The organism is Exiguobacterium sp. s166 (assembly GCF_018618855.1).
Taxonomy (GTDB): Bacteria; Bacillota; Bacilli; order Exiguobacteriales; family Exiguobacteriaceae; genus Exiguobacterium_A.
The window spans coordinates 1-53424 of record NZ_JACSMU010000010.1 but is presented as its reverse complement, the minus strand read 5'-3'; the positions used below and the strand labels follow the sequence as shown (position 1 = coordinate 53424).

Annotated in this window: 47 protein-coding genes, 1 rRNA gene and 2 riboswitches; of the genes, 44 read left to right on the top strand and 4 right to left on the bottom strand. The window is 49.6% G+C overall.

Annotated elements, in window-relative coordinates:
- The 21 genes from rrf to ligA all read left to right on the top strand — a co-directional run.
- A 5S ribosomal RNA gene (gene rrf / locus KNP93_RS15125) occupies positions 1-87 on the top strand; the annotation flags it as partial.
- Between the two features lie 97 nt (positions 88-184).
- Complete coding sequence (locus KNP93_RS15120; protein WP_012369352.1) at positions 185-391, top strand: NETI motif-containing protein; 207 nt, start codon at positions 185-187, stop codon at positions 389-391.
- A gap of 224 nt (positions 392-615) precedes the next feature.
- Positions 616-717, top strand: a riboswitch (purine riboswitch).
- Positions 718-808: 91 nt separating this feature from the next.
- Positions 809-1300, top strand: a complete 492-nt coding sequence (purE, locus tag KNP93_RS15115; protein WP_114596963.1) for a 5-(carboxyamino)imidazole ribonucleotide mutase — start codon at positions 809-811, stop codon at positions 1298-1300.
- Entirely contained in the window at positions 1297-2400 is a 1104-nt protein-coding gene (gene purK / locus KNP93_RS15110; protein WP_131504443.1) for a 5-(carboxyamino)imidazole ribonucleotide synthase, read from the top strand. The genes purE and purK overlap by 4 nt, the downstream gene beginning before the upstream one ends.
- Positions 2397-3692 (top strand): adenylosuccinate lyase, encoded by a 1296-nt coding sequence (gene purB / locus KNP93_RS15105; RefSeq protein ID WP_012369355.1) that lies wholly within the window; start codon positions 2397-2399, stop codon positions 3690-3692. The genes purK and purB overlap by 4 nt, the downstream gene beginning before the upstream one ends.
- Before the next feature lie 60 nt (positions 3693-3752).
- Entirely contained in the window at positions 3753-4460 is a 708-nt protein-coding gene (purC, locus tag KNP93_RS15100; RefSeq protein ID WP_131504444.1) for a phosphoribosylaminoimidazolesuccinocarboxamide synthase, read from the top strand.
- On the top strand, positions 4457-4705 hold the full coding sequence (gene purS / locus KNP93_RS15095; protein ID WP_131504445.1) for a phosphoribosylformylglycinamidine synthase subunit PurS: 249 nt from the start codon (positions 4457-4459) through the stop codon (positions 4703-4705). The genes purC and purS overlap by 4 nt, the downstream gene beginning before the upstream one ends.
- Complete coding sequence (gene purQ / locus KNP93_RS15090) at positions 4702-5385, top strand: phosphoribosylformylglycinamidine synthase subunit PurQ (protein ID WP_131504446.1); 684 nt, start codon at positions 4702-4704, stop codon at positions 5383-5385. Before purS ends, purQ begins: the two co-directional genes overlap by 4 nt.
- Positions 5366-7585, top strand: a complete 2220-nt coding sequence (gene purL, locus KNP93_RS15085; protein WP_012369359.1) for a phosphoribosylformylglycinamidine synthase subunit PurL — start codon at positions 5366-5368, stop codon at positions 7583-7585. The genes purQ and purL overlap by 20 nt, the downstream gene beginning before the upstream one ends.
- Positions 7561-8970: an amidophosphoribosyltransferase gene (gene purF / locus KNP93_RS15080; protein ID WP_131973685.1), complete on the top strand. Its 1410-nt coding sequence runs from the start codon at positions 7561-7563 to the stop codon at positions 8968-8970. Before purL ends, purF begins: the two co-directional genes overlap by 25 nt.
- A gap of 19 nt (positions 8971-8989) precedes the next feature.
- Entirely contained in the window at positions 8990-10024 is a 1035-nt protein-coding gene (gene purM, locus KNP93_RS15075) for a phosphoribosylformylglycinamidine cyclo-ligase (RefSeq protein WP_131504448.1), read from the top strand.
- Complete coding sequence (gene purN / locus KNP93_RS15070; protein ID WP_131504449.1) at positions 10021-10596, top strand: phosphoribosylglycinamide formyltransferase; 576 nt, start codon at positions 10021-10023, stop codon at positions 10594-10596. The genes purM and purN overlap by 4 nt, the downstream gene beginning before the upstream one ends.
- Positions 10593-12113, top strand: a complete 1521-nt coding sequence (gene purH, locus KNP93_RS15065) for a bifunctional phosphoribosylaminoimidazolecarboxamide formyltransferase/IMP cyclohydrolase (RefSeq protein ID WP_131504450.1) — start codon at positions 10593-10595, stop codon at positions 12111-12113. The genes purN and purH overlap by 4 nt, the downstream gene beginning before the upstream one ends.
- A 15-nt stretch (positions 12114-12128) precedes the next feature.
- A complete protein-coding gene (gene purD, locus KNP93_RS15060) occupies positions 12129-13385 on the top strand; it encodes a phosphoribosylamine--glycine ligase (protein WP_214855975.1) in 1257 nt (418 codons plus the stop codon).
- A gap of 218 nt (positions 13386-13603) precedes the next feature.
- Positions 13604-15343: an adenine deaminase C-terminal domain-containing protein gene (locus tag KNP93_RS15055; RefSeq protein ID WP_214855973.1), complete on the top strand. Its 1740-nt coding sequence runs from the start codon at positions 13604-13606 to the stop codon at positions 15341-15343.
- Positions 15344-15410: 67 nt separating this feature from the next.
- On the top strand, positions 15411-15725 hold the full coding sequence (locus tag KNP93_RS15050; RefSeq protein WP_012369366.1) for a YerC/YecD family TrpR-related protein: 315 nt from the start codon (positions 15411-15413) through the stop codon (positions 15723-15725).
- Positions 15726-15764: 39 nt separating this feature from the next.
- Positions 15765-17144 (top strand): TrkH family potassium uptake protein, encoded by a 1380-nt coding sequence (locus KNP93_RS15045; RefSeq protein ID WP_131504453.1) that lies wholly within the window; start codon positions 15765-15767, stop codon positions 17142-17144.
- Positions 17145-17156: 12 nt separating this feature from the next.
- Positions 17157-17381, top strand: coding sequence for a hypothetical protein (locus KNP93_RS15040; protein ID WP_131504454.1), 225 nt, complete (start codon positions 17157-17159; stop codon positions 17379-17381).
- Positions 17382-17465: 84 nt separating this feature from the next.
- Positions 17466-18149: a heptaprenylglyceryl phosphate synthase gene (gene pcrB / locus KNP93_RS15035; protein WP_214855971.1), complete on the top strand. Its 684-nt coding sequence runs from the start codon at positions 17466-17468 to the stop codon at positions 18147-18149.
- Positions 18150-18193: 44 nt separating this feature from the next.
- Entirely contained in the window at positions 18194-20419 is a 2226-nt protein-coding gene (gene pcrA, locus KNP93_RS15030) for a DNA helicase PcrA (protein WP_214855969.1), read from the top strand.
- 14 nt (positions 20420-20433) lie between these two features.
- Positions 20434-22428, top strand: a complete 1995-nt coding sequence (gene ligA / locus KNP93_RS15025; RefSeq protein ID WP_131504457.1) for an NAD-dependent DNA ligase LigA — start codon at positions 20434-20436, stop codon at positions 22426-22428.
- 93 nt (positions 22429-22521) lie between these two features.
- Here the strand turns inward: ligA and KNP93_RS15020 are convergent, their stop codons facing one another.
- Complete coding sequence (locus KNP93_RS15020) at positions 22522-23094, bottom strand: class D sortase (protein ID WP_114596947.1); 573 nt, start codon at positions 23092-23094, stop codon at positions 22522-22524.
- A gap of 134 nt (positions 23095-23228) precedes the next feature.
- Between KNP93_RS15020 and KNP93_RS15015 the strand changes: the two genes are divergently transcribed.
- From KNP93_RS15015 to KNP93_RS15005, 3 genes are all read left to right on the top strand, one after another.
- Complete coding sequence (locus tag KNP93_RS15015; RefSeq protein WP_026829293.1) at positions 23229-24407, top strand: CamS family sex pheromone protein; 1179 nt, start codon at positions 23229-23231, stop codon at positions 24405-24407.
- Between the two features lie 218 nt (positions 24408-24625).
- A complete protein-coding gene (locus KNP93_RS15010) occupies positions 24626-25480 on the top strand; it encodes a MurR/RpiR family transcriptional regulator (protein ID WP_131504460.1) in 855 nt (284 codons plus the stop codon).
- A gap of 12 nt (positions 25481-25492) precedes the next feature.
- Entirely contained in the window at positions 25493-26668 is a 1176-nt protein-coding gene (locus tag KNP93_RS15005; RefSeq protein ID WP_131504461.1) for a M20 metallopeptidase family protein, read from the top strand.
- A 64-nt stretch (positions 26669-26732) separates the two neighbouring features.
- Here the strand turns inward: KNP93_RS15005 and KNP93_RS15000 are convergent, their stop codons facing one another.
- Positions 26733-26924, bottom strand: coding sequence for a YwbE family protein (locus tag KNP93_RS15000; RefSeq protein WP_012369376.1), 192 nt, complete (start codon positions 26922-26924; stop codon positions 26733-26735).
- A 192-nt stretch (positions 26925-27116) separates the two neighbouring features.
- Here KNP93_RS15000 and KNP93_RS15910 point away from each other — a divergent pair, with 192 nt between their 5' ends.
- The 3 genes from KNP93_RS15910 to glsA all read left to right on the top strand — a co-directional run bounded on the left by KNP93_RS15910 (position 27117) and on the right by glsA (position 31644).
- Entirely contained in the window at positions 27117-27983 is an 867-nt protein-coding gene (locus KNP93_RS15910) for a DnaJ C-terminal domain-containing protein (protein ID WP_012369377.1), read from the top strand.
- Positions 27984-27990: 7 nt separating this feature from the next.
- The gene (gene clpB / locus KNP93_RS14990; RefSeq protein WP_214855967.1) at positions 27991-30564 is read left to right on the top strand and encodes an ATP-dependent chaperone ClpB; all 2574 of its coding nucleotides are present in this window, start codon (positions 27991-27993) and stop codon (positions 30562-30564) included.
- 147 nt (positions 30565-30711) lie between these two features.
- On the top strand, positions 30712-31644 hold the full coding sequence (gene glsA / locus KNP93_RS14985) for a glutaminase A (RefSeq protein ID WP_012369379.1): 933 nt from the start codon (positions 30712-30714) through the stop codon (positions 31642-31644).
- Here the strand turns inward: glsA and KNP93_RS14980 are convergent.
- The gene (locus tag KNP93_RS14980; protein ID WP_214855965.1) at positions 31641-32423 is read right to left on the bottom strand and encodes a CHAD domain-containing protein; all 783 of its coding nucleotides are present in this window, start codon (positions 32421-32423) and stop codon (positions 31641-31643) included. The genes glsA and KNP93_RS14980 overlap by 4 nt on opposite strands.
- Before the next feature lie 96 nt (positions 32424-32519).
- Here KNP93_RS14980 and KNP93_RS14975 point away from each other — a divergent pair, with 96 nt between their 5' ends.
- From KNP93_RS14975 to KNP93_RS14955, 5 genes are all read left to right on the top strand, one after another.
- Positions 32520-33875, top strand: a complete 1356-nt coding sequence (locus tag KNP93_RS14975; RefSeq protein ID WP_131973676.1) for an MATE family efflux transporter — start codon at positions 32520-32522, stop codon at positions 33873-33875.
- Positions 33872-36430: a bifunctional lysylphosphatidylglycerol flippase/synthetase MprF gene (gene mprF, locus KNP93_RS14970; RefSeq protein WP_131504465.1), complete on the top strand. Its 2559-nt coding sequence runs from the start codon at positions 33872-33874 to the stop codon at positions 36428-36430. Before KNP93_RS14975 ends, mprF begins: the two co-directional genes overlap by 4 nt.
- Positions 36431-36578: 148 nt before the next feature.
- Positions 36579-37724, top strand: coding sequence for an N-acetylglucosamine-6-phosphate deacetylase (gene nagA, locus KNP93_RS14965; RefSeq protein ID WP_131973675.1), 1146 nt, complete (start codon positions 36579-36581; stop codon positions 37722-37724).
- Positions 37725-37730: 6 nt separating this feature from the next.
- Positions 37731-38489 (top strand): glucosamine-6-phosphate deaminase, encoded by a 759-nt coding sequence (gene nagB / locus KNP93_RS14960; protein WP_131504467.1) that lies wholly within the window; start codon positions 37731-37733, stop codon positions 38487-38489.
- 212 nt (positions 38490-38701) lie between these two features.
- Positions 38702-39799, top strand: a complete 1098-nt coding sequence (locus KNP93_RS14955) for an LCP family protein (protein ID WP_214855962.1) — start codon at positions 38702-38704, stop codon at positions 39797-39799.
- Positions 39800-39922: 123 nt separating this feature from the next.
- On the opposite strand, the gene phnF is transcribed toward KNP93_RS14955, so the two are convergent.
- The gene (gene phnF / locus KNP93_RS14950; protein WP_012369386.1) at positions 39923-40657 is read right to left on the bottom strand and encodes a phosphonate metabolism transcriptional regulator PhnF; all 735 of its coding nucleotides are present in this window, start codon (positions 40655-40657) and stop codon (positions 39923-39925) included.
- A gap of 128 nt (positions 40658-40785) precedes the next feature.
- Between phnF and KNP93_RS14945 the strand changes: the two genes are divergently transcribed.
- The 12 genes from KNP93_RS14945 (at position 40786) to lysA (ending at position 53301) form a co-directional block, all read left to right on the top strand.
- Positions 40786-41937: an alanyl-tRNA editing protein gene (locus KNP93_RS14945; protein WP_214855960.1), complete on the top strand. Its 1152-nt coding sequence runs from the start codon at positions 40786-40788 to the stop codon at positions 41935-41937.
- A complete protein-coding gene (locus tag KNP93_RS14940) occupies positions 41934-42362 on the top strand; it encodes a GNAT family N-acetyltransferase (protein WP_114596935.1) in 429 nt (142 codons plus the stop codon). Before KNP93_RS14945 ends, KNP93_RS14940 begins: the two co-directional genes overlap by 4 nt.
- 120 nt (positions 42363-42482) lie before the next feature.
- Positions 42483-43688, top strand: coding sequence for an argininosuccinate synthase (locus tag KNP93_RS14935; RefSeq protein ID WP_214855958.1), 1206 nt, complete (start codon positions 42483-42485; stop codon positions 43686-43688).
- Positions 43685-45055, top strand: coding sequence for an argininosuccinate lyase (gene argH, locus KNP93_RS14930; RefSeq protein ID WP_131504470.1), 1371 nt, complete (start codon positions 43685-43687; stop codon positions 45053-45055). Before KNP93_RS14935 ends, argH begins: the two co-directional genes overlap by 4 nt.
- A gap of 70 nt (positions 45056-45125) precedes the next feature.
- A riboswitch (Lysine riboswitch) is annotated at positions 45126-45303 on the top strand.
- 113 nt (positions 45304-45416) lie between these two features.
- The gene (locus KNP93_RS14925) at positions 45417-46616 is read left to right on the top strand and encodes an aspartate kinase (protein ID WP_214855956.1); all 1200 of its coding nucleotides are present in this window, start codon (positions 45417-45419) and stop codon (positions 46614-46616) included.
- A 12-nt stretch (positions 46617-46628) separates the two neighbouring features.
- Entirely contained in the window at positions 46629-47621 is a 993-nt protein-coding gene (locus tag KNP93_RS14920; RefSeq protein WP_214855955.1) for an aspartate-semialdehyde dehydrogenase, read from the top strand.
- 19 nt (positions 47622-47640) lie between these two features.
- On the top strand, positions 47641-48522 hold the full coding sequence (dapA, locus tag KNP93_RS14915) for a 4-hydroxy-tetrahydrodipicolinate synthase (protein WP_131504472.1): 882 nt from the start codon (positions 47641-47643) through the stop codon (positions 48520-48522).
- Positions 48519-49265: a 4-hydroxy-tetrahydrodipicolinate reductase gene (gene dapB, locus KNP93_RS14910; protein WP_214766593.1), complete on the top strand. Its 747-nt coding sequence runs from the start codon at positions 48519-48521 to the stop codon at positions 49263-49265. Before dapA ends, dapB begins: the two co-directional genes overlap by 4 nt.
- The gene (gene dapD / locus KNP93_RS14905) at positions 49252-49959 is read left to right on the top strand and encodes a 2,3,4,5-tetrahydropyridine-2,6-dicarboxylate N-acetyltransferase (RefSeq protein WP_026829273.1); all 708 of its coding nucleotides are present in this window, start codon (positions 49252-49254) and stop codon (positions 49957-49959) included. The genes dapB and dapD overlap by 14 nt, the downstream gene beginning before the upstream one ends.
- Positions 49960-49984: 25 nt before the next feature.
- Positions 49985-50917, top strand: a complete 933-nt coding sequence (locus KNP93_RS14900) for a branched-chain amino acid transaminase (RefSeq protein ID WP_131504474.1) — start codon at positions 49985-49987, stop codon at positions 50915-50917.
- Positions 50917-51975, top strand: coding sequence for an alanine racemase (alr, locus tag KNP93_RS14895; protein WP_214855953.1), 1059 nt, complete (start codon positions 50917-50919; stop codon positions 51973-51975). The genes KNP93_RS14900 and alr overlap by 1 nt, the downstream gene beginning before the upstream one ends.
- A gap of 12 nt (positions 51976-51987) precedes the next feature.
- Positions 51988-53301 (top strand): diaminopimelate decarboxylase, encoded by a 1314-nt coding sequence (lysA, locus tag KNP93_RS14890; protein WP_214855951.1) that lies wholly within the window; start codon positions 51988-51990, stop codon positions 53299-53301.
- Positions 53302-53424: the final 123 nt, after the last annotated feature.

Below are 53424 nucleotides of genomic sequence, written 5' to 3'. Positions count from 1 at the left end.
CGTTCCCATGCCGAACACGGAAGTTAAGCACTTGAACGCCGAAAGTAGTTGGGGGCTTCCCCCTGTGAGGATAGGACGTTGCCAGGCAAACGGTGGTTCTGGAGCATACGCTCAAGGGCCGCCGCTTTTTTATGGACTTTTTTTGGTTTTTTCACACATATAATAAGGAAGGAATGTGATACTCATGGCAAAAAAACAAAAAATGCGCGTTGCCGTAGAAGAAAATGAAACGATCAGTGATTGTCTGGATCGGATCGATGCCATGGGTTATCGTCCGACCGTCCGACGGGAAGAACCGATTTTTGGACTGGATGCGAATGATGAACCGTATCCCATCCGTCAGCAAATCATTTTTGACTGCAAACCGAAGCTCGAAGCTGAGAATGTCTGAATCGAGGTCTCTTCTCAAACACACGACTCTTTCGTAAAAGAAAGGGTCGTATTTTTTTGTGGTTTTCTTGTCGTTCGTGTTGAATACTTTTCAAATTTCCGAATGCTGAACGAAATGAATTCAACAATTTATCCATAAAACCGAACGATGAATTTTCAGATAATTAAATTGTTCGCCTTTGGTTGACGAACGGACCGAAGTCTTGTTAAGATGAAGGCGTGATAGGAAGATTGAATATAACACCTCGTATAATAGCAGGGATATGGCTTGCAAGTTTCTACCCGACGACCCTAAATCGTTGGACTATGGGGTATATGGATGTTCGTCGATAATTCTTTGGCGTACCTTTTTATACCCTAAGCCACCCTTTTAGACGTGGTTTGGGCTTTTTTTATGCAAAAAGAGGAGGAGACGCAGATGAGTAAGGTAGAAATCGGAGTCATCATGGGCAGCCAATCGGATTGGGTGACCATGCAGAAAACGTGTGATGTACTGGATCAATTGGACATTGGTTATGAAAAGAAAGTTGTATCGGCACACCGGACACCTGACTTAATGTTTCGATATGCCGAGTCAGCCCGGGAACGAGGGCTCAAGGTCATCATTGCCGGGGCAGGCGGAGCCGCTCATCTTCCGGGAATGGTTGCTGCGAAGACGACATTACCGGTAATCGGTGTCCCAATTCAAAGCAAAGCACTTCAAGGCATCGATTCCTTACTCTCCATTGTCCAAATGCCCGGTGGTGTTCCAGTCGCGACAGTTGCAATCGGTGACGCCGGAGCCAAAAATGCGGGTTTACTTGCTGCTCAGATTCTTGGAACGGTTGACGAACGGATTGCCCGAGCTCTTGATCATATGCGTGTCGAACTGGAAGGAGACGTCATCGCTTCCGAGGTGCATCTGACATGAAACGGGTTGGTATCTTAGGTGGAGGTCAATTAGGTCGGATGATGGCTTTATCTGCACGCCAAATGGGCTATTCGCTCATCACACTTGATCCAACTGAAAACGCACCGTGTGCGCAAGTAGCGGATCAACAGATTCAAGCACCGTTCACGGATGTCGAGGCCGCAAAGCGACTTGCTGCTGAATCAGACGTCGTGACCTATGAGTTTGAGAATATCTCACACGAAGTAGCGGAAGCAATCGGTTATAAACTGATTCACGGGACAGAGCTTTTGTTTCGGACCCAACACCGGATTCGGGAGAAAGAACTGATTGAACAGCTTGGTTACAAGGTGGCACCGTATCAGGGAGTTCAGACAAGTGAAGATCTCCTTGGAGCCAAACGGCAGTTAGGTCTCCCATTCGTCTTGAAAACAGCCCGCTTTGGTTACGACGGGAAAGGCCAGACGGTCATTCGGACAGAGCTGGATTTACAAACAGCGATGAAGACCTTTGAAGCAACCGAATATGTTGCTGAAAAATGGTTACCGTTTGATCAGGAGATTTCCGTCATCGTCACGCGAAGCGAGCGGGAAACGAAGGTCTTCCCGGTCAGTGAAAATATCCATCAAGACAACATTCTGCATCTGTCAATCGTTCCCGCCCGCATCCCAATCGACTTGGAACAAAAAGCGATTGAACTGGCGACACGTCTCGCAAACGATGTCGATTTGATTGGCACACTGGCAATCGAACTGTTCGTCGTCGGCTCCGAACTGATCGTCAACGAACTGGCGCCGCGCCCCCACAACTCGGGTCATTATTCGATTGATGCGTGCGAGACGTCACAGTTCGAGCAGCACATCCGCGCTATCTGCGGACTGCCGCTTGGCGACACCCGCTTGACGACACCGGTCGTCATGGCGAACATCCTAGGTCAGCATATCACGGCATTAGACGAGGCATTACCGATGTTATCCTCGCGGACGAAAGTCCATTTATACGGAAAACAGGACGCAAAACAGGGGCGGAAGATGGGGCATCTGAACATCTTGGCTGATTCGGTCGAAGAAGCGTTAGCCGAAGTTGAGCGCCTGCAGATATGGAAGGAGACGGTTAGATGATCGAACGCTATACACGTCCTGAAATGAAAGCGATCTGGACAGAACAGAACAAATTCGAAGCCTGGTTGAAAGTTGAGATTTTAGCATGTGAAGCCTGGAGTGAGCTTGGCGTGATTCCAAAAGAAGATGTCCAGTTGCTCTGGGAAAAAGCTTCCTTTGATGTCAACCGCATCAATGAGATTGAACAGGAGACACGACACGACGTCATCGCCTTCACACGTGCCGTATCGGAGACACTTGGCGAAGAACGCAAATGGGTTCATTACGGACTGACGTCAACGGACGTCGTTGATACGGCGTTATCGTATCTGTTGAAACAAGCCAATGATATCTTGGCGGCCGATCTCGATCGTTTCATCGAGATTTTAAAAGTCAAAGCCAACGAACATAAATATACGGTCATGATGGGACGTACACACGGCGTACACGCCGAGCCGACGACGTTTGGTCTGAAGCTGGCCCTTTGGTACGAAGAAATGAAACGCAATAAAGTCCGGTTCGAGGCAGCACGGGAAACAGTCGAATACGGCAAGATGTCGGGAGCGGTCGGAACGTTTGCGAACATCGACCCGTTCATCGAAAAATATGTCTGTGAGAAGCTTGGTACGAAACCGGCACCGGTCTCGACGCAAACCCTGCAACGTGATCGTCATGCCCATTACATGTCGACGATTGCCTTAATCGCGACATCGATTGAAAAGATGGCGACGGAAATTCGCGGTCTGCAAAAAACGGAGACCCGTGAAGTCGAAGAATTCTTCGCTAAAGGTCAAAAAGGATCATCGGCGATGCCGCATAAACGGAATCCGATCGGTTCGGAGAACATGACCGGTCTTGCCCGGGTCATCCGCGGGCATATGGTGACAGCGTACGAAAACGTATCGCTGTGGCATGAACGCGATATCTCCCACTCGTCTGCGGAACGGATCATTTTGCCGGATGCGACGGGATTACTCAACTACATGCTGAACCGGTTCGGTAACATCATTAAAAATCTGACGGTCTTCCCGGAAAATATGAAACGCAACATGGACCGGACGTTTGGTGTCATCTTCTCCGGTCACGTCTTACTCGCCTTGATTGAAAAAGGTTGGTCACGTGAAGCGGCGTACGACTTCGTCCAACCGCGGGCGATGCAGGCATGGGAAGAACAAATCATGTTCCGCGATGTCTTATGGCAGGAAGCGGATATTCAAGAACTCTTTACAGAAGAAGAACTCGATGCTTGTTTTGATCCGACGTATCATACGAGCCGGGTCGATGAAATCTTTGAACGGTGTGGCTTGAACTAATCAACCTGAGACGGGAGTCTGACTCCCGTCTACATCTTAGGATCATGGGGGACGAAATCGATGCAACCACTTTATGAAGGAAAAGCAAAACGATTATACACGACGCAGGATCAGGATGTGCTCCGCATCGTCTACAAAGACGAAGCTACGGCATTTAATGGAGAGAAGAAGGCAGAGTTTGCCGGTAAGGGAGAACTGAACAACCGCTTAACGAGCCACTTTTTTGAGGTCCTCGCAGCGGCAGGAATTCCGACACACTTCATTGAACGGACATCGGAGCGCGAACAGCTCGTACGTCGTGTCACGATCATTCCACTGGAAGTCGTCGTTCGAAACGTCGTCGCCGGCAGCCTGAGTAAACGGCTGGGCATCGAAGAAGGAACGGTTCTCGAAACACCGATCGTCGAGTTTTATTATAAAGATGACAGCTTAGGCGATCCGCTTGTCACACCGGCACACATCAATTTACTGAAGATTGCGACTACGGAGGAGCTTTCCTTGCTTGAACAGGAAGCCAACCGTGTCAACGATGTCTTACGTCCTTACTTTGATGAAAAAGGAATCACATTGATTGATTTTAAACTCGAATACGGTAAAACACCGGCTGGCGAGATTTTACTCGCAGACGAGATCTCACCGGATACATGCCGGTTATGGGATAAGGAAACAGGCGAACATCTCGATAAAGATGTCTTTCGCCGTAATATCGGATCACTCATCGACACGTACCAAACACTATTCAATCGCCTAGGGGGAAACGGACAATGAAAAAGGTTACAGTAGCGGTCGCATTACGGGAAAGTATTTTAGATCCACAAGGTGTTGCGGTTAAAGGCGGTCTTGTTCAGCTTGGTTTTGGGGGTGTCGAAGAAGTGCGGATCGGTAAACGGATCGAGTTGCTCGTTGCGGATGAAACGACAGACGCGATGATTCATGAGATGTGTCAGAAGCTGCTCGTTAATACTGTGATGGAGGATTATCGTTTTGATGTAGAAGAGGTGACGACCGCATGAAGTTTGCCGTTATCGTTTTTCCCGGATCTAACTGTGATCTAGATATGTATCATGCTGTGAAAGATGCGCTTGGTGAAGAAGCGGAATACGTCTTCCATACGGAAACGTCTCTCGAAGGATATGACGGCGTCTTGTTGCCGGGCGGCTTTTCTTACGGGGACTATCTCCGGTGTGGAGCGATTGCTCAATTCTCACCGATCATGGAAGAGGTAAAACGCTTTGCGGCAGAAGGCAAAACGGTTCTCGGCGTCTGCAACGGGTTCCAGATTCTTGTTGAAGCCGGACTTCTCCCGGGTGTCTTACACCGCAACACGGGACTGAAGTTCATGTGCCGCACGGTTGAACTGAAGGTCGAAAACAACGAGACACGCTTTACATCAGACTATGCTGCGCAGGAAACGATAACGATTCCCATCGCACACGGAGAAGGCAACTACTACTGCGATGACGCCACATACGCGATGCTACAGACGAACCGTCAAATTGCCTTTACGTATACGGATAACCCGAACGGATCACGCGGCGACATCGCCGGCATCACGAACAAAGCCGGGAACGTCCTCGGCATGATGCCGCACCCAGAACGGGCAGTCGAGCTGCTGACCGGCGGAACGGATGGACTTAAGTTATTCACTTCACTCGTCAAACAGGGGGCACACCATGTTAAAACAACAGTCTGAACCAACGATGGAGCAAATTCAGGAACAACGGATCTACGCAACAATGGGACTTAGTGACGCAGAATACGAGATGGTCGTCAACTTACTCGGACGCCAACCGAACTATACGGAAATCGGCTTGTTTTCCGTCATGTGGTCGGAACACTGTTCATATAAAACGTCGAAGCCAGTCTTACGCCAGTTTCCGACGACAGGTCCACGCGTCCTGCAAGGTCCCGGTGAAGGAGCAGGTGTCGTCGACATTGGTGACAATCAAGCCGTTGTCTTTAAAATCGAGAGCCACAATCATCCGTCAGCCGTTGAACCGTATCAAGGTGCAGCAACCGGTGTCGGTGGCATCATCCGTGATATCTTCTCGATGGGAGCCCGTCCAGTCGCGTTGATGAATTCACTTCGGTTCGGTCATCTCGGGACGCCGCGTGTCAATCAACTGTTTGAACAGGTGGTCGCTGGAATCGCCGGGTACGGGAACTGTGTCGGGATTCCGACCATCGGAGGAGAAGTCGGATTTGATCATTCGTATGAAGGCAACCCGCTCGTTAATGCGATGTGTATCGGCTTGATCAACCACGAAGACATTCAAAAGGGTCTCGCAAAAGGCGCCGGTAACTCGGTCATGTACGTCGGTGCCGCAACCGGTCGTGACGGCATTCACGGAGCGACTTTTGCTTCAGAAGATCTTGGGGAAGATACCGAAGCGAAACGTCCGGCCGTTCAGGTCGGAGATCCGTTCATGGAGAAGTTGTTGATTGAAGCCTGTCTTGAAATCGTCGGTCATCCGGCACTTGTCGGGATGCAGGATATGGGCGCCGCCGGACTGACGTCCTCGTCAGCCGAGATGGCTTCGAAAGCCGGTATGGGCATCGAGATGCATCTTGATGACGTCCCGCAACGGGAAACCGGGATGACAGCTTATGAAATGATGTTATCGGAATCACAGGAACGGATGTTGCTCGTCGTCGAACGCGGACGCGAAGCAGAGATCGAAGCCATCGTCAGCAAATGGGGACTCCATGCGGTGCATGTCGGAGAAGTTATCGACGAGAAAGTGCTTCGTCTCGTTCACCACGGTAAGATTGTCGCTGAAGTACCGGTCGATGCACTCGCGGAAGAAGCACCGGTTTATAACAAACCATCCCGTGTCCCGGCTTATTATGAAGAGTTCCAAGCAATGGATGAAACGTTACCGGTCGTCGAAGATGCTGTTGAAACATGGCGGGCCTTGCTCAAACAGCCGACGATTGCTTCAAAACGTTGGGTCTACGATCAATACGATCATATGGTTCAGACGTCAACGGTCGTCGCACCGGGGTCTGATGCAGCCGTCATCCGGGTTCGCGGAACGAACAAAGCACTCGCGATGACAACCGACTGCAACAGCCGGTTCGTTTACCTCGATCCGTTCGTCGGCGGACAGATTGCCGTCGCCGAAGCAGCCCGCAACATCGTTGCGAGTGGTGCGACACCACTGGCGATTACCGACTGCCTGAACTTCGGGAATCCGGATAAACCGGAAGGCTTCTGGCAACTACAGCAAGCGACGGCCGGAATGGCCGAAGCATGTCGTGTGCTCGAGACGCCGGTCATCGGCGGGAATGTTTCCTTATACAACGAATCTGCCGGAAAAGCAGTTCATCCGACGCCGGTCGTCGGGATGGTCGGTCTCCACGAACAAACGGAGTGGATTACGACACAACACGTCAAGCAAGCAGGCGACGCTGTCTACCTACTCGGAGAGACGACAGCGGAATTCGGCGGCAGTGAACTGCAATACCTGCAATTCGAAAAATCATTCGGCAAAGCACCGCACATTGACTTAGCCGTCGAACAAGAACGGTTACTCGCCTTGCAAGCGGCGGTTCAAGCGGGACTTGTCACGGCGATCCATGACGTGGCAGAAGGTGGTCTCGCCGTTGCCTTAGCCGAGATGACATTCGGGACGACGCTTGGTCTTGACGTGATATTTGACGGACCAGCCCTGCACCTGTTCAGTGAATCGCAATCACGTTTCGTCGTGACGGTGAAGCCGGAACAGGAAGCAGCCTTCGTCAAGCAGACAGGAGCGTATAAATTAGGATACGTTACCGATCAAGATGCTTTGCAAATTAAGACTAACGATACACTCATCGAAGCAACACGTTCAACACTGCAAGCCGACTGGGAAGGGGCGATCGCGTGTTATATGACATCAAAGGATTAAATGAAGAGTGTGGGGTGTTCGGGATTTTTGGACAACCGGAAGCCGCGCAACTTGCGTATTATGGTCTTCACAGCTTACAACACCGGGGACAGGAAGGGGCAGGAATCGTCGCAAGCGACGGGAAACTGCTTCTGCCGCACCGCGGACAAGGACTCGTCACGGAAGTTTTTTCACAGGAAACACTGGATTCTTTATCCGGGCACCACGCCATCGGACATGTCCGCTATTCGACAGCCGGGGGAAATACGCTCGAAAATACACAACCGCTCCATTTTAAATCACGGACGGGCGACTTGGCGCTTGCGCACAACGGAAACCTCGTCAATGCTGATTCGTTAAAACATTTACTTGAAGCGGAAGGCGCCATTTTCCAAACGACGAGTGATACGGAAGTCGTCGCGCATCTCGTCAAACGGAGTAAGTTACCGACGCTTGAAGACCGGATTGCCGATAGTCTGGCGCGACTCGTCGGAGCGTTCGCTTTCCTGTTCTTAACGGAAGATACGTTGTACGTTGCCGTTGACCCACACGGTCTGCGTCCATTGTCGCTCGGTAAAACACCGGACGGCGGCATCGTCTTTTCATCTGAAACGTGTGCCTTTGATATTGTCGGTGCCGAGTTCATTCGCGATATCGAGCCTGGGGAGCTCGTAACGATCACAACGTCCGGCATGTCATCACGTCAGTATATGGAACCACATGAGCGGGCGATGTGTTCGATGGAATACATTTACTTTTCCCGTCCCGATTCGATGATTGATGGGGTCAACGTCCACACGGCACGAAAAGCACTTGGCAAAAAGATGTTCGAAGAAGCACCGGTCGAAGCAGACGTCGTCACCGGTGTGCCGGATTCGAGTATTTCGGCAGCAATCGGTTACGCGGAAGCGAGCGGCATTCCGTATGAAATGGGTTTGATCAAAAACCGTTATGTCGGTCGGACATTTATTCAACCGTCGCAAGAATTGCGCGAACGCGGTGTCAAAATGAAACTATCGGCGCTGCGGGGAGTCGTTAACGGTAAACGGGTCATCATGGTTGATGATTCCATCGTTCGCGGAACGACGAGCCGTCGCATCGTCGGACTGTTACGGGAAGCCGGGGCAACGGAAGTTCATGTCCGGATCACGGCACCGCCGATCACCAATCCGTGTTATTACGGCATCGATACATCTTCCAAAGATGAATTGATTTCCGCCCGGTTGACACCCGACGAGATTTGCCGGGAAATCGGAGCCGATTCGCTCGAGTTCCTGACAGTCAACGGAATGGTCAATGCGATTGACCGACCATTTGAAGGACCGTTAAAAGGCCAATGTACGGCTTGTTTCACAGGCGAATATCCAACGCCGATCGGTACGTTGGAATTAGAAGCTAAACTTTGAACAGATGGGGGAACAAAGCATGAGTAAACAATACGAAGCAGCAGGTGTCAGCCTGACGGCAGGATACGAATCCGTTTCTCGAATGAAAAAACACGTGGCCCGCTCGATGCGCAAAGAAGTCATGACGGGACTCGGCAGTTTCGGTGCAATGTTCGACCTCAGCCAATTGAATCTGAAAGAACCGGTTCTCGTCAGCGGGACGGATGGCGTCGGCACCAAGCTGAAGCTTGCTTTCGCCCTCGACCAGCACGATACGATCGGGATTGATTGTGTCGCGATGTGTGTCAATGACATCATTGTCCAAGGCGCAGAACCTCTTTATTTCCTCGATTACATCGCCCTCGGGAAAGCTATTCCGGCAAAAATCGAGCGGATTGTCGCCGGTGTTGCGGAAGGCTGTGTCCAATCCGGTTGTACCCTGATCGGCGGGGAAACGGCCGAGATGCCGGGGATGTATGCAGACGGTGAGTATGATATTGCCGGCTTTGCCGTCGGTGCCGTCGAAAAACAAAAATTGATCACAGGAGAACACGTTCAACCGGGAGATGTCATTCTCGGTCTCGCTTCATCCGGTGTCCATTCGAACGGCTTCTCACTCGTTCGAAAAATCGTCGCTGAAAGCGGTCTGCGGTATGAAGATGAGCTGATGATGTTCGGCAGTACGATCGGCAATACATTACTGATGCCGACCCGGATTTACGTCGAAGCGGTCAAAGCGGCCCTTGAGACAGAAAAAATTCAGGCGATGGTCCATATTACGGGCGGCGGTTTTTACGAAAACGTGCCGCGTGTTCTTCCTGAAGGATGCGGTGCGACGTTTGACCCGAAAAAATGGCCGACGTTACCGGTCTTCGATTGGCTCGAACAAGCCGGAAACGTGCCGCGTCACGATATGTACAACGTCTTCAACATGGGAATCGGCTACATGATGATTGTCAAACCGGAAGATGTCGATGCCGTTACGGCACGTCTTGCCCGTGAAAATGAGACGGTCTACACAATCGGGACAGTCACGGGTGAGCCGGGCGTCCGCATCCATGGAGTCGATCAATGAAAATCGCCTGTTTTGCCTCGGGAAGTGGCAGTAATGTCGAAGCATTGTTCGAAGCGATTGAAGAAGGACGTCTGCACGCTACGATTGAACTCGTCGTCTGTGATCAAAAACAAGCGAAAGTGATTGAACGGGCACGCGCACGTAATTGTGATGTGTTTGTGTTTACAGCCAAGGAGTATCCGGATAAACCAACGTTCGAGCGGGAAATCGTTTCTGAGTTACAACGGAGAAATGTGGAGCGGATCATCTTAGCCGGATACATGCGGTTGATTGGAGATGTCCTGCTGTCGCATTATGCCGGACGAATCGTCAACATCCATCCGTCACTGCTCCCGGCGTTTCCGGGAAAAGATGCGATCGGTCAAGCATTTCGTGGCGGAGTCAAAATCACAGGTGTTACAATTCATATAGTCGATGAAGGTATGGATACAGGACCGATCATCGCACAAGAAGCGGTTCGGATCACAGAGGATATGACACGGGAAACGCTCCAACAGGCGATTCAGCAGGTGGAGCACGGATTGTACCCGCAAGTCATCGAAGAGTGGATGAAAGAGGAGGCAAACGTATGAGAGCGTTAATCAGCGTATCAGACAAAACAGGTATCGTCGAACTGGGACAAGCGATGCATGAAGCAGGGATTGAATTAATTTCGACAGGCGGGACACATCAAGCCCTTGAAGCAGCAGGACTTCCGGTCATTGGCATCAGTGAAGTCACACAATTCCCGGAAATGCTCGACGGTCGGGTCAAGACCCTCCATCCGATGGTTCACGGTGGACTGCTCGGACGCCGAGACCTTGAAAGTCATCGCGAACAGATGGCGGAACAACAGATCAAACCGATTGATTTTGTGGTCGTCAACCTCTATCCGTTTAAAGAAACGGTCATGAATGAAGATGTCTCGTATGCCGATGCGATCGAGAACATCGATATCGGTGGACCGAGCATGATCCGTTCGGCTGCCAAAAATCATGCCGCCGTGACGGTTGTCGTCGATCCGGCAGATTATCAGGCGGTCATTCAGGAAATTCATCTTGGTGGAACGACATTCGAAACCCGTCAAAAGCTGGCAGCCAAAGCATTCCGTCACACAGCGGCGTATGATGCGTTGATTGCCGATTACTTCCTGACGCAGACGGGTGAAAAGTTCCCCGATCAATTGACGATTACGCTCGAAAAAGTGCAGGACTTACGGTACGGAGAGAACCCGCACCAGGAAGCGGCCTTTTACAAAACACCGATCTACCGCGGGGCTTCACTCGCGTCCGCGAAGCAGCTCCACGGCAAAGAATTGTCTTACAACAACATCCAGGATGCCAATGCGGCACTTGAGATTCTCGATGAGTTCCGTGAAGCGGCAGCGGTCGTCGTCAAACACATGAATCCGTGCGGCGTCGCGGTCGGACCGACGATTGATGAAGCGTTCCGTCGTGCCCATGCCGCGGATCCGGTCTCGATTTTCGGCGGAATCGTCGCCTTGAACCGGGAAGTCGATCTTGCGACAGCAGAACAACTCAGTGGGATCTTCCTCGAAATCATCATCGCTCCATCCTTTACGGAAGAAGCGTTTACGTTGCTTGCAGCGAAGAAAAATCTCCGGTTACTGGAACTGGACGTCAAACGGGTTCAAGCGATCCGGTATACGGCAGTTGCCGGCGGGATGCTCGTTCAAGACAGTGACGACGAGACGCTCGATGACGCGTCAGCACGTGTCGTGACAGACCGGAAACCGACGGCAGGTGAATGGGAAGACTTAAAACTCGCTTGGCGTGCCGTTAAACACGTTAAATCGAATGCAATCGTCATCGCGAAAGATGAAGTGACGGTCGGCGTCGGTGCCGGGCAGATGAACCGTGTCGGGTCAGCCAATATCGCGATTACCCAAGCCGGTGCTAAAGCAGTCGGTGCCGCAATGGGCTCGGATGCGTTCTTCCCGATGGGCGATACGGTTGAGGCAGCTGCTGCGGCAGGCATTACAGCAATCATTCAACCGGGCGGTTCGATCCGTGACCAGGAATCGATTGATGCCTGCAACAAACATGGCATTACGATGATCTTTACGAACGTGCGTCATTTTAAACACTAAGCGGAGGCGAGCCGAATGAAAGTATTAGTAGTCGGTAAAGGTGGACGCGAGCATGCGCTCGTATGGAAATTGGCACAGGATGTCCGGATCGAGACAGTGTATGCAGCACCCGGCAACGTCGGGATGACGGAAGCGGTCTGTGTGTCGATCCGGGAAGACGCGATTGAAGAATTGGTTCAGTTCGCACGGGAAGAGCAGATCGACTGGACAATTGTCGGACCAGAAGGACCGCTTGTGCTCGGAATCGTCAATGCGTTTCAAGCAGCCGGCCTAAAGATTTTCGGACCGTCCCGCGAAGCAGCAGCGATTGAAGGCAGTAAACAATTTGCGAAAGCTTTGATGGACCGGGCCGGTATCCCGACGGCGGACCATGCCGTCTTTACATCAGCGGCTGAAGCGACTGCTTACATCCGTCGGCAGGGTGCACCGATCGTCGTCAAAGCGGACGGACTGGCAGCAGGGAAAGGTGTCACGGTTGCGACGACGATTGAACAGGCTGTTCAAGCGATTGACGAAATTTTTGGCGGCGATTTCGGTCAGCAGAGCAGTGTCGTGATTGAAGAATGTCTCGTCGGTGAAGAATGTTCGCTGATGGCTTTCGTACATGAAGAAACCGTCATTCCGATGGTCCTGTCGCAAGATCATAAACGGGCTTTTGACGGGGACTTCGGCCCGAATACAGGCGGAATGGGGGCGTACAGTCCCTTGCCGCAATTTGACGAACAGGCCGTGACGGAAGAAGCGATGCAACGTGTCCTCCGTCCGCTTGTCGAGCAGATGGCAAGCGAAGGGATTCCGTTTACCGGCTTCTTATACGCGGGTCTGATGTTAACAAGTCGCGGACCATCCGTCATTGAGTTCAACGCCCGTTTCGGTGATCCGGAAACGGAAGTAATTTTGCCGCGGCTTGAAACGGAGCTGCTTGACGTCATCATGCCATTGATGCAGGGTGACATTCCGGAAGTCGCCTGGTCGGATGAAGCGGTCGTTGGTGTCGTCATCGCGGCGAACGGTTATCCGGAACAACCGGTTACGGGTCAGCCTGTCCCAGCAGATACAATCGGGTCAAATCTCCTTGTCTTCCACGCGGGCACGGCCGCAGGGGATGATGATGTGATTCTTTCGGCCGGAGGACGTGTCCTCGTCTGTGTGGCGAAGGCAAAAGACATGAAGCAGGCCGTAGCGAGCGTTTACAGCGGACTTGATTCATTTGACCGGACCGGCTTCTTTTACCGGACGGATATCGCCAAAAAAGCATTTCGCACGACATAATTTCTTACTTTCCATAAGCCGGTTCTGCTCACATCAGTGTGAGAGGGCCGGCTTTTTTGACGGGTACGGCAGAACATGACTTGTCTTCCATGGCAGTTTTGTGTTATTTTGGCGAAATGACTCGAATTGACGACGAATAAGCTTGAAACTTTTCCGGTAACATTTTAGTATAAGAACTATAAGAAAGCGTTTTCAAATATAAAGGAGGTCGAGCTTTCATGAAAAAAAATTGTGGACGGTCCCCATGGACGAAAACAGAAGTCCGCACGCATCAAGCGGTCATCAACGGAAAGCTTGCACCTACACTCGTGATTGAAAATGCGACGTACTTAAATCAAGGACTCAAAACATGGCGGACAGCCAACATTTGGATCAGCGGCGACCGGATTATCTACGTCGGACCGGACATGCCGGAAACGGCGGATGAAGTCTACGATGCGACGGGAAAATTCATCGTCCCGGGTTACATCGAACCGCATGCCCATCCGTTCCAATTGTATAATCCGGCGACACTTGCAAAATTTGCGGCAGAGCGCGGAACGACGACACTCGTCAACGATAATATGCTGCTTTTATTAGAGCCGACGGAGCAAGCGTTTGCGCAGGTCGACGCACTGGCAGACCTTCCAACATCGATGTACTGGTGGGCGCGACTGGATGCTCAAACAGAACTGGATGCCGACAGCATCACGATTGATAACCGACGAATTCAAGCGTGGCTGAAACATCCACAAGTCATCCAAGCCGGTGAATTAACGGGCTGGCCGCGACTGTCGCAAGGCGACGACGAGCTGTTGCAATGGATGCAGGATGCGATGAAACTCGGCAAGCCGATTGAAGGACATTTTCCCGGTGCTTCCGCCAAGACCTTGACGAAAATGGCATTGTTCGGCGTGACGAGTGATCATGAAGCGATGACGGTCGAAGAAGCCTTGATCCGCCTCGAACTCGGTTATACGACGACCATCCGCTACTCCTCGATTCGCCCGGATCTACCGGATATATTTGCCGGTCTCGTCGAAGCCGGACTGCAAAATTATGAAAAAGTGCTGGTGACGACGGACGGATCGACACCTTCCTTTTATAAAGCCGGATTGATGGATGAGACGATCCGATTGATGCTTGCTGCAGGGATTGCTCCGGAAGAAGCTTACCGGATTGCGTCGTATAATGCAGCGCGTCACTTTAATCTCGATCATCTGCTCGGCAGTATCGCACCCGGACGAATTGCGCATTTAAACATCCTTGAAGCGAAAGATAAGCCGACACCGGTCGATGTCGTAGCCCGCGGCACCTGGGTCCGGAGAAATGATATTCCGTGTTATCCGGTCGAAGCGCTGGACCGGGCGATGGATTTGATGCCGGCTTCGCAAGTCGGGATTGAGTTAACCGAACAGGACTTTTCCTTCAGCATGCCGGTTGGTCTTGAGATGGTCAATTCGGTCATCATGAAGCTGTATCAGGTCGAACACGATACAAGCATGCAAGTCTTGCCTGCCGGATGCGATGAGTCCTTCTTGATGCTGATTGACCGGGAGGGCAAATGGCGTCTGAATACGGTCTTGAAAAACTTTGCGACACACGTCGGCGGGCTCGTCAGTTCGTATTCGATCAGCGGCGATATCCTGTTGATCGGAAAATCGAAACGGGACATGCAGATTGCCTTTGACCGGATGAAATCATTCGGCGGTGGTGTCGTCCTTGTCGATGACGGGGAAGTAATCGCAGAAGTTCCGTTGACCTTAATGGGGCAGACATCCGATTTACCGCTGGAAGATTTGATTGTGCAGGAGACGGCACTGCGGGAAGCGTTATTCGCACGCGGCTATCAGTATGAAGACCCGATTTATACGCTCTTGTTCCTCGCGTCGACCCATTTGCCGTATGTCCGGATTACGCCGCAAGGCATCTATGAAGTGTTACGGAAAAAAGTACTTTTCCCGGCAATTTTACGCTGACGCTTGAAATTTAAAACGTCGCACTTTAAACTGTTAAAGAGCAACACATGGGAAAGGGAGTTAGACGATGCAACTCGATAAATTGCGTGGAAAAGAACTCGATCAATTATTTACAGCCATCATGAAGATGGATTCATTAGAAGATTGTTATACGCTGTTTGAAGACTTAGCGACGGTCAATGAGATCCAGGCATTGGCACAACGTCTTGAAGTCGCCCGTCAGTTACGCGAAGGTAACACGTATCATAAAATCGAAAAGGCGACAGGTGCTTCGACAGCAACGATTTCGCGTGTGAAACGTTGTCTGAATTACGGTTCCGGTGGCTATGACTTAGCACTCGCACGATTAGGTCTCGTAGAAGAGGAAGTAGCGGATAACTAACCGGTTATCCGCTATTTCTGTGAAGGAGGACGAAGCCTGATGGACTTAGCGTATCAACAAAAACTGCAACATTTCATTCGAAAACTGACGCCGATCCAGTCACTCGTCATTATTTATTTTGTAGCCGTCATCATCGGCGTCATTTTACTGGGGTTACCCTGGTCGACACAGGGCAATTACGACTGGGATTTCACGGATCTTGTCTTCATGGCCGTCAGTTGTGTCAGCGTGACCGGATTGACGACCGTCTCCGTCTCGGACACGTTCACGACGTTCGGTTACTTCATGATCATGATTCTCGTACAGGTCAGCGGGATCGGATTGATGTCCCTGCATATCGCGATGTGGGTCATCCTCGGCAAACGGATTGGCTTTCGGGAGCGGCAACTGGTTGTCCGTGACCAGAACCAGACGACGATGCAAGGGGTCGTCAAATACATTCGGGAAGTCATCATCATCATCCTGTCAATTGAAATCATCGGTGCTCTTATTTTAGGTTTGTATTATACGAAATATTTTCCGACGCTCGGCGAAGCGATGCTGCAAGGATTGTTTGGTTCGGTCAGCGCGACGACCAATGCCGGGTTCGACATTACCGGAGAATCCCTCCTTCCGTTTCGGGGAGATTTATTTGTCGTCTTTATGCAGATTTTACTGCTGACGCTTGGTGCGATCGGTTTCCCGGTCCTCGTTGAAGTCCGTCGGTACATCTCGTACCGGGCGACCCGTCAAGCGACCCGTCAACCGTATCACTTTTCATTATTCACGAAATTAACCGCATCGACGTTCTTCATCCTGGTTTTATTCGGAACGGTCAGTCTGCTGCTGTTTGAGTGGAATCAATCGTTTAAAGGATTGCCGGTCAATGAAAAAATGGTCGATGCCTTGTTCCAATCGGTGACGACCCGAAACGGCGGACTGACGACGGTCGATATTACGTCGTTCTCGCAAGCCTCGATTTTTGTCTTGTCAATTCTGATGTTCATCGGAGCGTCGCCGTCCTCCGTTGGGGGAGGGATTCGGACGACGACATTTGCCGTCGCCGTCCTCAGTGTCATCGCCTTTATTCGCGGCGAATACGGCATCAAGATTTTTGGACGCGAGATCGGACAGTCGGACATTTGGAAAGCCTTTGTCGTCATCGTCGTTTCGACCGGTGTAACGATGATTGGACTGATTGTCCTGCTGATCTTTGAAGATGCCCCGTTCCTCGTGCTGTTTTTTGAAGCCTGTTCCGCGTTCGGAACTACCGGATTGTCGCTTGGAATTACAAATGAGTTATCCGATGTCGGCAAATGGACCTTATCCGTCCTGATGTTCATCGGACGGATTGGTGTTATTTCGTTTGTCCTGTTGCTGAAGGCGAATCAACCAAAACGGAATTACAATTATCCGAAAGAATCAGTCATCATCGGTTAAGGAGGTTGTGACGTGAATCGGACATTTTGGATCAACTTTGGTTATATCTTTATGGTGCCGGCTTTACCGTTTTTAGCACTCGTCAACGGACGGGCGCTCTGTTCGCCGGATTCCCCGTTACTGGATATCCCGGTCCTGGGTTTTTTCCTGGCAGAACCGTGGGCGTTTGCCGTCCTTTATGCCTTTTTTGCACTGGGGCTTGCCGCGTTGTTAACGAAACGCCAGGTCCGGACTTGAATGGCTTCTCCCATCCCGCTCTGCGCGAGATGGGATTTTGTTTTATACTGGGTACAGAGAATGAGAAGAGAGGATGGAACGAACATGTTGTTACCCTATAACGAATGGCGTCATGTCTTTAAACTCGATCCGGCAAAAGAGATTGAAGAGGCTGCTCTTCAAGCGATTGCGACTTCGGGAACGGATGCCATCATCGTCGGAGGGACCGATGATATCACCCTCGATGCGACACTGGATTTACTGATGCGCTTGCGGCGGTATCCGGTCGCTGTGGCACTGGAAGTATCGGAGCTTGAGGCCGCGACGATGGGATTTGATGCATATTTGACGCCGAGTGTCCTCAACAGCGGAACGCTTGAGCACGTGATTGACAAGCAAGTCGAAGCGCTGGAAGAAGTCGGACATATGCTCGCGCATCAAGATCTGGTCGGGGAAGGGTATATCGTCCTGAACGCTGACGCCAAGGTCGCCCGTGTCACACAAGCAAAATCTCTTAATGATGATCAAGTGGTCGCTTACGCGCAACTGGCGGACAGTGTCTTTCGGATGCCGATCATTTATCTCGAGTACAGCGGTATGTATGGTGATCCGTCACTCGTCGCCTCCGTCAAACGGGTCTTGAAGCAAGGCCGTCTGTTCTACGGCGGTGGTATTGATTCCATCGAACGGGCACAGGAGATGTTGACACATGCCGATACGATCGTCGTCGGCAACATCATCTATGACAATTTAGAAGCGGCACTTGCGACTGTCGCAGCAACACGATAAAATATAAGAACAAAAGTTCGGAATATAGAAATGAGGCTATTTAGATGTTTAATTTAAGTGAACAGCTTGTCAGCGGATTGAACCCGGAACAAGCAAAGGCAGTCAAACACACCGATGGACCGCTCTTGATCATGGCGGGAGCAGGCTCCGGGAAAACCCGTGTCCTGACACACCGCGTTGCCTATTTGATGGCAGCAAAACAGGTCGCTCCGTGGAATATCCTGGCGATTACGTTTACGAATAAAGCGGCACGTGAGATGCGTGACCGGATTTCACGGTTGGTCGGCGGTGTCGCGAATGACATCTGGGTCTCGACCTTCCACTCGATGTGTGTCCGGATGTTACGGCGTGACATCGAAAAAATCGGCTATAACCGAAACTTCACGATTCTTGATTCGAGCGATCAACAGTCAGCACTGAAGCTCGTCTTAAAAGAACAAAACCTCGATCCGAAGAAGTGGGATCCCCGGTCGATGCTGTCGATCATCTCGAGTCAAAAAAATGAACTGCGCAGTGCCGAGTTCTACGCGTCCATCGTCACGAATCCGTATGAAAAAACGGTTGCTGAGATTTATAAAGGATACGAAGCGGTCCTGCGTCGCAACAACGCCCTTGATTTTGATGACTTGATCGGGAAGACGACAGAACTGTTTAAACAAAATCCGGACGTCCTGTCGTTTTATCAACGAAAGTTCCAATACATCCATGTCGATGAGTATCAAGATACGAACAAAGCCCAGTATGATCTCGTCAATCTCCTGGCAGCAGCCCACCAGAACTTATGTGTCGTCGGGGACTCGGATCAGTCGATTTACCGCTGGCGCGGAGCCGATATCGCAAACATCCTGTCGTTTGAGGAAGATTATCCGACAGCGAAAGTCATCCTGCTCGAACAAAACTACCGTTCGTCGAAACGAATTTTGGATGCAGCGAACCATGTCATTCAAAACAACAGTACCCGGAAAGATAAGAAACTGTGGACGGAAAACGCAGAAGGCGAAAAACTGATTGTCCATACAGCGGAAAATGAGCGGGAAGAAGCGTTTTATATCGTCCAGGAAATCCGGAATGCATTGCGTTACGGCATGAAACTAAACGATGTCGCAATTCTGTACCGGACGAATGCCCAATCGCGGGCGATTGAGGAAACGTTGCTGAAATCCAATGTCCCGTACAAGATGATCGGCGGCACGAAGTTCTATGACCGTAAAGAAATCAAGGATGTCCTGGCGTACCTGCGCCTGATTTCAAATCCGAACGAAGACTTATCATTTGCCCGGATTGTCAATGAACCGAAACGCGGTATCGGAGCGACGACGATTGATAAACTGCGTGATTTTGCCGACCTGCAAGGCGTGTCCTTGATGGAAGCGATCCGCGACATCGAATTGTCGAGCATTGCCCCGAAAACGGCAGCGAAACTGACGGATTTCCGGACAATGATTCTTGGCTTACAGCAAATGCAGGAATTCATCAGCCTGTCCGAACTGGTGGAAGAAGTCCTTGAGAAAACCGGATACCGCCAAGTCTTAAAAGAAGACAAAACACTCGAAGCACAAAGTCGTCTCGAGAACATCAACGAGTTCATCACAGTCGCACAAAACTTTGAAAAAGAGACCGAAAAAGCCGATTCGGAAGACCAAACGATCATCGCGTTCTTAACGGATTTGACGCTGGTCGCCGATGTCGATTCACTGGATGAGAGTGATCCGGGGGAACAGGTCACCTTGATGACGTTACACTCCGCAAAAGGACTCGAGTTCCCGATCGTCTTCCTGATCGGGATGGAAGAAGGATTGTTCCCGCACAGCCGCTCCCTGCAGGATGAAGACGAAATGGAAGAAGAACGTCGTCTCGCTTATGTCGGAATTACGCGGGCTGAAAAACGATTGTACTTGTCCCACGCGCGGATGCGTTCACTGTATGGCCGGACGAATGCCAATCTCGAATCCCGTTTCCTTGCCGAATTACCGGAGGAAGTATTGGAACGGACCGGTAAAAAACCGAAGCCATTGCCATGGGAAGATCGACCGGTACCGCAAGGAAAAGCCGTCATCGGCCGATCGGTCACGAAACCGACAGCGATGAAGACATCAGGCGCAGAATCACTCGGCTGGAACGTCGGTGACAAAGCGGAACACGGAAAATGGGGACGCGGAACCGTCGTTCAGACACGCGGAGCAGGGGACAGCTTAGAAATCGATATCGCCTTCCCGGAAGTCGGTGTCAAACGGTTGCTTGCGAAATTCGCACCAATCAAAAAGGTATGAGTGGAGGCGTCAAGATGATAGAACAGGCACGAATCGAGGAATTACGCCAAAAGTTGAACCAATACAGTTACGAATATTACGTCCAGGATCAACCGACTGTTCCGGACAGCACCTATGATCAATTGTTACGGGAACTGACGGAACTTGAAACGGCACATCCGGAACTGATCACGCCAGATTCACCGACGCAACGCGTCGGTGCTGCGCCGCTCGATGCCTTCGAGAAGGTGACTCATGATTTACCGATGCTATCGCTCGGCAATGTCTTTGACGAAACAGAAATCCGGGAGTGGGTCGCCCGCATCGAACGTTCACTCGGCCGGTCGACGACGTATGTGGCAGAGTTGAAGTTTGACGGACTTGCGATTTCCTTGAAGTACGAAGACGGACAACTTGTCCGCGGTGCGACGCGGGGCGACGGAACGGTCGGCGAGAATATTACACAAAACCTGCGGACAATCAAAGCCTTACCCCTTCGGTTACGTCGAAATGAGACGGTCGAAGTCCGAGGGGAAGCCTATATGCCGAAACAATCATTTGAACGCTTGAATGCGGACCGGGCAGCACGTGAGGAAGCCTTGTTCGCCAATCCGCGTAATGCAGCAGCAGGGAGCTTACGCCAGCTCGACTCGTCGATTACGGCATCCCGCAATCTGTCCTTATTCGTCTACGGTGTCGGTGTCAATACACTGAGTGCCCGTTCGCACAGCGAAGCGATGCTTCAGCTGGCTGAGCTCGGGTTACCGACGAACAAGGAGATGCAGACGTGTGAGACGGTCGAAGAGATTTTAGCCTACATTGCCCACTGGACGATGGAACGTTCTAATTTACCGTATGAAATCGACGGTATCGTCCTGAAAGTTGACCGGTATGACGATCAGGAAGAACTTGGCTTCACGGCGAAAAGTCCCCGCTTTGCGACGGCGTATAAATTTGCCGCAGAAGAAGTCATGACGACAGTCGAAGAAGTTGATTTCAGTGTCGGACGGACAGGGAAAGTCACGCCGCGCGCCCGGTTTGCGCCGGTCGTCGTCGCCGGATCAACCGTCAGTTATGCAACATTGCACAACGCGGACTTCATCACGGAAAAAGATATTCGACTGCACGATCAAGTCATCATCAAAAAAGCCGGAGACGTCATACCGGCAGTCGTCAGCGTTGTCGTTTCAGAACGGACAGGGAACGAACAACCGATCGAATTTCCGGCTCATTGTCCGGCCTGCGAGTCGGAACTTGTTCGATTGGAAGGCGAAGCGGATATTCGGTGTGTCAGTCCGGAGTGTCCGGCCCAGCTTGTCGAAGGCATCATTCACTTCGTCTCGCGTCAAGCGATGAATATCGACGGTCTCGGCGAAAAAGTCGTGCGTCAATTGTATGAACATGAAGCCATCCGGACGCTCGCCGATTTGTACCGCCTCGACCGGGATGAATTGTTGACGTATGAACGGATGGGTGAAACGTCGGTCGATAATCTTCTGACTGCGATTGAAGCGTCGAAGCAAAATTCTTTGGAACGGTTGATGTTTGGTCTCGGGATTCGATTGGTCGGTCAAAAAGCGGCGTACCTGCTGGCAGAGCGGTTTGATTCACTCGACGGCATCGCACAGGCGGAATATGAAGATATTTTAGCGATTGATGGAATCGGCAGTAAGATTGCCGATTCTGTGACGAAGTATTTTGAACATCCGGAAGCGCAAGCCTTGATCAAGGACTTAGCAGAACTCGGACTGAACCAACAGTTTCTAGGACAACGGGTCGATCAATCGAATGCACCGCTCGCCGGTAAAACGATTGTGTTGACCGGAACGCTCGAATCACTGAAGCGTTCAGAAGCCGGGAAACGGCTCGAGTTGCTTGGTGCGGACGTGACCGGCAGCGTCAGTAAGAAAACGGACATTTTGGTAGCCGGAGAAAAAGCCGGTTCGAAATTAACGAAAGCCGAGTCGCTCGGAATCGAGATTTGGAATGAAACACAATTGCTTGAAGAGTTGGCGAAATACGAAGGGTAACAGAAAATCCGTCAAACAGATGATTTAAATAAAAACAGGGAAGGTGGCATGCATCATGCGCCTTCCCTGTTTCGTATTGAAGTGTACGGAGAATTACAACGATTCGGTTTTGATTAAAATCCCTTGTTTAATCAAACGATTGGTTGCCGTTTCCGGCGGATCACACGTAATCAGTGTAAGGGTTGCTTGTTTGACGTCTTGATTTAAGACGGACAAATCCGTTGGTTTGACAAGTTGTGAGGTCTTCATTTGATAGGTATACCGATGACTTTTTGTCGTCACGATGACATGTGCACCCGTTTTCAACTCGGGCAGACGGTTGAAATGCAGTCCTTTCGTGAAACTGCGGTGTCCCGCTAAGGCGTAATTCCCTTTACCGGGCGCGCCGGTTCCTTTCAGATGACCGATGCTTTGATCAAGAATGGTCGTCGAAGCACCTTCTAAGATGACCTGTTCAAAATCAAGTGATGGAATCGTCAGTAAGCCGCTACCGTTTGTTGCGACCGGTTTCTTCGTTTCCTTGGCATCGACCGCCTTTAAATTTTGTGTCCATTGCTGTTTTAGTTCGTCAGCGGCCTGTTGTTTTTGATGATTGGTATACATCGGCCAAAGAATGAGCAGGATGCCGGCAATCAAAAGAAGAAGACCAAGAAGTCGTCGTTTCATAAAAAAATCCTTTCATCTGCTGAAAAGCAGGATATACTTTTTTGAAAATCAGGGAAAAACTACACCTTCCCCGATGGAAAACTATTCTGTTATGATAGAGAGAACGATTTTGAAAACATGGGGTGCGAAAACAGATGAAATCTAAAAAAATAGTCGCGTTGACGTTGACGAGTACATTATTCCTCGGCGCGTGTTCGTTTGATTTATCACAAAAAAGCGATACAAAAGAAGTCATTACAGAGAGTGAACAAGGAAAAGAAGTCCAGGCTGTCGTCAGTCCGGCGATTGATACGACCGATTCCTATTACCGGACCGTCTTACCGTTCCGGCCGAGTGTCGCTCGCGGGATGACACAAAAACGAGTCAGTTCACGCCTGGAGCTGGATGAAATCGAGACCGGATTGATGCGTCACTCCACTCAATTTTTTGCTCCGGATAAATACTATTATCAAGAAGGACAACTGCTCGAGGCCGATCAAATTGCCCAGTGGTTGTTACGAAAAGGAAAAGCCGGGGATGGTGTCAGTGATCCGAACGGCTTGAACCCTGCCTATACGACCGGAAAGTCTTACAAAGAAAAAAACCAAAAGTCTCCTTTGATTCTATCGCACATTTTGGAACAGGACTACATGTTGGAAGAAGATAAAAAACTCGAACTCGGCGGGACATCCGTCGCTTTAGTCTTAAACAGCGAATATGTTTTCCAGGATGAAAACTACGGTCCGACCTATACCGTGAAACTCGACGAGAAAAAAGTCATCGCAGAAGGAAAACGGATGGCAAATGAATTGGTCAAGAAAATGCGGAAAACGGACGGTATCAAAACGACACCGATCCACGTCGCCTTGTATTTGCAGGAAAGTGAAGGGTCACCGGTTTCCGGACATTATGTATCTTCCGCCTTTATCGGGCGCGGCAATCAGATCAGTTCGAACGACTGGAAGAACTATGATGAAAAATACTATTACTACCCATCGGGTGCCGCGACGAACGATGTCCGTGATGATGCCGCGAAGTTTGATTTGTTCAAGGACCGCCTCGAAGACTATTTCCCGAACTACACCGGTATGATGGGAGAAGGCTTTTATCAGGAAGGTGAACTGAAGAAGTTGGAAATCAAGATTCCGGTTCAGTTTTACGGAAAAGCAGAACTCGTAGCGTTCATTCAATACGTGACCTACTTGCTCGAAAATCGTTGGGAATACAATCGGAATGTCCCGACAACGATTACCGTCACGAACTTGAACGGCGATACGGAAGCGATGTTATTCATCGAGCCGGATACGAAAAAACCGATTGTCAAAATCCGTTGATTTCATTTGAACAGACAGACTCCTTGCGCAAGCAGGAGTCTTTTTTGTTGAGTCTAAGCTGACTTTTAAGCACAACAAAACAACGATTTACTATTGTCAGATTTCTTTAGATTTACGAAATCCGTCTTGAAGGCGCATAATAGAAAAGAAGCATCATGCGAATCAGCAGAGACACGCTGGATTCGCCTGTTTTAATCCATGGTAAGGGAGCGGGTCGCATGAAAGGTGGTATTTTTTCACAGATTAGCGCCGTCCACGAAGAGTTGCCTTCTTCTTCGCGGAAAGTCGCTGATTTTGTTTTATCGCATATGAATGAAATCGCGGGGATGACGATTCATCATTTAGCCGAGGAATCGGGAACAAGTGCAGCAGCGGTCGTCCGTTTTTGCCGGGCACTCGGTTTAAAAGGATATCCAGAACTGCGGATGCGGATTTCAGCGGATACGGCACGAACCGATTTAAAGGGGTATCATGATATTGAAAAAAATGAACGGCCTGCTGACTTAGTGGAAAAAACGGTCAGCAACAGCATTCAAGCCTTACAAGATACGGCGAAACAATTGAGTGAAGACCGGATTGCCGAAGCGGCGGATGTCTTGGACCAGGCACGCGCCATTTACTTTTACGGAATCGGGGCATCGAACGTCGTCGCGTTGGATGCTGCACAAAAATGGACACGCGTCGGGAAACTGACGATTCAGGAATCGGATCAACATCTCGTCGCGACGATTCTTGCGAACGCCAGTCCGGATGATGTCTTTTTTGCGATTTCTTACAGTGGTGAAACCGAGGAAGTCGTCGAGTTAATCCGGCTTGCCAAGATTCGCGGGCTGAAAGTCATCAGTTTGACGCGGTTCGGGGATAACCGGGTCAGCCAGTTGGCGGATATCGCCTTATGGACGTCACGGGCGCCGGAAGCGCCGTTACGCAGTGCGGCCTTAAGTTCGCGTCTCGCCCAGTTGTTTGCGATTGATGTGTTGTTTTTATCCTATGCTGCCGTCCATTATGACGATACGATCGAACGGCTGCAGTATACACGGGAAAGCGTCAAGATGTTGCACAGTAAAAAATAGGGGGCGTACATAATGAAACAGACAGTGGAAGAGATGGTGGAGCAGTTATTTCCAGTGATGGTCGAACGGCGTCGGTATTTACATCAACATCCGGAGTTGTCGTTTCATGAGGTCGATACCCCGCAATTCATTGCGGATCGATTGACGGAGCTTGGGATTGAAGTCCGGACCGGTGTCGGTGGCCGGGGGGTAGTCGGAACGATTCGCGGAGGAAAACCGGGAAAAACGGTCGCACTGCGGGCAGACTTTGATGCGTTGCCGATTCAGGATGAAAAAACCGTCGATTACCGGTCGACCGTGCCCGGTGTCATGCATGCATGCGGACATGACGGCCATACAGCGACGTTACTTGCCGTCGCCGAAATTCTGGTCCGTCAGAAAGAACAGTTGGCAGGGAACGTCGTCTTGATTCACCAACACGCGGAAGAAGTCGTTCCGGGCGGGGCACGGGACATGGTTGCCGACGGATGCCTCGACGGTGTCGATGTCATCTTCGGAACCCATCTGTGGTCGACGACGAAACTTGGAACGATTGGTTACCGGATCGGTCCTGTCATGGCAGCGGCCGATAAGTTCGAGTTGACGTTGTTCGGGCGCGGGGGACATGGCGCGAAGCCACACGAAACGATTGATGCCGTCGTACTCGGGGCGACGGTCGTCAAAGAGTTGCAAAGTATCGTCAGCCGCCGACTCGATCCCCTTCAGCAAGCGGTCTTGACCATCGGAACACTGCATGCCGGGAATACGTTTAATGTCATTGCCGACAGTGCGGAACTGACCGGGACAATCCGGACATTTGATCCGGAAGTCGCTGAGCAAATCGTCCACGAAATGGAACGGACGATTAAAGGCGTGTGTGACGCGGCAGGGGCGACCTATTCGTTTACGTACGAAAGAGGATATCCGGCGGTCGTCAATCATCCGCAAGAAACGAACCTTTTACGGACCGTTGCGTCTGACATCATGGGTGCGGATCACGTCTTTGAAATTGCTCCGACGATGGGCGGCGAAGACTTCGCGTATTATCTGCAACAAGTACCCGGCACCTTTTTCTTCACGGGAGCAGGGGACGAAACCTTTTATCCCCATCACCACCCGAAGTTTGACTTTGAAGAGCAGGCGATGCAGCATGCAGCCCGTATTTTAATCGAAGTGACCTTACGTTATCTCGAAGAGTCCAGTAATTGACGAAAAGACACCCGTTTTCCGGCTGATGATGACCGGAAGACGGGTGTCTTTTTCATGTGCTCTCTTATAAGATTTCTTGAACCCGACCGACTTGTCCGTCTTCGAGACGGACTTTGATTCCGTGCGGGTGATTCGGCGACTTGGTCAAAAGATCCTTGACGATTCCTTCCGTCCGTTTACCTGTCCGCTGGTCTTGTTTTAATACGATACTGACGTGTTGTCCGATTTTAACATCGGCGCGTTTTTTACCATCCATGTCTTGATCGCTCCTTTTTCATAATGCTAGTTGTCAGTATATCATGGTTTCCTGGAGCGAAACTTGTTTGAGGAAAATGCGTAAAGTGAAAAGAACAAAAGAATCGTCAAAAAAAGTTTGACTATATTTGACCAATTGACTGACCAATTCTATAATTAAGATACAGAACAAAAAGTTAAGGGAGTGATCAGCGTGGCGAAAGACTATTATCGAACGCTTGGTGTCGAGAAGACGGCATCGAACCAGGAAATCAAACGGGCATACCGGAAGCTTGCGAAACAATACCATCCGGACGTCAATCAGGAAGCGAGTGCGGATCAGCGCTTCAAAGATATCCAGGAAGCGTTTGATGTCCTCGGGGATGAAGAAAAACGGGCACAGTATGATCAATATGGAAGTAACTATGAACGGATGGCTGGAGCGGGTTATGGACAGTCAGCCGACTATGACGATCTTTTCCGCCAATTCAACGGACGTCAATCCCGGACGGCGGGATCGGCAGGGCAATCGTTTGGATTTGAAGATATGTTCGGTTCGTTTTTTAGTCAAGAACCGGAAGAAACGGACGAAGAACTCGAATTGACGGTTCCGTTAAGTCATCTCAGTCAGAATGACAAGGTGACGATCCGACTGGCGACAGGAGCCATTCAAATGAGTCTGCCGAAAGATTTGTATGACGGGAAAAAAGTCCGGTTACGCGGGAAAAGTTCGAAACGCAACCGTAAAGGAATTGCGGGAGATGTGTACGTGACGATTCACCTGAAGGATGATGATCAATTCCGCCGGCAGGAAACCGATGTCATCTCGACTGTCCGTGTCTATCCGACGGTATTTGTTCTCGGTGGAGAAGTCGTGGCAGATACGTTGGAAGGAAAACGTGTCAAATTAAAAATCAAGCCCGGCACAAAACCGGGAGCCCGTCTTCGGATCCCGAATCGGGGACTCAGTAACCGGGAGGGACACCGCGGTGCCTTGCTGGTTCAACTGGAAGTCAAATTACCGGAAATGGAACCATCGTTTTATGAAGAGTGGGAAAATCGTTTATCTGTGAAGGAGTGACGGGAAAATGGATTTCGAAAAATTAACGGACCGGGCACATGAAGCCATCGTATCGGCACAAGCCATTGCCAAACAGCGTCGACACAGTGAGATTACAGAGTGGCACTTGTTGCTGGCTTTGCTTTCACAAGAAGAAGGCATTGCACGGATTGTTTTTGAGAAACTCGATCAACGGATCGACCAGTTGGAGACGGGCGTCAATGAAGCACTCGGACGGTTACCGGCGCTCGGTCAATCCTCGACGCCGCGAATCAGCAACTCCTTATTGCAGGTGTTGACGGAAGCAGAAACCGAAGCCCGTTTGATGCAAGACGATTACGTTTCTGTCGAGCACTTATTGTTAGGTCTTGTGAAACAATCGAGTCCGGCGACACAATATTTGCGGAGTCAGGGTGTGACCGAACAGGTCTTGCGGGAAGCCATCATCGAGATGCGGGGCAACCGGAAGGTGACGACGAAAAATCCGGAAGCGACCTTTGATGTCCTGAAGAAATACGGGCGGGATCTCGTCGCGGATTTCCGGTCCGGTAAAACGGATCCGGTCATCGGACGGGATGACGAGATTCGCCGGGTCATCCGGATTCTCAGCCGGAAAACAAAAAATAATCCCGTCCTGATTGGCGAACCTGGGGTCGGTAAAACGGCAATCGTCGAAGGACTGGCTCAACGGATTGTCCGGGGCGATGTACCGGAGAGTCTCAAAAACAAACAGTTGTTCAGCCTCGATATGAGTACGCTTGTCGCGGGTGCCAAATACCGTGGTGAATTCGAAGAACGTCTTCAGGCGGTCTTAAATGAAGTTAAGGAAGCAGAAGGACAAATTCTGTTGTTCATCGACGAATTGCACACGATTGTCGGTGCCGGGAAGACCGAAGGCGCGATGGATGCCGGAAACATGCTGAAACCGATGCTTGCCCGCGGAGAGCTGCACTGTATCGGTGCGACGACTTTAGATGAATACCGGAAGTACATCGAAAAAGATCCTGCACTTGAACGCCGCTTCCAACAAGTGCTGGTCGCGGAACCGGATGTCGAAGATACGATTTCGATTTTACGTGGTCTGAAAGAACGGTTTGAAATCCATCATGGTGTCCGGATTCATGATAATGCCCTGGTTGCGGCAGCCATCCTGTCAGACCGGTACATCACGGACCGTTTCATGCCCGATAAAGCCATTGATTTAGTCGATGAAGCGTGTGCGATGATTCGGACCGATATGGAATCGATGCCGGCGGAACTGGATTCACTCGTCCGCCGTGTCATGCAACTTGAAATCGAAGAAGCCGCACTGAAAAAAGAAACCGATGAAGCATCCCGGAAACGACTCGAGACCCTGCAACAGGAACTCAGTTCTGTCCGGGAAGACGAAAGTGCGCTCCGGACACGATGGGAACGCGAGAAAGACAGTTCCCAAAATGTCCAGCAGTTGCGGGCAGATCTTGAAAAAGCAAAACTGGCTCTTCAGGAAGCTGAAGGACGGTATGATTTGAATACAGCCTCGGAAATCAAATACGGACAGATTCCGGCACTTGAAAATCAGTTGAAAGTGGCGGAAGAATCAGCGGAACACGTCGCGCATGAACTCGTCCGGGAAGCCGTGACGGACGAAGAGATTTCCGATATCGTGTCGAAGTGGACGGGAATTCCCGTCAGCCGTCTCGCACAAGGGGAACGCGAAAAGTTACTGTATTTAGAAGATACGTTGCATGAACGTGTTTTTGGTCAGGATGAAGCAGTCCGGCTGATCTCGGATGCTGTCATCCGGGCGCGTGCAGGAATCAAAGATCCGAATCGTCCAATCGGTTCGTTCCTGTTCCTTGGACCGACAGGAGTCGGGAAAACGGAGCTTGCGAAAGCTCTTGCAGCCGCCATGTTTGACAGTGAAGAACACATCGTCCGGATTGATATGTCCGAGTATATGGAGAAACACAACGTTTCCCGCCTGGTTGGAGCACCTCCCGGTTATGTCGGTTATGAAGAAGGCGGTCAATTAACAGAAGCCGTCCGTCGGAGTCCGTATTCGGTGCTGTTGTTTGACGAAATCGAAAAAGCACACGGGGACGTCTTCAATATCTTACTTCAAGTACTGGACGACGGCCGTTTGACCGATGCGCAAGGACGGGTGGTCGATTTCAAGAACACGATTGTCATCATGACATCGAACATTGGATCGCATATTTTACTCGAAGCAGCAAAAGACGGTGATATTGATGCGGCCGAAGAAGAAGCGGTCCGCCAAGAACTGAAAAAGTATTTCCGGCCGGAATTCCTGAACCGGATTGATGACACGATTCTGTTCCATCCTCTCCACCGGGCGGAAATCGAACGGATCATCGACAAGGCCGTCAGCAAGATGGCAGAACGTCTGTCAGGTCGTGAAATTACGATTGATGTCACAGAAGCGGCGAAAACGTTAATTTTCAATGAAGCGTTTGAACCACAGTACGGTGCCCGTCCGATTAACCGGTATATCCAGCGGACGATTGAAACGAAACTGGCACGGGCTCTGATTAGTGGATCCATCCAGGATGGTTCGCATGTGGCGATCGATACAGATGGTACAGAACTCGTTATCCGCTAAACTATAGTTTAAAAGGTCGTCTCATCCTCTGACAGTCAGGGGAGAGACGACCTTTTGAATGAGAAGGAAAACTAAAAAAGAATAACGGCATACCTCGTGACGAAAAAGCATGATAAGCTAATGAAAACGACAGGAAGAGGGACTCCGATGAACGTAACGCAACAACAACTAGAAGAATTAATCGCTGAATGCCGCCCCTATACGGTGCTCGGGCAGGTGGCGAGTTATATACCAGAACTGGCAAAATCGGAACCGACCCAACTCGGAATCGCTGTTTGTAATGCAGACGGCAGTTTTGTATCCGCGGGAGACGCCGAAACGATGTTCACCTTACAAAGTGTTTCAAAAATCATCACGTTAGCCTTTGTCCTCGAGACATTTGGTGAAGATTACGTGTTCTCGAAGGTCGGTATGGAACCGACGGGAGACGCGTTCAACTCGATTGCGAAGCTTGAAGAGACGATTCCGACGAAACCCCTGAATCCGATGATCAACGCCGGAGCACTCGCTGTGACGAGCATGTTACCGGGGGAAGATGCAGCCGATAAGCTGAACCGGTTACGCCAATTCATTGCCGATCTGCTGGATATCGAACTCGATATGGTCAAATACGATGCAGAGGTCGCGAAGTCCGAATTCGAGACGACCGACTTAAACCGGGCTCTGCTGTACTTCATGCGGTATCATGGAGTCATCGAAGGAAATGTGGAAGAAATCATCGATGTTTATACGAAACAGTGTGCGATTTTGACCAATTGTAAAGGACTCGCGATGATGGGGAAAATTTTAAGTCAATCCGGAAAAACACCATCCGGGAATCAAGTCATCTCCCGCCGGAATGCACGGATCATCCGGGCGATCATGACGACATGCGGCATGTACGATGCGTCCGGTGAATTTTCAGTCCAGGTCGGGTTACCCGGAAAAAGCGGGGTATCGGGTGCCATCGTGGCCTGTGGTCGCAGTGACTTCGACATGGCGGACCTTGGAATCGGTATCTTCGGACCGGCACTTGACCTGAAAGGAAATTCGATTGCCGGAACGAAGATGCTGGAGTTGCTCGTCCAGCGTCATCCTTAATCAAACGACAGTTGATCGAGCAGTTTCGAAAGCTTTTTCTCAAGACGGGTGATTTCTTTTTGTTGTTGCGCAAGCTGGTCGTCAGGAACGCTGAAAAGACGCCAGCGTTCGAGGCGGTTATACGTATCATTGATGTCACCTAATTGGGTTTGAATCCGTTTTAACCGGTCGACGGACGATTTCGGGAAGTCGGTATACGGACGTAAATACTCGACCGTATAGCGGTAGAACTTTGTTGCAAGCCGTAACTCATGCATCATCTGAATACGCTTATTCCCTTCCTTATGCTGAACTTTTTCATAATGAAGTTTCTTTTTGTCGAATCGTTTTTCAACTGTCTGAAGAAGATCTTTTTCATCAATCCGTTTTAATTGTTTCGTCAAGCGACCGGCTAAAAATCGACGGACGGAGCGGTCGAGTTCGTCGGAAATCAACAGATGCATCGTTTCGAGTAACGTGGCCCGTTTGCCTTGCAGTTGTAAGGCGAGGTGTTCCGCGAATAACTGCTCAATCGGAGAAGTGACACCTTGTTGACTGAGTTGAACATCAAGATCCCGGACTTGACCGAACGCAGCCATCAATCGTTTCCAGATGAGATAGATTGGTTCCTCCGTTTGATCGACTAACTTCGCGAAGGTGATTAATTTACGTAAACGGATCCGCGCCTGGTGAACGTCTTCCGGGTTTTTAAATGTTTGGGCTTCCTCGGCATAATGATTAAATGTCGACCAGGTCTCGAGTAATTCAAAAGTTAAATTTTCCGCATCACGATGATTCAAATGAATCCCTCCTTAAATAATTTACGTAGAACAAATAGCAAACTTGAATGCTTCAATAAAAATAGGGTGCAGGTTGCCCTGGAATGTGGTGGAACAATGTTAGAGACAACTACGCTATCGGGAAAGATTCAACAGTTCATGAAGATTTTCTTTCCGATTCTGGTCACACAGGTAGCGTTTTACTTAATTAGTTTTTTTGATACGGTCATGGCCGGACGATATGGGTCGGCTGATTTAGCGGGCGTCGGCGTCGGAGCCAGTCTGTGGGCACCGGTTTACACAGGATTGACGGGTATTTTATTAGCCGTGGCACCGCTTGTCTCCCAAGCAATGGGGGCACGAAAAGAGCGGGAAGTGAAGCGGATCGTGATTCAGGCATTGTATGTCTCCGTCGTCATCATCGTTTTGACGGTTCTGCTTGGACTCGTGCTCGTGAATCCGATTTTGAACCAAATGGAATTATCGGATCAGGCACGTCATGTTGCCCGCATCTATCTCGTCATGTTAGGTTTTGGAATCATTCCGATGTTCGTCTTCTTTGTCCTGCGCACCTTAATTGATTCGTTAGGCAAATCGAACATCACAATGACGTTATTATTATTCTCTTTACCCATTAATGTGGCTTTCAATTATCTGTTTATCTTCGGAAAGTTTGGTTTTCCGGAACTGGGCGGGATTGGAGCAGGAGTGGCAACAGCCATCACATACTGGATTTTATGTATCGCGGTTGTTGGTGTCGTCTTGAAAGGTGAACTGTTTCAACGGCTCGGGATTCTCCGTCGTTTTTATAAACCGGATGTAACACGAATCAAAGAATTGGTATTGCTCGGTGCACCGATTGGATTAGCAATCTTTTCGGAAGTCAGTATCTTTTCAGCCGTGACTTTGCTGCTTGGCGCCTACGGCGATGTCGTCATTGGAGCCTATCAGGCAGCGATTAACTTTGCTTCGTTCGTTTATATGATTCCACTCTCGGCCGCATCAGCCCTGACGATTACGGTCGGGTTCGAGATGGGAGCCAAGCGGGTCAAGGACGCCGTCCAGTACGTGTGGATCGGCTTGTTGCTGTGTCTGGTCGTTTCCTTGTTTTCAGGTGGACTGCTGTACGTTCAAAATGAACGGATTGCGGCACTTTACAGCAACGATCCGGCAGTCATCAAAATGGCGGCTCATTTCATGATTTTAGCAATTTTCTTTCAATTATCCGATGCAGTCGCGGCACCCACTCAAGGTGCACTTCGCGGATTCAAAGATGTCAACGTCACGTTTATTTTGACGATTACCGCGTACTGGGTCATCGGACTACCACTCGGATTTTATTTTGAGCGGTTTACGGAACTTGGACCGGATGGGTATTGGTGGGGATTGATCATCGGACTTGCCGTCGGAGCCAGTCTTCTCTTGCTCCGCCTGATGCATCTTGTCAGAAAATCAAAGGAGGTCGTGAAATGAGATTCAATAAACAACGTGTGTTGACAGTGGCGAAAATCATTTTGCCGATTATCTTGATTGCATTCATTTTTTATCAGGGTCAAAACGAATTAAGAAGTCTGTCGTTAAAGGAATCCATTCGGGCGATTCAGCAAATTCCGTCCTGGAAGTTTATTTTATTGATTGTATCGGGGCTTGCAGCGGTCGCGACGATGTTCTTTTATGATTTCTTTTTATTGCGTTCGCTTCAAGTGAAGGTTCCGATCGGATTGATTTTCCGGGCATCCTGGATTGCCAACTCGTTTAACGGCATCATCGGTTTTGGCGGACTTGCCGGAATGGGGGTCAGAACCGCCCTCTATCGACCGTTCGTCGAAGGAACCCGGTTATTGAAAGCCATCGGTTGGATGGCACCGACATTGATCAGCGGATTATCGATTTTATCGGCATTATCCTTATTAAACGTCTTTCCGGCATTTGAAGTGTTGGATTTAAAGAAATGGTTATGGCCGGTCATCATCGGTGTTGCCTTCTTCTTCCCGGTCTATCTGTTGTTTACTTTCCGACGGGGGAGCAGCAGTATCCGTCCGTCGTCGATCGCCCTCTATTCGCTTGTATCGCTTGCGGAATGGTTCAGTGCGGGAGTCGTCGTCTATTTTATTTTGGCGGCCCTCGGAACGGATGTCAGTTTTTCTAAAGTCATCGGCGTCTTCATCATCGCCGCGACAGCCGGTCTGATTTCGATGGTACCGGGAGGATTCGGTTCGTTTGACTTGGTCTTTTTGATCGGTATGCAGCGTGCCGGCGTCGAAGAAGGTATCGTCCTTACCGGATTGTTGATTTATCGTCTTGTATATTATTTGATTCCTTTTGTGATCGGGGTCATTTTCTCGGCACGTGAGTTCAGCGGTCCGGTCGTCAAAATGATTGAGGATAAACCGATTGTCGGCCCGTCGGTTGAGGTCGGCGGCGTCATCTGGCGGCTTCAGTTACGTTTTTTAAGTAAAGTCCGACATTTTACATTGGCCTTGATTACGTTACTCGCCGGCATTGCGATTTGGGGTCTGGCGATTTTGCCGCCAAACTCGACACAGTATGAATATTTGGAAGCCCGTCTGCCGCATGAATTGTTGTTGCTTGCGAACAGTTTCTTTTTGATGGCCGGCTTGTTGTATGTACTGCTTGCACCGTCTCTGTACCGACGGACTAAACGTTCGCTGTATATGATTTATGGTGTTTCGGCTTTTGCTTTAATCGGGATGGCACTGCGCGGATTTAACTTGATCTCCTTGTCTGTCGTGTTGATCGTGCTGGTTTTAGTGACGATGTCACGGAGTGCCTTTCATCGTGAACGGACGTTGATCACGACGACTCGACTGATTAGGGCCGCTTTTGCCGGTTTTTTATACATCGGTGGATTCATCTTCTTCGGATATGCCTTTTACACACTCGGTTCGGCTGACGGAACAAAGGTTTATCCTGCCCATGAGATCTTCATGTTTGCCGCGAGTGCATCGATTTTTGCACTTGTCTACACACTCGTCTTCATTCGTTTATTCAATACCTTTAATCAGCCGGTCTTGGGTGAAAAGTTAGATCTGCAAAAAGTTAAGGATGTCTTGACGGAAGAAGGGGGAAATTATTTAAGTCACCTGGCTTTTCTCGGAGATAAACGCTTTTTCTTCTCCGAGTCCGGACGTTCATTTATTCAGTTCAGTCAGACCGGAAACCGGATTATGATGCTTGGTGATCCGAGCGGAAATCCGGAAGAGCATTCCCAGTTGATTGCCTGTTTCTTACGGCGTGTTGAGGATTTAGGTTATATCCCGAACATCTATCAGATTCAGGCACAGAACATGTCGTTGTATCATGATTTCGGCTTTAATTTCTTTAAGCTTGGTGAAGAGGCGATTGTCGACATGACGACCTTTACCGTTTCCGGGAAAAAACGGGCCGGCTTACGTTCCATTAAAAATCGTTTTGAACGGGAAGGGATGACGTTTGAAGTCGTATCGCCTCCATTTAGTGAAGCGTTGCTGAATCAATTACGTGACATCTCGGATGAATGGTTAGGAGGGAAATCCGAAAAAGGATTTTCATTAGGCTATTTCAACGAGTCTTATTTGAATCAAGCGCCGATCGGCATCATGCGTGATGCCAATCAGCAGATGCTTGGATTCATGACATTCATGCCGGCGTATCAGGAAGGTGTTCTCTCGATTGATTTGATGCGTTTTCGTCCGGATGGTCCGAACGGGATCATGGATGCCATGTTTATCCGCTTGTTTGACTATGCGACTGAGCAAGGCTACCACACCTTTAATATGGGAATGGCTCCTCTCTCATCCGTTGGTGAGGACGAAACATCATTTTGGCAGGAACGTGTAGCTGCCGACGTATTCAACAACATCCGGTACATGTACAGCTTTACCGGGTTGAGACGCTATAAAGAAAAATATGATCCGAAGTGGGAAGGACGTTACCTCGCATATCGCAAACGTCAATCATTAACAATTGCGATTTTAAAAGTGACACGTCTGATTTCGAAGAAAAAGGATCGGATTTTATTACCGTAATCAAAGAAGATTCTGGACTAGACTCCGGAATCTTCTTTTTCATAATCAGTTAAATGTATAAAGGTCTATACAACTAGAAACAACAGCGGTATACTAATGGTGAAGAACCAACACTTGTCGGAATCAAAAAGAGAAAGGAAGAAACAAGATGCCAAGCATGATTCATGCAGAAATTTATACGGGACATACTGTCATTCAAGACGGATTCATCCGCTTTGAAGAGACCATCCAGGAAATCGGGAAGATGTCAGATTATACACCGCGCGACGAAGTCGTCATCGATCTTAAAGGAAAACGACTGATTCCAGGAATGATTGATGTTCATATCCACGGTGGATATGATGTCGACACGATGGATGCGAACGCGGAAGCGATGCACCGGTTGAGTAAAGCGATGCTTGCGGAAGGTGTCACGTCTTTTTTTGCGACGACGATTACCCAAGACTGGGACCAAATCACGCGGGCACTAGAAGTCACACGGGACGTCATCAATTCCCGGCAGACCACGATTGAAGGGATTCATCTGGAAGGACCGTTCATTAATCCGGACTATGCCGGAGCCCAACCGTTGGAATACATCGTCGAACCGGATGCGAATCAATTTTTAATATGGCAACAGGCATCCGGAAATCAGATCAAACTGGTCACGTACGCTCCGGAACAGCCCGGTGCCCGAAACTTTGAAGCGGTGGTCCGAGAGACGGGTGCGATTCCGTCTGCCGGACATACCGATGCGACATTCGATCAAAATCATTTAGGTAATGTCACCCACGGGACGCATCTCTATAATCAAATGCGCGCCTTGCATCACAGGGAACCAGGGACGGTCGGGTATTGTCTTCTCGAACGATCGGTATACGCGGAAATCATTCCGGACGGGATTCATAGTTCAAAAGAGATGGTCGAATTCGCTTATCGGATGAAAGGGTCAGACCGTTTGACGGTCATCACCGATGCGATGCGAGCGAAGGGATTGTCGGACGGAGAATATGAACTTGGTGGACAGACGGTGCACGTCAAGGACGGAGCCGCGCGTCTTGAAAGCGGGAACTTGGCAGGCAGTGTCCTGACGATGGATCAGGCGTTACGCAATATCATCACTTTTACCGGCTGTTCACTCGAACAAGCGGTACAAATGACTTCGATCAATCAGGCAGAAGAATTTGGCTTAACACATAAAGGGCGACTCGAGCGGGGCAAGGATGCGGACTTTGTTGTATTGACGACAGACTTGGAAGTCGAACAAACCGTTCACCGCGGGAAAGTGCACCGATTTACAAACGGAAAGGGGTAACAACTAATGAAATGGATGATTGTAGAAAAAGCAGAAGAATTGGCAAATGTCTCGTACCAACTGCTCAAACAAGAGATTTTAAGACACCCGGAAGGATTGACGATTGGACTGGCGACCGGCAGTTCTCCGCTCGGTGTGTATGAAGAATGGCGCAAGGATCAAGTGGATTGCCGGCATGTGACGACCGTCAACTTGGACGAATACGTCGGACTGAGCCCGGATCATCCGCACAGTTATCATACGTTCATGCAAGAACATTTGTTTGATGCGGTCGACTTTAAAGAATCCTATGTACCGATTGGAAACACGATCAATCCGAGTCAAGAGAGTGCGCGGTACGAAGAACTGGTTCGGAAATTGGGAATCGACATTCAATTGCTCGGCATCGGTTCGAACGGTCATATCGCATTCAATGAACCCGGTACACCGTTTGATGCGACAACCCATGTGACTGAGCTGACCGAGTCGACCCGGATTGCCAACCAACGTTTTTTCGATCGGTTGGAGGATGTTCCGACTGAAGCGATCACGATGGGAATCGGAACGATCATGGAAGCGAAGAAGATTTTATTAGTCGCTTCAAGCGAGCGAAAAGCAGAGGCGATTCGCGACATGATGGAAGGTCCGGCAACGACTGCTTGCCCGGCGACGATTTTACAACGTCATGCCGATGTGATGGTTGTTCTTGACGAAGAAGCCGCAAGCTTGTTATCGGACGAAGCAAAACGTACAGGCAGAGCTGCCTATACCAACTTCATGAAATGAAACAACAACTCGTCTTTGATGAGACCGGACTGCTTTAGACCGTTCTTCTCAAGAGGCGAGTTTTGTATTGAATTTCGGTTTAGCTGTTCCATCGCAAAAGCAGTGAAGACACATGATCTTAATCGAATCGTAAATTGACATTTTAATAAAAGTCGGGATAATGGAGAATAGTGAACTTTACAGAAAATTTACATGAAAATGAGGGCTTACAGATGCAGACGAGATCAGCAAGAAAGAGGCAACCGAGTGCTGGCAAGATGTTCATCAAAGTGATTGCTGCCTTGTTATTACTTTTGACCGTCATCGGTTCCGGTTATGCGGGAGCGGTTTTCATAAAAACACAGGAAACACTGGCGAGAACACAAATCAACATTCCGGGTTCGAAAGTCAGTTCGAAATATGATGATGTCCCGTCCGAATCTTTTTTGATTTTAGGAACGGATGAGACGAAAGCCAGTAAAGAACGCAAGGAACCGGCACGATCAGATGTCATGATTGTCGGTGTCTTGAATAAAAAGACGGAGCAATTGGTACTGACCAGTATTCCGCGGGATTCACTCGTCAATATCGATTACTCCAAATATGATGTGCCGTACGGGAAAACGGGTGTCGAGCAGGATAAAATCACCCATGCGCATTATTTTGGTTCGATGGACAAATCGAGTTCATACAACGGAATCAAACTCGCCCGTGAGACAACGGAAAATCTGCTTGGTATTGAAATCAACCATGTCGTTAAAGTCAATTTTCAAGGATTCGTTCAGTTGATCGATGCGCTGGACGGAGTTGATATCGATGTGCGTTATGCGTTCAAAGAACAGGATTCAGCCCGTAAAGCCGGAACGATTACCGTTCCGAAAGGCATGCAACATTTGACTGGGGAACAAGCACTCGCTTATGTCCGGAATCGCCATGATGATCCACTCGGTGATATTGGTCGAGGGCAAAAGCAGATGCAGGTCATTCAGGCTGTTGCGAAAGAAGCCGCAAGCTTCCGTTCGCTTGGTGCGTACCGTGATATCTTAGACGCTGTCGGAGACAATGTCGAAACGAACTTAGGACCAAATGATTATCTTCGTTTAGCTGATTTTACGACGGCTTTACGTAATACGACAGAATACCAGCTCGCAGGTGAAGGATACATCGGCATCAGCGGGAAATGGGAATATCATCTGGACCCGAATCAACTTGATCGTGTCAAAGCCAATTTGACCAAGGCGATGCAAGGACAAGAAGTTTCACCCATAAAAGAAGAGACAAGCACACCGGAGGAAACGGATTCGACGACAGTCGAGCAACCCGTTCAATAACTGTTTCAGACGGATGAGCCTAAAAAAGCACACGTTTCAGATACTTTCTTGAAAAGTATCCTGAAATGTGTGCTTTTTTGCTCGAAAAAAAGAAAGTGGAATTCTCCTGACTTCAAATCAGACTCAGCGTTGCCTTTCCATTTCGACCGTGAACGTATACCGGTCGCCGCGATAAGCAGAGATGACATATTCAAACGGTTGATCGGTGGCAAGGAAAGTCAGCTGCTCGACGGACAACACCGGTGAACTGACCGACAGACCGAGATGTTGCGCTTCTTCTTTTGTCGCGAGGCGTGATTCGAAAGTCTGACTGGCACGGCCAAGGTTGAGTCCACTGGCTTCAGCAAAGGCATAGAGAGACGTGATAGCGACGTCCTGATTCAATCCCGGCAACAACTGTTCCGGGATGTAGACCGTTTCGAGCGCAAGCGGTTGTTCGTTTGCGATCCGTAACCGTTTTAATTCATAGATTTTGGCTCCTTCACGAATACCAAGTTTATTCGCGATTGTCATTTCAGCAGCAATCGTCTGGTAGGACAACAATTCACTTGCCGGTTCCAATCCAAGATGTTCCATCTCTTCAGAAAAACTGGTCAAACCAGACAGTTGCATGACGATTTTTTTATTGGCAACGAATGTACCGCGTCCTTTTTGACGAATCAGATAACCGGCGTTGACGAGGTTCGAGATGGCTTGACGGACAGTCATCCGGCTGATTTGATGGGCCTCGGCGAATTCGCGTTCTGAGGGAATCAAATCGCCCGGTTGTAATAGACCTTCTTCGATTTGTTGCTTTAAGGCAGCCTCAATTTGGTAGTAGATTGGAAGTGGTGAATTTTTATTGATGTGCTGAATCACGGCATTTCGTCCCTTCGCGGTCGATAGTCTTTCATCTAGTGTACTAGGAAATGAAGATGTCGACAAACGATTGTAAGTGATTTGTGTCATAATAGAAGCAAATTCAGTACAAAAAAGGTGGAATGAAGATGCGTTCAGAGCAAATTTATCCGGACGTCCGGACATTCGAATCAATCGTGACGGGTACGAAAGAAGAGCAGGGACACTGGGTGACGCTGCAACAAAGTTACTTTTATCCGGAGAGTGGGGGACAGCCTGCCGATCGGGGCACGCTGAACGGTATTCCCGTATTGGATGTTCAGCTTGAAGACGGACAGGTCTGGCATCGCCTCGAAAGTCCACTTCTTAAATCCGAAGTGCAAGGTGAAGTCGATGATGTCATTCGAACGGACCATGCAGCGCAACATACGGCGCAACACGTCATTTCTGCGATTCTTCAGGACGAGTTCCAAATCAAGACGATCAGCTTTCGGACCGGTACGGAAGAATCGACGCTTGATCTCGATCTTGACGCATGGGACGACGCCCTTCAAAGTCGACTGGAGGAACGGTTGCGGACGGTGATTCAAGCCAACCTCCTAATCACGGCGACAGAGTATACAGAAGAAGCGGCACTCCGGTTACCTTTACGAAAGACCCCTCAAGTAACCGGGAAAATCCGCGTCGTTCAAATCGGTGAACTCGATTACAGTGCCTGCGGAGGGACACATCTGGCCTTGACGTCGGAACTGGAACTGATTTTATTTACAGGACTGGAAAAGGTTCGAGGAAATATCCGCTTGGCATATGTAGCGAAAGACCGGGCATTTGGATTACTGACGACGGAACGACGTGTTTTAGCAGAAACGGCCCGTGCATTATCAGCTAAAAAAGATCAGGTTCATCTCGTCGTCGAGGAACTGAAACAGGAGCAGGTGCGTCTGAACCGTCAAATCGGACAGGCTGAAGATGCTCATGTCAAAGCGGTCTTAAAAGAACTTCTGGCGACGGACGAACCGGTCCTGACTGTGCGACATGATAAGGAAGACATCCGTTTCTCGGAAAAACTGCTGAAAGCCGTAGCCGAAGCAGGACGGACAGGATTCGTCTGGAACGAGACAGCTAAAAAATTATTCATGTGCAGTGCCGGTTCCATTCATCTCGGGCAATTTGCCAAAACTCATCTTAAGCAGTTTAATGGACGTGGCGGCGGAAGTGAAAACAATGCCCAGGCATTATTCCAAACGTATGAAGAGGCACAAGCTTATGTAGAAGCATTAAAGGAGGAATTACATACATGACAGTGATTCAAGTGAAAACAGCCGAACAGCAACAAGCAGTCCGAATGATCCGGGAACGGGTTTTCGTCGAGGAACAAGGGGTTCCCCGCCATTTGGAATATGATACACACGATGAAACAGCGATTCATCTGCTCGTCCTCGATGAGCAGAATCGTCCTGTCGCAACGGGGCGGACGCGTCCGTATGATGAGCAACGGATGAAGGTCGAACGCGTCGCGACACTTGCGGCGACAAGAGGAAAAGGATACGGTGGCGAACTGATGCAGGCGATGGAACGGATTGCCCGCCGTGAAGGGCGGACGATTTTGACACTCGGTGCCCAGGTCCAGGCAATCCCGTTTTATCAAGGGCTTGGTTATGCAATTGTTTCCGATGAATTTGACGATGCCGGCATCCCGCACCGGACGATGGAGAAAAAAATTTAACGCTGATTTTTTAAGAAATCCTGAAAAAAGGGTTTCTTTTTTTGAAAGTCTATGTATATATATAATTCATAGTGAATTTTTATACAGACAGATACAGTCGAATTCAAGGAGGAAATAAGAATGACAAAACAAAAATTGATTTTAGCGTATTCGGGTGGACTCGATACTTCAGTCGCCATCAAATGGTTGAGCAAGGATTATGACGTCGTCGCATTATGCATGGACGTCGGCGAAGGAAAAGATTTGTCAGTCATCAAAGAAAAAGCGTTACTTGTCGGAGCAATCGAATCGATTGTTCTTGATGTCAAAGACGAATTCGCAAATGACTTTGTTTTGCCGGCCCTTCAGTACGGTGCGCATTATGAAGGAGCCTATCCTCTGATTTCCGCCTTATCTCGTCCGTTGATTGCTGAAAAACTGGTCGAAGTGGCTCATGCCCACGGTGCCACAGCAGTCGCCCACGGCTGTACCGGAAAAGGAAACGACCAAGTCCGGTTCGAAGTTTCGGTTGCAGCACTCGATCCGTCACTCGAAGTCATCGCGCCGGTTCGTGAATGGAAATGGTCACGTGAAGAAGAGATCGCTTATGCGAAAGAAAATGATGTACCGATTCCAATCAATCTTGACAGCCCGTATTCAATCGACATGAACTTATGGGGACGCAGTAATGAATGTGGCGTTCTTGAAAATCCATGGACAGAGCCGCCGCGAGATGCCTATGCCCTGACGGTCGCACCGGAAGACGCACCGGATCAAGCGGAAGAAGTCATCATCGGTTTTGAAGCAGGTGTCCCGATTTCAATCAATGGTACAGCGTATCCGCTGGCAAAACTGATTACCGAACTGAATATTATCGCCGGTGCACATGGCGTCGGACGGATTGATCATGTCGAAAACCGTTTGGTCGGAATCAAGTCACGTGAAGTCTATGAGTGCCCGGGTGCAACGGTCTTACTGAAAGCACATGCAGCCCTTGAGACCATCACATTGACGAAAGATGTCGCACACTTTAAACCGATTCTCAGCAAACAATATGCAGAAACGATTTACAACGGATTGTTCCATGCTCCGCTGACGAAAGGGCTCAAGGCCTTCTTGACGGCAACGCAACAGGACGTGACCGGCGAAGTCCGTGTCAAACTCTATAAAGGGAATGCAACCGTTACAGGACGTCAGTCAGCCGTTTCATTGTACGACGAGAAACTCGCGACCTACACAAAAGAAGATGCCTTTGATCACGAAGCAGCGAAAGGATTCATTAAATTGCATGGTCTTGCGATTGCGACACATGCCAGTGTCCATCGTCAGGAAGGCGTGAAAAAATGACGAAACTATGGGGCGGACGTTTTACGGAAAGTGCTTCCGCTCAAGCGGAAGCCTTCGGCGCATCGATTTCATTTGATCAGAAATTAGCCGCCGTTGATTTGCAAGGGAGTCTTGCGCATGCACAGATGTTGTATGAACAAGGGATTCTTGAGAAAACCGAGTGGCAACAAATCGAAGCCGGGCTGAAACAGTTAAAAACGACACTCGATCAGCACGTCTACACGACTGTTGACGAAGATATCCACATGAATCTTGAACGGTTGCTGACGGAACAGATTGGTCCCGTTGCCGGGAAGCTGCACACGGCGCGCAGTCGAAACGATCAGGTCGCGACTGATTTGCATCTCTGGATGGAACAACATGTTCTCGAACTCCTGACCAGCATCCGTAATCTGCAATCCGTCATTACGGAACAAGCGGAGCAACATGTCGAGACGGTCATGCCGGGTTACACCCATCTGCAGCGGGCACAGCCGATTTCACTGGCACATCACTTGCTCGCTTACTTTTGGATGTTTGAACGGGATGCCGATCGGTTGACGGATAACTTAAAGCGGATCCGGATGTCGCCGCTCGGTGCAGGGGCACTGGCGGGAACGACTTTCCCGATTGACCGTTTCAAGTCAGCCGAGCTGCTTGGTTTTGAACAGGTCTATCCGAATAGTCTGGATGCGGTCTCGGACCGGGACTTCGTCATCGAGTATCTCGGTATCGCCTCAACAGTGATGATGCACTTGTCACGCTTTTGCGAAGAAATCATCATCTGGGCTTCACAGGAGTTTTCATTCATCGAATTATCCGACGCGTTTTCAACGGGATCGAGTATGATGCCACAGAAAAAAAATCCGGATTTCGCAGAACTGATTCGCGGTAAAACAGGACGTGTCTATGGTAACCTGATGGGCTTCCTGACGACGATGAAGGCTCTTCCGCTCGCTTACAATAAAGATATGCAAGAAGATAAAGAGGGTGTCTTTGATACCGCTGATACGGTGTTACAATCCGTTCAAATTTTTACAGGCATGATCGAATCCGCTACGTTTAAGACAGAAGCGCTCAAGAAGGCGACGATGCAAGACTTCTCGAATGCAACGGAACTGGCAGATTATCTGGTCACAAAAGGGATTCCGTTCCGGGAAGCGCATGAAATCGTCGGGAAAGCCGTCCTACATTGTGTGCAGAGCGGATGTTTCTTAAAAGATTTGACGCTGTCGACGTATCAGACGTTCCATCCGGTCATTGCGGAAGATGTATATCCGTTGCTCGATCCGGTTCAAGCCGTCGCACGACGGGGAAGTTACGGCGGGACCGGTTTTACAGCCGTCCGGGAACAACTCACATTAGCGAAGAAGTACCTTGAAAAATGATAAAATTCAAAAAAAGTTTGGCAAATCACTGGATTTAACAAAAAATGTTTGCTATAACTGTAACTAACAACCGACAGATAGAGGCGCGGATGACATCAGTAGCAACACTTACAAAGGCAAGCATGCCAAGTGATGTGAAAGGGGAAATCCGCCGAAGTGAACAGGAAAATGCTTTTTCCTGATTGCTGGTACAACGGTTAAGATCCGTTGTACTGCCGAAACCCACGTTTCGGAGCGCTATCTTACGTAAAAGAACGAATGACACTGTCATCGTTTGTCCGATCGTGATAACGACGGGCCGTAGGAACGCTCCTACCGGCCCGTCGTTTTTTTCTGTTTCGGGACAAAAGGAGATAGGATTGTGACAACTGTACTTAAATTTGGTGGTAGTTCGGTTGCGACTGTCGAACAGATTCAGTCAATTGCGAATTATTTGAAGAATCGGACGGATCAAGGGGAGAAATTAGTCGTCGTCGTATCAGCGATGGGGAAAATGACGGATTCATTGATTGCCCAAGCACAAGCGATTACCGACCGGCCGGAACGGCGCGAACTGGATCGTCTGCTTGCAATCGGAGAAGAACAGACGATTTCGTTACTCAGCATCGCGCTGAATTCACTCGGGACAAAAGCCTTGTCGCAAACGGGAGCCCAAGCCGGCATCAGTACGATGGGGCTGCATACGAAAAGTAAAATCAAACAAATCGACGGTGAACTGCTCCGGAAAAAACTTGAAACCTACGATGTGATCATCGTCGCCGGTTTCCAAGGGATCAATGAACTGGGGGATGTCACGACACTCGGACGCGGCGGATCAGATACGACAGCCGTTGCCTTAGCAGCCGTCCTTGATAAACGTTGTGAGATCTATACGGATGTTGACGGTGTCTATACGGCAGATCCACGGATTCATGCTGCAGCGCAGCCGATTCCGCACATTTCATACGATGAGATGATGGAAATGAGTGCTCTTGGCTCAAAAGTCATGGAGATGCGCAGTGTCGAACTCGGTAAAAAATACGGCGTCCACATCTTCGTCGGAAAAACACTAGAATCGAAAAGAGGGACTTGGATTATGGAGGCAACGGAAACGATGGAACAGAAAGCAGTAACGAGTGTCAGTGTGACGAAAAACGTCCTGACGGTATCAATCAAACACGTTCCACAGACGAATTCAGCGGTCGCGGATATCTTTGAACTGTTGTCAGGTCGCCACGTCAACATTGATATGATCAGTCAGACGACGTTTGACAGTGACATCTTCCTTTCCTTCTCTTGTCCGTTAGACGAAGAAGAGTTTTTGGAAGAGGCCTTGCAGGATATCATCAATCGTTTCCCGACCGTCAAAGTCGATCGTCATAACCAACATGCCAAATTATCGGTCGTCGGAATCGGCATGCGGGACGCAACCGGCGTCGCTTCGAAATTATTTGCGATTTTCCGGGCCGAAAACATCACGTTTTATCAGGTTACAACATCAGAGATCAGCATCTCATATACGATTGCCCAAGCTGACATCGAACGGACCGTCGCAGCAATTGCTCAAGCATTCGACCTGTAAGGAGGAAATCATATGTATCATGTCGCAGTCATTGGCGCAACCGGCGCCGTTGGTCAAAAAATGTTACAAGTCCTGGCGGAACTCGACTTTCCGGTTCGTCAGATTTCAGCGTACGCTTCAGCCCGTTCTGCCGGGAAAACCGTCCAGTTCAAAGGACAGGACGTCACGATTCAAGCATTATCGGAGCAGATTACGGAAGACGGCATCGATGTGGCGCTGTTTGCAGCAGGCGGCACCATCAGTGAGCAGTATGCACCGTTACTGGCTGCAGCAGGCACACTGGTCGTCGACAATTCAAGCGCCTTCCGGATGCAGGCCGATATCCCGCTTGTCGTACCGGAAGTGAATCCGCAAGCAATCGGACCAAATGACCGTTTGATTGCCAACCCGAACTGTTCGACGATTCAATCGGTCGTCGCCCTGGCGCCGCTTCAACAATTTGGTTTGAAACGTGTTAACTATACGACGTATCAAGCCGTGTCCGGTTCCGGTCAAAAAGGAATCGAGGATTTAGCCCGCGGCAGCCGCGGCGAAGAACCGGTCAATTATCCGCATCCGATTCACGATAACATTCTGCCGCATATCGATGTGTTCTTACCGGACGGTTACACGAAAGAAGAACAGAAAATGATTGACGAAACACGAAAAATCTTCCAGCTACCGGAGTTACCGGTCAGTGCGACATGTGTCCGGGTTCCGGTCACGAATTCGCATTCTGTCGCCATCAACGTGACATTCGAGCAGGAGACAAGCGTTGCCGCCATCCGTGCCTCATTAGCGGAAGCACCAGGCGTCATTCTCGTCGATGATGTCAGTCAAAACCTATATCCGATGCCGCTTGATGCAAGCGGAACAGATGACGTCTATGTCGGACGGATTCGTCAGGATAAAAGTCTTGCCAATACATTCCACATCTGGTGTGTCGCCGATAACATCCGTAAAGGGGCCGCTTCGAACGCTGTCCAGGTAGCGCGTCAAGCACTTGAAAGTTCAATCCATTCTTAAAAAACGGGGAGGAATCGATATGTTTAAAGGAGCAGGAACAGCACTGGCTACACCATTTACATCAACCGGTGAGCTGGATTTAGCGGTATTTGAACAACTGATCGAACAACAACTCGCAGCGAATATTCAAGCGTTAGTCGTCGGAGGGACGACCGGAGAAGGGTCAACGTTGACGAATGAAGAGTTTGAAACATTACTGGAAACGGCAGTCCGTGTGACAGCCGGACGTGTACCGGTCATTGCCGGGACCGGAACGAACAATACGGCACAGACGATTGAAAAAACACAGACGGCAGCCCGACTTGGTGCTGATGCGGCAATGCTTGTCACACCTTACTACAATAAGACATCACAAGCAGGACTCGTCGCCCACTTCACGGCGGTTGCGGATGCAGTTGATTTGCCAATCATGCTCTACAATGTTCCGTCACGGACAGGGGTCGCGATTTCCGTCGAAACAGCCGTCACACTTGCCAAACATCCGAACATCCAAGCGTTTAAAGAAGCAAGCGGTGACGTCAGTTTCATGGGCGAATTGATGACGGCCTTACCCGCTGACTTTGCGGTCTTCTGTGGCAACGATGATCAAATTCTTCCTTATATGGCATGGGGGGCACAAGGCGTGATTTCCGTCTTGTCGAATCCATACCCGGCAGAAACGCAGGCGCTTGCAGAAGCGTTACTGGCAAACGACTATGTTACGGCACGACGGATTCAAAGTGATTTGATGCCTGTCATCTCCGCGTTGTTCAGCGATGTCAATCCGATTCCCGTCAAAGCAGCGCTCGAAGAAATCGGACTGGCGGTCGGAGCACCGCGTCTGCCGCTCGTCCGTCAGTCGGAAGCGGGACATGCGCATCTGCTTGAGATGATGCGGAGTTACAAAGGAGTGGTTGGATGAAACTCGCCATTCACGGATACGGGGCAACCGGACATTTCGTCCACGAACTGGCACCGGATGCTGTCGTCGCCGTCATCGATAAAACGAAAACGGCGGATCAGGTCCCGTCTTACGGTACGCTTGCCGAAATGACGGAGTCGGTCGATGCGATCATTGATTTTTCGCATCCGAGTCTTTTGCCGGACTTGCTTGCTTATGGGATTAAAACGAAGACACCACTCGTCATTGCGACGACGGGTTTCTCGGAAGCGGAACTGCAGACGATTCGCGATGCTTCGACACAAATTCCGATTTTCCAATCGTATAACATGTCGTTTGGAATCGCGATGATGCAACAGCTGTTAAAAACACTCGTTCCGCTCGCCGGAGCATTCGACATCGAACTGCTTGAGAAACACCACAATCAAAAAGTCGATGCACCGAGCGGGACGGCGGAGCTGTTGCTCCGGACCATCCAGGATTTACGAGATGTCCAACCGGTCTACGAACGGGAGTCGACGCGTGAGAAGCGGGAGCCAAACGAAATCGGCATGCACTCGATGCGTGGGGGAACGATTTTCGGCGAACATGAAGTATTGTTTGCGGGCGTCGATGAATTGATTGAAATCAAACACACGGCGTTATCAAAAAAAGTATTCGCTTCAGGTGCCATCAAAGCGGCGGAAGCGCTCATTCAAAAATCAGCGGGACTCTATACACTGGAGACGCTTTACACACAGGAGGATTCACATGTTATTAACTGATGCTTATGAAATTGCAAAATTCATTAAAGATGCTAAAAAACAAACACCGGTTAAACTGTACGTCAATGGTGACTTGGCAGGACTGACGATTGAAGGAGCGACGGCATTCGGAACGGATCAATCAAAAATTTTCTTCGCTGATGCAGGACTTGCTTCAACTTTCTTAGAAGAATATGCAGACCGGATTACTGAAGTGCATGTCGAATATGACCGCCGCAACAGTGCCGTGCCGATGCTTGATACACGTCATTTGAATGCCCGGATCGAACCGGGTTCATGGATTCGCGATCATGTCGTCATCGGCGATAACGCGGTCATCATGATGGGCGCAATCATTAATATCGGTGCATCAATCGGAGATGGTACAATGATTGATATGAACGCTGTTGTCGGAGCACGTGGCACAATCGGCAAAAACGTTCATGTCGGCGCCGGTGCCGTGGTCGCAGGGGTTCTTGAACCACCTTCAAAAACACCGGTCATCATTGAAGATGGTGTCTTAATCGGAGCGAATGCCGTCATCCTAGAAGGTGTTCGTGTCGGAAAAGATGCGGTCGTCGCAGCAGGCAGTGTCGTCACAGAAGACGTTCCTGCAGGCAGCGTAGTGGCTGGTACGCCAGCACGTGTCATCAAACAGAAAGATGCAAAAACAGCAGAGAAGACGCAACTGGTGGATGATTTACGTTCACTCTGATTGACGTCGAAGAGGAGGAAAACACATGGCAGTGGATACACAGTATGGAGAAGCAATTTGGTTAGACGGGGTTTTTCATGATCCAAAAGAGGCAAATACGAGCGTCATGTCCCATGCGATTCATTACGGAAGCGGATTTTTTGAAGGCATCCGTGCGTATGCGACACCGGATGGTCCGGCGATTTTCCAATTGACGGAACACATTGAACGTCTGTTCCGCAGTTGCGCGTTCTATCACGTGACGATTCCTTATACAGTGGAAGAACTTGTTCAAGCGACGATTGATCTGGTCGCCAAAAACGGCTTTGAGTCTTGTTACATCCGCCCGTTTGTTTTCCTCGGTACACCGTGGCAGGCATTGATGGCAAAAGATACGACGGTACACGTCGGGATTTCTTGTTGGGAACTTGGTGAATACTTCGACAAAGGTGCCGGTATCCGGGCAAAAGTTGCTTCGTATCGCCGCGTTTCGTCGACAATGATGCCGATGCAGGCAAAAGCTGCCGCCAACTACATGAACTCGCAACTCTTAAAAGGAGAAGCACTTCGCGACGGATTTGACGAGGCGATTGCTCTTGATATGAACGGAAACGTCAGCGAAGCGAGTGTTGCCAACTTGTTCATGTTGAAAAACGGGACAATCTACACGCCTTCACTCGATTGTTCAGTATTAGACGGAATCACACGCCAAGTCATCATGCGTTTGGCACAGGATCAAGGCTATCCGGTCGTCGAGCGTCATATCGGCCGTGATGAGTTATACGTTGCAGACGAAATCTTCTTAACAGGTACGGCTGCAGAAATCACAAGTGTCGGTGAAATTGATCATATCGTCATCAACGGCGGAACACGGGCTGTCGCAGATGAGTTACTTGATCTTTACCGTCAAGCAGTTTCGGGTCAACTGCCACAATATGCATCGTGGTTGACTTACGTGACACCAGCCATCGCAGAATAATGAGTTCACGAACTATTGTTACCATCGATCGGGAAGCGGTGCGGCATAATGTCGCATCGGTTTTCGCCCGGTCCAATAAGCAGATTTTTGCCGTCGTCAAAAACAATGCTTACAACTTAGGAATGATTGAAATGGTTGCCACATTGATGGAAGCCGGTGTCCGGCATTTCGCAGTGGCAGAAGTCTACGAAGCAATTGAAATCAAAACGAATTTTCCAGACAGTTATGTCCTGGCGATGAATCCGGCATCGCACTTCAAAGAAGTCCGATTGCACGGAGTAGCGCTCGGAATTCCTTCGCTCGACTGGCTGCAACGCCATCAGGCGGATTTATCGGGAATTGAACTTCATCTAAAAATAAATGTCGGGATGAACCGTTTTGGTGTCAGTTCGCTTGAGGAAGCGCTAGCAGTTCTTGAAACCGTACAGGAACAGGAACTGATATTGACGGGTCTCTATACGCATTTCCCGCTAGCCGATGAGCCGGGAGCCGATCATGACGGTCAAGTCGAACGATTCCTCAAAATCGGGAATCCGTTACAGGAGAAACACACATTCACGTACATTCATGCCGAAAACAGCGCGACGATCGTCAAACATGATCCGCGGCTGGCCTGCTGTAATTATGTCCGGCCCGGCATCTTCCTGTTCGGTTACTCACCGATTGAAAAAATGGACTGGCTCGTGCCCTCGCTTCGGATGACGACGGAAGTCGTTGAGATTCGTCAAGTGGAAGCAGGCGAACACGTCGGCTACGGTACGTCGTATACGGCACCGACAGCGATTCGTGTCGCCGTTCTGCCGGTCGGCTACGGGGACGGGGTCGTTCGCGGACGATCTTCACTGCCCGTCATCATCAACGGGAAACGTTATCCGATCATCAGTAAGTTATTCATGAGTCATACGTTCATTGCCGTGGATTCGACGGTTGAAATCGGAGATAAAGTGGCGTTATATGGCGATGGTATTGAAATCGATGATATCACCCGGACCGGGACAGCTAATAATTCGGAGCAGATGTGTGCCCGTTCGTGGCGTTTGACACATCGTTATTTATAAGGGGGAATTCAGATGTACGGAAGCCGATATTTGACGGAACAAAACAATGCACTACAGATTGACGGGATGGAAGCAACAAAGCTCGCCGAACAATACGGGACGCCACTCTATATCATGGCAGAACGTGAATTGACGGACCGTCTGGCGACTGTACGCGATGCCTTTTTAGAAAAATATCCGAATACGTATGCCTCGTTTGCTTCTAAAGCCTTGACGATTGGTGCCGTATATCAGCAAGTCGTCAAACACGGTCTTGGAATCGATGTCGTAACGGGCGGTGAACTGTTTATTGCCCGCAAAGCCGGTGTGCCGGCGGAACGGATTTATTTCCACGGCTCGAACAAGTCGACACAGGATTTACGTTATGCCGTCGAAGAAGGTGTCGGTAAGATTGTCATCGACCATTACGGAGAAATTGCCCAACTCAATCAAATTGCCGCAGAAGCGTGTCAAACCGTTCAGGTATTGATTCGGATTGTGCCGCAAGTCATTGGTGGGGCACATACGAAAATTCAGACGGGCGGTGTCGATACGAAGTTCGGGTTCTCGACGCATGATGATTCGTATTTGGAAGCCGTCGAAGCTGTTTTAGCGGCGGAACATCTAGTGTTACTCGGTATTCATTGCCATGTTGGTTCACAAATCCAAGAAATTGAACTGTTTGAACGGACAGCCCGGACGATGATGGGATTTGTCGAAACGATTCGTGAACGGACATCCTTCATCGCAAGTGAAGTCAATCTTGGCGGCGGATTCGGGATTGCCTATACGCAAGACGATCAACCGCTTGATTTTGAACAAACGATGGAGCGGGTTATGTCGATCATCGATGAAGAGACGACACGTCTTGCGATCGATCGTCCGCGAATCGGGATTGAACCGGGGCGGTGGGTCGTCGCAAATGCCGGGACGACGCTTTATACGGTCGGTGCCATCAAGGAAGTGCAAGGTGTGAGAACGTATCTATCCGTTGACGGCGGAATGGCGGACAATATCCGTCCTGCTTTATACGGGGCGGTGTATGAAACCGTCATCGCGAATCGGATCGAAGGAGAAACACGTCATGTGACCGTTGTCGGTGCAGCGTGCGAATCAGGGGATTTAGTTGCCGAATCGGCTGATCTGGCCGAACCCGTCAGTGGAGATACATTAGCGGTCTTCGGGACAGGAGCTTACAACTATTCGATGGCAAGCAACTATAACCAATTTTTACGACCGGCTGTCGTTTTTGTTAATCAAGGTGAATCGCGCGAAGTCGTCCGTCGCCAGACGTACGACGATTTGATTCAATGTGATCTTGGTCTGAAAAATATTCCGTCGTCTTAAGAACTGAAATCATTCAAAAAGCGTCCTCGTCGTATGAACTGAACCAAAAAAGTTAGACAATAAATAATTCGTCAGGCGACCTTGAGGACCTGAGTCCGGTATTCCACCGGGCTCAGGTTTTTT

Bases quoted from the DNA above. Each gene is read 5' to 3' on its own strand.
- KNP93_RS15120 (WP_012369352.1), top strand. From the start codon at position 185: ATGGCAAAAAAACAAAAAATGCGCGTTGCCGTAGAAGAAAATGAAACG.
- purE (WP_114596963.1), top strand. From the start codon at position 809: ATGAGTAAGGTAGAAATCGGAGTCATCATGGGCAGCCAATCGGATTGG.
- purK (WP_131504443.1), top strand. From the start codon at position 1,297: ATGAAACGGGTTGGTATCTTAGGTGGAGGTCAATTAGGTCGGATGATG.
- purB (WP_012369355.1), top strand. From the start codon at position 2,397: ATGATCGAACGCTATACACGTCCTGAAATGAAAGCGATCTGGACAGAA.
- purC (WP_131504444.1), top strand. From the start codon at position 3,753: ATGCAACCACTTTATGAAGGAAAAGCAAAACGATTATACACGACGCAG.
- purS (WP_131504445.1), top strand. From the start codon at position 4,457: ATGAAAAAGGTTACAGTAGCGGTCGCATTACGGGAAAGTATTTTAGAT.
- purQ (WP_131504446.1), top strand. From the start codon at position 4,702: ATGAAGTTTGCCGTTATCGTTTTTCCCGGATCTAACTGTGATCTAGAT.
- purL (WP_012369359.1), top strand. From the start codon at position 5,366: ATGTTAAAACAACAGTCTGAACCAACGATGGAGCAAATTCAGGAACAA.
- purM (WP_131504448.1), top strand. From the start codon at position 8,990: ATGAGTAAACAATACGAAGCAGCAGGTGTCAGCCTGACGGCAGGATAC.
- purN (WP_131504449.1), top strand. From the start codon at position 10,021: ATGAAAATCGCCTGTTTTGCCTCGGGAAGTGGCAGTAATGTCGAAGCA.
- purH (WP_131504450.1), top strand. From the start codon at position 10,593: ATGAGAGCGTTAATCAGCGTATCAGACAAAACAGGTATCGTCGAACTG.
- purD (WP_214855975.1), top strand. From the start codon at position 12,129: ATGAAAGTATTAGTAGTCGGTAAAGGTGGACGCGAGCATGCGCTCGTA.
- KNP93_RS15055 (WP_214855973.1), top strand. From the start codon at position 13,604: ATGAAAAAAAATTGTGGACGGTCCCCATGGACGAAAACAGAAGTCCGC.
- KNP93_RS15050 (WP_012369366.1), top strand. From the start codon at position 15,411: ATGCAACTCGATAAATTGCGTGGAAAAGAACTCGATCAATTATTTACA.
- KNP93_RS15045 (WP_131504453.1), top strand. From the start codon at position 15,765: ATGGACTTAGCGTATCAACAAAAACTGCAACATTTCATTCGAAAACTG.
- pcrB (WP_214855971.1), top strand. From the start codon at position 17,466: ATGTTGTTACCCTATAACGAATGGCGTCATGTCTTTAAACTCGATCCG.
- pcrA (WP_214855969.1), top strand. From the start codon at position 18,194: ATGTTTAATTTAAGTGAACAGCTTGTCAGCGGATTGAACCCGGAACAA.
- ligA (WP_131504457.1), top strand. From the start codon at position 20,434: ATGATAGAACAGGCACGAATCGAGGAATTACGCCAAAAGTTGAACCAA.
- KNP93_RS15020 (WP_114596947.1), bottom strand. From the start codon at position 23,094: ATGAAACGACGACTTCTTGGTCTTCTTCTTTTGATTGCCGGCATCCTG.
- KNP93_RS15015 (WP_026829293.1), top strand. From the start codon at position 23,229: ATGAAATCTAAAAAAATAGTCGCGTTGACGTTGACGAGTACATTATTC.
- KNP93_RS15010 (WP_131504460.1), top strand. From the start codon at position 24,626: ATGAAAGGTGGTATTTTTTCACAGATTAGCGCCGTCCACGAAGAGTTG.
- KNP93_RS15005 (WP_131504461.1), top strand. From the start codon at position 25,493: ATGAAACAGACAGTGGAAGAGATGGTGGAGCAGTTATTTCCAGTGATG.
- KNP93_RS15000 (WP_012369376.1), bottom strand. From the start codon at position 26,924: ATGGATGGTAAAAAACGCGCCGATGTTAAAATCGGACAACACGTCAGT.
- clpB (WP_214855967.1), top strand. From the start codon at position 27,991: ATGGATTTCGAAAAATTAACGGACCGGGCACATGAAGCCATCGTATCG.
- glsA (WP_012369379.1), top strand. From the start codon at position 30,712: ATGAACGTAACGCAACAACAACTAGAAGAATTAATCGCTGAATGCCGC.
- KNP93_RS14975 (WP_131973676.1), top strand. From the start codon at position 32,520: ATGTTAGAGACAACTACGCTATCGGGAAAGATTCAACAGTTCATGAAG.
- mprF (WP_131504465.1), top strand. From the start codon at position 33,872: ATGAGATTCAATAAACAACGTGTGTTGACAGTGGCGAAAATCATTTTG.
- nagA (WP_131973675.1), top strand. From the start codon at position 36,579: ATGCCAAGCATGATTCATGCAGAAATTTATACGGGACATACTGTCATT.
- nagB (WP_131504467.1), top strand. From the start codon at position 37,731: ATGAAATGGATGATTGTAGAAAAAGCAGAAGAATTGGCAAATGTCTCG.
- KNP93_RS14955 (WP_214855962.1), top strand. From the start codon at position 38,702: ATGCAGACGAGATCAGCAAGAAAGAGGCAACCGAGTGCTGGCAAGATG.
- KNP93_RS14945 (WP_214855960.1), top strand. From the start codon at position 40,786: ATGCGTTCAGAGCAAATTTATCCGGACGTCCGGACATTCGAATCAATC.
- KNP93_RS14940 (WP_114596935.1), top strand. From the start codon at position 41,934: ATGACAGTGATTCAAGTGAAAACAGCCGAACAGCAACAAGCAGTCCGA.
- KNP93_RS14935 (WP_214855958.1), top strand. From the start codon at position 42,483: ATGACAAAACAAAAATTGATTTTAGCGTATTCGGGTGGACTCGATACT.
- argH (WP_131504470.1), top strand. From the start codon at position 43,685: ATGACGAAACTATGGGGCGGACGTTTTACGGAAAGTGCTTCCGCTCAA.
- KNP93_RS14920 (WP_214855955.1), top strand. From the start codon at position 46,629: ATGTATCATGTCGCAGTCATTGGCGCAACCGGCGCCGTTGGTCAAAAA.
- dapA (WP_131504472.1), top strand. From the start codon at position 47,641: ATGTTTAAAGGAGCAGGAACAGCACTGGCTACACCATTTACATCAACC.
- dapB (WP_214766593.1), top strand. From the start codon at position 48,519: ATGAAACTCGCCATTCACGGATACGGGGCAACCGGACATTTCGTCCAC.
- dapD (WP_026829273.1), top strand. From the start codon at position 49,252: ATGTTATTAACTGATGCTTATGAAATTGCAAAATTCATTAAAGATGCT.
- KNP93_RS14900 (WP_131504474.1), top strand. From the start codon at position 49,985: ATGGCAGTGGATACACAGTATGGAGAAGCAATTTGGTTAGACGGGGTT.
- alr (WP_214855953.1), top strand. From the start codon at position 50,917: ATGAGTTCACGAACTATTGTTACCATCGATCGGGAAGCGGTGCGGCAT.
- lysA (WP_214855951.1), top strand. From the start codon at position 51,988: ATGTACGGAAGCCGATATTTGACGGAACAAAACAATGCACTACAGATT.